This window comes from Mesorhizobium sp. ORM8.1 (assembly GCF_053005525.2).
The window spans coordinates 949,456-1,003,174 of the sequence record NZ_CM132600.1 but is presented as its reverse complement, the minus strand read 5'-3'; the positions used below and the strand labels follow the sequence as shown (position 1 = coordinate 1,003,174).

The window sequence follows — 53,719 nt, the reverse complement described above, 5'->3', positions numbered from 1 at the left end:
AGCACCGAATTGGCGAAGGCGAGCAGGTTCTTGAGCAGGATCGAGCCAAGGATCGCGGCCGCAATCGCGATCAGCCGCTCGCGCTCGCCAAGCCCCGCGCCAACCTTCTGCAACAGGGCCGAGAGGCCCGCCATGCCGGCAGTGTCACCATGCCCCATGATGATGCCGAGCAGCGGGATGATCAGCCCGATGCCGAAACCTTCAAGCGCGGCACTTGCAAGCCCGAGCGCGACGACGATCGGCAGCAGGCCGAACTGCCCTCGGCCGAGCGCATGGCGCAGCATCGATAGCGTCGGGCGCCCGCTCATCGCGCGCTGACCTCCGCCCTGGCGTCGGTGGTCTCCTGGCTCGGCCGCGCCTGCCGCAGCGGCCGTCCGGCGAGCACGAGAGCCATGAATTTCGCCGCGCCTGCGAGGTTCATGGCAACGATCGGCCAGTGCGACAGCCTGAGCTCCTGTTCGAAGCGCGGGCCGCCGGCGAGTTCGCGCATGGCCGCCCGGGCCGCCCAGTAGAAATGGCGCAGCAGCCAGGGCGCGCGGCGCAGATGCTTCAGGCAGAGTGCCCCGTTGCCGAAATGATAGTCGCGATGCAGCCGGTCGATCGCCATGCGGTCGCGCCGGCCGTGATGGTGAAAGATCGTCATGTCGGGCACGTATTCCACCGTCATGCCGGCAAGCATCGCCCGCACCAGATAGTCCGTGTCCTCGGCCGAGCGCAGCGCCCCGCCGGCGCCGAAGCGCTCGTCGAAGGGGCCGATGCGGGCGGCGACATCGCGGTGCATGGTCATGTTGCAGCCTAGCACGAAGCCGCCCGGATGGACGGCCGGCGTCAGCCGCTCGGACTTGTCGCAGCGCTTGATGGTGAAGGGCAGGTCGCGTGCGTCGCCGATCTCGACGCGGCCGCCGCGGATCAGCCATTTGTCGCCGCTCGCATAGTGCCGCTCGAGGTCGACGAGGTAGTTGCGCTCGAGCCTGCAGTCGTCGTCGACGAACACCAGCACCCGCCCGCGCGCTCGCGCCACTCCCGCATTGCGCGCCGCCGCCAGTCCGGGCCGCGGCTCTGAGACTGCGCTCAGCGCGATGTCGGAGGTCGCGGCGATTGCCGAAAGGTGCTTGGCCGTGCCATCGCGCGAGCCATTGTCGACCACCACGAGCTCGGCCGCGAAGGCCGGATGCGCCCGGCAGGCGGCGCGGATCGAATAGATGCAGGCTTCGAGCACCGCGAGGCGGTCGCGTGTGCAGACGATGAAGGAGACCTCCGGCCGCTGGCCGTCGAAACTGCCGATCTCTCCCCCTGAGGAGATGCCTGGCAGGGCAGAGGGTGGTGCCTCGCGCATCACTCTCATGCCGCCCCCATCCGATAAGGCGCGAGCACTGATGCCGCTGGGGCGGATTTGAAGCGGTAGGCGACCCAATCTGCGCGTTTGCCCGCCCACATCGAGGCCTGGCTCAGCCAGGGTGCCCAGGCGCCGGGGCCGAGCGCGTATTTCTCACGGCGTCGTATCGCGTTCCATTTCCCCGTCAGCGTCAGCAATTCATGCGTCAGCGCCGGCCGCTCCTCGTCGTTGACGAGCTGGTAGAGGAAATAGAACAGGTTCAGCGCGCCGGCCTCGAAGCTCGGCCGCATCGTATCGGGCAATGTAGCGATACGCTGCTCCAGAGCGCCGATGAAAGCGGCCGCCCGGCGCACTGTGTCGACGGAGACGCGATCGCCGATCGCGCGCAGGTCCTCGCAGTCCCGCGCCAGCCCCATGCGTTCGAGATTCTCGCCGACAATCTTGAGATGCGTGCGCCGCATCTCCTTGCCGTGCCGGCTGGTCACGCTGCCGGGATGCACGCGGTAGACTAGCAGGTTCTCCGGCATCAGCGCCGCCGGATAGCGCTCGGCGAGCCGCCGGAAGAGGTCGAAATCCTCGGCATGCCGGTAGACGCCGTCGTATTGGAGGTCGGCCTCGTCGATGACCTTGCGGTTATAGACCACCGTCGGGTGCATGAAGATGGTGAAGAATTTCGACAGCACGGGGAGGCCGAGACGGAACACCGGATCGAGCCGGCCCTTGGCGATACGGCCGTGCAGCAGCGTGTCGACGAGCGCGCCGCAGAAGCCGAGCTCCGGCCGCGCGGCAAACAGCGCCGCCTGGCGCGACAGGCGCCAGGGATAGGCCAAGTCGTCGGCATCCATGCGCGCGACGAGCTCGCCCCGCGCGATCGCCAGCCCCTCGTTGAGGCTGGCGACGAGGCCGCGGTTTTCCCGCGAGATGATGGATATGCGGCTGTCGTCCCGGCGGCAGCGTTCGAGGATCTCCAGCGACCTGTCGGTCGATCCGTCGTCGATGGCGATGACCTCGAGCCGGCGGTAGTCCTGCCGCAGTATCGATAGCATCGCGGCGGCCACATAGGGCTCCGCATTGTAGACCGGCAAGAGCACGGAGATGAGGGGCGCGGCGGTCATGGTTGGCTGCGGTCCGTCGGCCGCAGGTCGAGCGCCGGTGCCGCGCCAAACCGGCGGGCCTCGCTCGCGCCGCGCGGGCGCGAGGGCGCGACATAGGGAAAATAGCGCTTGAGACCGTTGAGCGGCTTCTCGAAAAACACCCAGGAGAGCGAGGCGACGACCAGCGTGGCCGTGCCCGCGACGAGGAACCGTGCCGGCCCCTGCTCCGAGACGTTGACCGGGATCCATGACTGCGCCCTGACGGCACAGGCCAGAAGGATCGAATGATAGAGGTAGACGCCGTAGCTGATACGGCCGAGCCCCAGCAGCGGGGGAAGTTCGGCCAGCCTGCCCAGCGTGCCGCCGAGACCATTGGAGAACGCGGCGACGATTGCCAACATCGGCACCAGCGGCAGCACCTGCACCAGTGCCCAGCGCGGCCACTCCCAGGCCGAATTCGCCGGCCCCGGATCGGACCAGACGACGAACAGGAACACCACCGCCAGGGCCGGCCAGCCAAACCGCATCCATTGCGGCGCGTCCACGCCCCTGGCGCGGCGGACGGCAAGCAGGGCGCCGCAGCCAAGCGCATCCATCGAGGCCGGCGGCAGCAGGTCCCGGGCGAGCGCCGGGTTGGCGCTGATCGGCCAGTAGAAGCGGTAGGCGAGCGAGAAGGCGATGACGCCGATGGTGATCGCCTCGATGCGCCGGCGCGGCGCCAGAAGCACGATCAGCGGCCAGGCGAGGTAGAACTGCTCCTCGATGCTGAGGCTCCAGAAATGGCAGAGCAGCCAGGGCGTCCAGTCGTTGTGCAGCGCATACCAGAAATTCGAGAGGTAGAGCGCATGCCAGGCGAACGAGGCCCTGGATTGTTCCGAGGCGAGCCACACGAGTCCCAGCACCGCGAAGTAGGGCGGGAATATCCGGATCATGCGCCTGGCATAGAAAGAGCGCAGCGCCGGCCCGGCCTCGAATTGGGCGGCGTCGCGCGCCTGCAGCAGAAGCCGGGTGATCAGGAAGCCGGAGAGCACGAAGAACAGCCTGACCCCGAGATGGCCGACGAAAGACGAGCCGCCGGGCGCGAAGAAATGCGAGTAGAGCACCAGCGTCACGGCAATGGCCCGCAGTGTGTCCAGCTGGATGTCGCGCGTATTCGCCACCGGCGGCTTCCGCAACGCATTTTCGTGCGGGGCGCTGTCGTTGCGGCTCAGCGGAATGCCCATCGGGGTCGCTATAACGGCATCCTCCACTGCCTATGTCCGGCAAGGTTTCTCGCGGTCCATATTGCAGCGCAACACAAAATGCTTACGGCTTTGAAATAAAGATGTGATGGACAGGATCCAAGGTAATATTTTCTTCACGAAAATATTATTTGAGATGACCAATGGTCCTATATGCGTATAGGCAGTTAGTCTGACGGTTTGAAATGCACCTAACGCAAAAGATGTTGATCGGCCGCGCAAACAACTATGGCGTGAACATTAGAAGTATTGAATAGGCGGCTTTTTGCCCCGTGATTTCTTCGGGTTCTGGCGAAAAGCGCCTTGTATTTCAGTGTCTTGTGCGGTGCAACAAGCCACCGGGAGAGCGATGGGCGCCTTGTCCCACCATCCGCCGGCTCGTGCCACACGACAGCGCGATCGGCAGGCTTTATCTCCCTTGGCCACGCGGGCGAGGGGGGTGGAGAAAAAGTGACGTCGACGCCGATTGCAAAGACGCCGGCCCATGCCGGCACCTTGCCCGTCCTCGGCCTGCTCGGCGCCATCCTGTCGGTGCAGGTCGGCGCCGCCTTCGCCAAGGGGCTGTTCCCGGTGCTGGGTTCGGAAGGCACCACCATGCTCAGGCTCGCCATCGGCGCGCTGATGCTGGCGGTGGCGCTCAGGCCTTGGAACGTGTTGCCGTCGCGCAAAACCCTGCCGTGGCTCGCCGCTACGGCGTCACCGTCTCGGTCATGAACCTTTTGTTCTACGCCGCGCTCGAGCGCATTCCGCTGGGCATCTGCGTGGCGCTCGAATTCACCGGGCCATTGTTCGTCGCAATGCTGGGCTCGCGGCGTCGGCTCGATATCGTCTGGGTGGCGCTCGCCGTCGCCGGCATCGTGCTGCTCTCGCCCTTTGCCGATGTCAGTCTCGGGCTCGATCCGCTCGGCGTATTGCTCGCACTAGCCGCCGGCGCCTGCTGGGGGCTCTACATCATCTTCGCCCAGAAGGCCGGCGCCGAGCTCGGCGCGCGCACATCGGCCTATGGCATGGCGATCGCGGCACTTGTCGCGCTGCCGTTCGGCTTTTCGGCGGCTGCGCCCTATCTGACCGATCCGCACATCATGGCGGGGGCGGTGGTCGTCGGCCTGTTCTCCAGCGCGCTGCCCTTCTGGCTGGAGATGATGGTCCTGGCCAGGATGCCGGCCAAGGTCTACGGCATGATCGTCTGCCTGGAGCCGGCCGGCGGCGCGCTGACCGGCTTCCTGTTCCTGCATGAGAAGCTCAGCCTGCTGCAATGCGCCGGCATCGCCGCGGTCATTGCCGCTGCTTTCGGCGCGGCGGTCACCGCGCGGCGGCCGGCGCCCTTGCCGGCCTGAGACATCCGCAGGAAACGATAGACCAAGGTCCTATTGATGAAACGCAAAGGTCTGATTGGCCATGTTATCGGTCGGGGGCCGCTTTCCGCCGCGCCACGATTTGACCAATGTTATCAATGACGAGCAGGGCTTGGGGGCATGGCTAAAGCTCAGGAGAAATGCATGCGCTTGGGGCGCGGCTGCCGTTTGTGTGCCTTGTGGGCAGCGACGTCGCTGGCGCTTGCCGTTGCGCCTTTGCATGTCTCGCCCGACGGCGTTCAGTTTGCCAAGGCCTATGCCGGCAAGGGCGGCGGTGGCGGCGGCAACGGCGGCGGCGGCAACGGCGGCAACGGCGGGAACGGTAACGGCGGCAACGGCAACGGCGGTAATGGGAACGGCAATAGCGGTGACAGCGGCAACGGCAACGGCAATGCGGGCGGTAACTCAGCTCCGGGCAGCAACCCGGGTGATACCGAGACTCATGTGAACACCACGACCGGCGACACGGTCGCAGTCGGTGCCGGCGCAGTCGAGGTCACGCACCCCAACGGCATGAAAGAGAAGGTCGAGAAGGGACGCTTCAGGATGGAAGACAAGTACGGCCGCACCATCGTCGATCGTAAGGCCACCGCGGCCGACGTCGATCGTTTGAAGAATTTGTGAGGGCGAGGTTTTGTCGGGAGATCAGATCGTAAGGGATTGAAGCGCCGGCGCCGCGAAACAGGTTGCCACCTTTTGCTTCTCCGCCTTTCGTCCTGACCGATCTTTCGAAGAACATCCGCTGTTCACCTACCCCCGTCCTCGTGGCGGGGGTATTTTTTTGGGGAGGGGAGAACTGGAACTAGGGAACTGGGGAACTGAGGAACTGGGGAACTGAGGAACTGAGGAACTGAGGAACTGAGGAACTGAGGAACTGAGGAACTGAGGAACTGAGGAAGCTTCCGAGCCGCTCCTCTTTCACCGTCTCCCCTGTTCTTCAATTCCTCAATTCAGCTCTTCGGTTTTCCGATTCTTCAGTTCCCCAGTTCCCCAGTTCCCCAGTTCTTCTGTTCCCCAATCAGTTCCTCAGCTCCCGCGCAATCAGCGCCGCTTCCGTGCGGTTGCGCACGTTGAGCTTGGCGAGCACGCGGGTCATGTGGTGCTTGACCGTCTTTTCCTGCAGCGACAGGCGAGCGGCGACCTCCTTGTTGCTCAGGCCTTCCGAAACCAGCTTCAGGATGTCGGCCTCGCGTGCGGTGAGCAGGCTGAGCGGGTCGGGTTTGCTGCCGGCGGGCTTCAAGAGGTCCGATAACAGCCGCGCCGACAGGATCGGCGAAACGTAGCTCTGGCCGTCGGCGACATCGCGCAGGATTTCGGCCAGCGCCTTGGAGCCGACGCCTTTCAGCACATAGCCGCGCGCGCCCACTTTCAGCGCTTCCGCGACATCGGCATTGGCTTCCGACACGGTCAGCATCACGACCTTCTGCTGCGGCCGCTCCGCAAGGATTGCACCAAGCGCCTGGAGGCCGCCACCCGGCATGCTGATGTCGAGCAAAAGGATGTCGGGCGCCGCGCGAGCGAGTTGCTCGGCATCGTCGGCATTGGCGCCTTCACCGACAAGCTCGAAACCGCCGATCTCGGCGAGGCTGCGCGTCACACCCTCGCGAAACAGCGGATGGTCGTCGACGATGGCGATGCGGATCGGGGCGTTCATGACTGCTCCTCAACGGACAATTGGATCACCAGCTTGGTTCCTTGCGGGCCGGACAGCGTATCGAACTGCCCGCCGATGCTCTCGATGCGCTCCCGCAGGCCAGCCAGCCCGAGGCCTTCGCTTCGCGCCGGATCGAAGCCCGGGCCGGTGTCCAGCACCTCGACCACGAGCCTGCCTGCCCTCATGGTGGCGCGCACCTGCTGGCCCTGGCCCTTGCCGTGGCGGTAGGCGTTGTTCAGCCCTTCCTGCACAAAGCGGTAGATGCTGATCTTCTCGGAGGTGCCGAGCTCGGGCAGACGTTCGGGCAGCGTCAGCGCCACCTCGGTCTCGGTGCGGCGCTGATGCTCGGCAACCGCCAGCCGCAGGATGTCGGCGATCGCCTGGGTCTCGATCTGCGGCAGCACCAGCCCATTGCAGATGCCGCGTATCTCGCTCATCGCCTCGCCGAGCGTTCTGTGGATGCCGGCGATCTCGGCCTCGCGTGCCTCGCGAGAGGCCTCGACCAGCGCCAGGCTGTCCATCCTGAGCGCCGCCAGCGCCACCAGTTGCGCCGGTCCGTCATGCAGGTCGGCGCCGATGCGCCTCAGATAGCGTTCGTTGATCGCGGTGGCGCGGCGCGAGGCGCGCTGCACGCGCTGGCGCAGCGAGGAATTCTGCGCCAGTGTTGCTTGCAGCTCGGCGACCTTGGCCTCGAGCGCGGCGCGCTGGGTCTGGATTGTGCGGCTGCCGCGAAAGACGATGCCTGAAAGCAGCGCGAGCGCTGTCGCGGTCGCCGCCGCCACCACCAGCCATGTCCCGCGCAGCGTCGTCCTCAGCGTCTCGTGGAAGTCGGTCGCGGCCTCGTAGAATTCCGACACCGCCACCACGTCGCCCGACCACGGCTCGCGCACAGGGTTGTAGATCTCCAGCACCGGAGCCTTCATATCCTCTTCCTCGCCGGCCTGGACGTCGTCCTGGAGATTGTTGTATTCGGCCACGACATTGCCGGCGAAGGCGGCTTTGAGATTGGGATTGATCTTGAACTGCCTGCCGATCTGGCTGGCGTCCTTGGCGTAGAGGACCGTGCCGTCCGGTCGCCACAGTTTGAACGACAGCAGTTTCTCGCCGAGCGCGCCTTGGCCGAGCGTCTCGTCCAGAGCCCGCTTGACCGTGGCGTCGAGCTCGCGGCTCTTGCGCATGTCGGGCAGCAGCGGCGCGATCACGCTGTCGACATAGAGAGCGGTTGTCGCTGCCGCGTTATGCGTCACGCCTTCGCGGATCTGCGCGGTCACCCACAGGCCGACCACCAGCATCACCGCCAGCAGCCCGATGCCGCCGGCAATTAGGAACTGCAGCGCCAGCGACAGCCCACTCCAGATTTCAACCAGACGCTTCAACATCTCCCCGCTTTGCCGATTGGTGAGACTACCGGGCCGGCGACAGTATGGCGACATGGACCTTGGTCCGGCCGTAGGGGAAGGGATAGCTGGTGGAAGGGCTTCCTTGCAAGAACGCTCTCAGGCGTAACCCTTCAGCTCGACCACCTCGACGCCGAGGCGAAAGGCCTGGCCGTCGGCATAGGAGCGCGCATATTGCTCGGCCTCGAATGGGAAGATCAGCGTGGTGCCGTAGGCGGTGACGCGCACCGTCCACTTCTGGCCGCTGACGAGCTCAACACCGTGATGTCTCGCCTTAACCATCTCACCCTCCTCAGTCCGCATGCTCGCAACCTTGGATAACGTCGCGAAAGTCATTTGAGTGCAAATAACCCGACCGAATTGTGTCGGCGCTCCGTCGATTCCGACATTGGGTCGTTCCTGTCCGTGAAATGGTTCACCGAGGGTGGTGCTTTTTTGATGGCCGGCCGGCCGATCGATGCCTAGAGCGATGTGCCGCGTCGCGCTGGCTTGACGGGCATGCGGGGGCGATTGTCCGTCCTCAATCGGCCAGGGCAACGATGGTTGAGCCGCCGCACTCGACCTTGGAACCCCGACGCTTCAAGCGGGTTGAAGTTTCAAACCGCGAAGGAGATCGCCATGATCCGCAAGCTGAAATCAGGCGAATACCGTCTCTATTCCCGCAAGCTCGATCCGAGGACCGGCAAGCGGCGCAACCTCGGCACCTTCAAATCGCGTGAGGCGGCCGAAAAGCACGAGCGCGAAGTGCAGTATTTCAAGCGGCACTAAGGAAGAGTCCGCAACGGTTAGGCTCGGCGACTTCGGCGGAGCCAAGCTCGGCGACTTCGCCGTAGTCTTCCTTCAGTGGTGTCGGCCACCTTGCGGTTTGCGTGGCGTGTTTGGCCTGACATGGCCCGGTACGGCCGGTCCCACGTTCGATCCCTTCATGTCGCGGTCGCAACGCTTCGTCACGATCTCGACCGATTTGGTGTCGACCGTCACCCGTCCCAACACCTGCACGGTTGTGCGTCCAAGATCTTCGTCGACATGGACCACCTCACCTTCGAGCCGCAACTTGTCGCCTGGCTTAGCGTTGGGCTCCATCATGGAATAGCTGTGGATATCACTGGCGAACGACACGATCACGCGGTTCTGCACACGCTCGATCACTGTAGCGATGAGGGCAACCCTGTCACCGATCTCGACGACGGCACCTGTCATGACAAGTTCCTTTCCGCATCAAGCGATAGCCACTGCAGGCAAACACGGTCTGCGGAGAAGGCACCGCTGAAATAAACGCGAAAACAAGCATTTGGTTGCCGTCACGGCTTCACACCAGCTGACGTTCCGCCGGTCTGCTCGGGAAGCACCACTGCCGGCCTCCGCGCTTTCGAAAGCGCCGTCGCAATAGACGTGACAAAAACAGCGCGGAGGCGTATGTTGACATAAAGATGTCTTTATGTGACCCGGGAAAGGTTGTCGCCTCAAGGATAAAAAATGTCGCAGAATTCCGCATCGCTGGACGCCTTGTTTGGCCCTGTCGGGGCAAAGCCCGACGGTTCGGAAGTGCTTGCCGCGCTGACCGTCGCGGCGCGCGAGCGCATCCTGATCCTCGACGGCGCCATGGGCACGCAGATCCAGGGTCTCGGTTTCGACGAGGCGCATTTCCGAGGCGAGGCTTTCGCCGGCTGCGCCTGCCACCAGCAAGGCAACAACGATCTTCTGATCCTGACCCAGTCCGCCGCGATCGAGGATATCCACTATCAATACGCCATCGCCGGCGCCGACATCCTCGAGACCAACACCTTCTCCTCGACCTCCATCGCCCAGGCCGATTACGGCATGGAAGATGCCGTCTATGCGCTGAACCGCGACGGCGCGCGGCTGGTGCGGCGCGCCGCCCTTCGCGCCGAGCGGGAGGATGGCAAGCGCCGTTTCGTCGCCGGCGCGCTGGGGCCGACCAACCGCACCGCCTCGATGTCGCCCGATGTCAACAATCCCGGCTACCGGGCCGTGACCTTTGACGATCTGCGGCTCGCCTATGGCGAGCAGCTGCGCGGCCTGATCGACGGCGGCGCCGACATAATCCTGATCGAGACCATCTTCGACACGCTGAATGCCAAGGCGGCGATCTTCGCAGCAGAAGAGATCTTCATCGAGAAGGGCGTGCGCCTGCCGGTGATGATTTCGGGCACCATCACCGATCTCTCCGGCCGCACGCTGTCGGGCCAGACGCCGACCGCCTTCTGGCATTCGGTGCGCCATGCGAGCCCCTTCACCATCGGCCTCAACTGCGCGCTCGGCGCTAACGCCATGCGCGCGCATCTGGCCGAAATTTCCGGTGTCGCCGACACCTTCACCTGCGCCTATCCGAATGCCGGCCTGCCCAACGAATTCGGCCGCTATGACGAGAGCCCGGAATTCATGGCCGCGCAGATCGAGGATTTCGCGCGCGATGGGTTGGTCAATGTCGTCGGCGGCTGTTGCGGCTCGACGCCCGACCACATCCGGGCGATTGCCGAAGCGGTGAAAAAGTATCCGCCGCGCGCCATTGCCGAGATCGAGCGCAAGATGCGCCTGTCCGGGCTGGAGCCGTTCACGCTGACCGACGAGATCCCTTTCGTCAATGTCGGCGAGCGCACCAACGTCACCGGCTCGGCCAGGTTCCGCAAGCTGATCACGGCGGGCGACTATGTGCCGGCGCTCGACGTGGCGCGCGACCAGGTCGCCAATGGCGCGCAGATCATCGACATCAACATGGACGAAGGCCTGATCGATTCCAAGAAGGCGATGGTCGAGTATCTCAACCTGATCGCCGCCGAGCCGGACATCGCGCGCGTCCCGGTGATGGTCGACAGCTCGAAATGGGAGATCATCGAGGCGGGCCTGAAATGCGTGCAGGGCAAGCCGCTGGTCAATTCCATCTCGATGAAGGAAGGCGAGGAAGCCTTCCTGCATCACGCCAGGCTGGTGCGCGCCTATGGCGCGGCGGTGGTCGTCATGGCCTTCGACGAAGCCGGTCAGGCCGACACCAAGGCGCGCAAGGTCGAGATCTGCACCCGCGCCTACAAGCTCTTGACCGAAGAGGCCGGTTTCCCGCCCGAGGATATCGTCTTCGACCCCAATGTCTTCGCGATCGCCACTGGCATCGAGGAGCATGACAATTACGGCGTCGACTTCATCGAGGCCACTGGCGAGATCACCTCGACACTGCCGCATGTCCATATCTCAGGCGGCGTCTCGAACCTGTCCTTCTCGTTCCGAGGCAACGAACCGGTGCGCGAGGCGATGCACGCCGTGTTCCTCTACCACGCCATCCAGCGCGGCATGGATATGGGTATCGTCAATGCCGGCCAGCTTGCCGTCTACGACATGATCGAGCCGGAGCTGCGCGAGGCCTGCGAGGACGTGGTGCTCAACCGCGTGCCCCGGGATGGCGGCACCGCCACCGAGCGCATGCTGGAGATCGCCGAGCGCTTCAAGAGCACGGCCGGCAAGGAAGGCAGGGAGCGCGACCTCGCCTGGCGCGAGCTGCCGGTCGAGCAGCGGATTTCCCATGCTCTGGTCAACGGCATCACAGAATTCATTGACGCCGACACCGAGGAAGCGCGGCTCGCCGCCGAGCGGCCGTTGCATGTCATTGAAGGCCCGCTGATGGCCGGCATGAATGTCGTCGGCGACCTGTTCGGCGCGGGAAAAATGTTCCTGCCGCAGGTGGTGAAATCGGCGCGGGTGATGAAACAGGCGGTGGCCGGGCTCTTGCCGCACATGGAAGCTGAGAAGCTCGCCAATGCCGCCAATGGCATTGACAATGGCGAGCGCCAGACGGCCGGCAAAATCCTGATGGCGACGGTCAAGGGCGATGTCCACGACATCGGCAAGAACATCGTCGGCGTCGTGCTCGCCTGCAACAATTACGAGATCATCGATCTTGGCGTCATGGTGCCGGCAGCGAAAATCCTGCAGACGGCGCGCGAGCGAAAGGTCGATATCATCGGCCTCTCTGGCCTGATCACCCCGTCACTGGACGAGATGGCGCACATGGCCGCCGAAATGGAGCGCGAAGGTTTTGACATTCCGCTCTTGATCGGCGGCGCGACGACCAGCCGCGTGCATACGGCGGTGAAGATCCACCCGCGCTACCGCAAGGGGCAGACCGTCTATGTCGCCGACGCCAGCCGCGCCGTCGGCGTGGTCTCGGCGCTGCTGTCCAACGACGGCAAGGCCGACTACGTCGACACCGTGCGGGCCGAATACAAGAAGGTCGCCGACGCGCATGCCCGCTCCGAGGCCGATAAGCAGCGGCTGCCGCTGGCCAAAGCGAGGGCCAATGCGCACAAGGTAGACTGGTCGGTATACCAGCCGCCCAAACCGTCTTTCACCGGCGCGAAGGTTTTCGAAGACTGGAACCTGAGCGAGCTTGCGCGCTACATCGACTGGACGCCATTCTTCCAGACCTGGGAGCTGAAGGGCCGTTATCCGAAAATCCTCGAGGACGAGGCGCAGGGACCCGCCGCGCGCCAGCTGTTCGAGGACGCGCAGGCGATGCTGAAGAAGATCATCGCCGAAAAATGGTTCGCGCCGCGCGGCGTTATCGGCTTCTGGCCGGCCAATGCCGTCGGCGACGACATCAGGCTGTTCACCGACGAGGCACGCTCGCATGAGCTCGCGACCTTCTTCACGCTGCGCCAGCAGCTGACCAAGCGCGACGGCAAGGCCAATGTCGCGCTGTCGGATTTCGTCGCGCCGGTGGAGAGCGGCAAGCCCGACTATATCGGCGGCTTCATCGTCACCGCGGGCATCGAGGAGGTGGCGATCGCCGAGCGCTTCGAGCGCGCCAATGACGATTATTCCTCAATCATGGTCAAGGCGCTGGCAGACCGTTTCGCCGAAGCCTTTGCCGAGCGCATGCACGAGAAGGTGCGCACGGAATTCTGGGGCTACGCGGCCGATGAAAACCTGGCGCCGGACGAATTGATCGGCGAACCCTATCGCGGCATCCGCCCGGCGCCTGGCTATCCCGCGCAGCCCGACCATACCGAGAAAGCGACGCTGTTCAGCCTGCTCGACGGCGAGCGCAATGCCGGCGTGAGCCTGACCGAAAGTTATGCGATGTGGCCGGGCTCGTCGGTCTCCGGCATCTATCTGGCACATCCCGAAAGCTATTATTTCGGCGTCGCCAAGGTCGAGCGCGACCAGGTCGAGGACTATGCGCGTCGCAAGGACATGCCCTTGGCCGAGGTCGAGCGCTGGCTCGGACCGATCCTCAACTATGTGCTTGCGAACTACGCCGAGGCGGCGGAGTAGGGAGTAGCTTGTTGTTTCTTGCGCGTTGACGAAGCCACTCGTCGGGACGCACAAGGACTACGACAAGATCGATCCGGAGAAGGTGTAATGGAAAACATTCGACCCATTAAGACCGAAGCCGATTACGATTGGGCGGTTGCCGAAATCACCAAATATTTTGAGAACGAGCCCGAGGTGGGTTCTGCCGACGGTGACCGCTTCGACGTCCTTGCAACGCTGATCGAGGCCTATGAGGACAAGCACTATCCAATCGAGGCGCCGGATCCTGTCGAAGCTATTCGCTCGCACATGGAATTGTTCAACCTTCCGCGCAAAGCCCTGGCCGATGTAATCGGGTCATCGCCTCGCGCGACCGAGGTGTTGAGCCGGAAGCGCCCTCACCATGGACATGGTCTTCAAGCTCAACAAGGAATGGCACATCCCAGCCGAGGTTCTTGTGCGGCCTTACCACCTTGCAAAAGACACGGAACGCAAGCGCGTCTGATGAAGCGACAGGCATGCGCCGATCGCCGGTAACCCGCGGCATCGGACGCTTCGAGGCGTTACTGCATCGCAGCCGGGTTCATCCACAGAAACTCCCACACGTTGCCGTCCGGATCCTCGATGTGGCGGTTGAACATGAAGCCGAGGTCCTGTGCCGGGTTGGGATCGGCGCGGCCGCCTGCCGTCACACCCTTGTCGATGACGGCATTGACTTCGTCCTTGCTGTCGACGGTGAGTGCGATCAACATCTGGCTGTCGCGCCTGGCGTCCCCGATCGGGCGGGCTGTGAATTGGCTGTAATGCTGGTGGGTCAGCAGCATAACCCCGATCGCGTCGGAGAACATGATCGAGCTGGCCTGGTCGTTGGAGAATTGCGGGTTCAACGTGCCGCCGATCGCGAGATAGAACTTGGTGGCCGCCTGCAGATCGCGCACCGGCAGATTGAGAAAGACCATCTTGGACATTGGTTTGAGCCTTGCTTCGTTGACGGGTACTAGTCAGTCTAGTACTGTAGCGATGGCTATCACGAGAGAACGGTACCGTCTAGTACTGATCGAGGGGCGCTATGGAGAATAATGGTGAAACCAGGTCGGCCCGCAAGGACCGTGAGATCATCGAGGCGGCTACCGCTGCTTTCATCGCCAAGGGCTATGACGGAACCAGCATGGAGGAAATCGCCACCAAGGCGGGGGCCTCCAAGCAGACCGTCTACAAGCATTTCACGGACAAGGAGACGCTTTTCACCGAAGTCGTCGAGGCAACCGCGAGCCAGACCAACGACATTGTCGAATCCGTCACGATGCTGCTGTCCGAGGCGAAATTCATGGAGGGCGGCCTGCAGCAGCTTGCCCGGCGCATGATAACGACACTGTTGGACGACGAGCTTTTGAAGCTGCGGCGTCTGATTATCGCCAACGCGGATCGCATGCCGCAGCTTGGCCGCAGCTGGTACGAAAAAGGGTTTGAACGCATGCTTGCCTCGGTGGCGTCATGCTTTCAAAAGCTCACCAGTCGCGGCCTGTTGCAGACCAGCGATCCCCGTCTGGCGGCCAGTCACCTCTTCGGAATGCTGCTTTGGATCCCCATGAACGAAGCCATGTTCACCGGACGCAACCCGCGTTCGAAGGCCGATCTCGAGCGGCACGCCGATGCCTCGGTCGAAGCGTTCCTTGCCGCCTATGGCGTGCGGTCGAAATAGGAACGCGCGCCTTGCACCTGCGCTGACATATGTCCGTCCGCGCAGGGCGCTGAGTTCCACTGTCTGTTCGCTGCGAGGTGGCTCGGGCGCTGAGAATCGGATCGCTTGACTCTATCCTCCTGGGGAGGATACTTCGCGGCATGTCCGAAGGTATCCACACATCTCACCCCGCCATCGTAAGGCGACTGAAACGCGCGCAAGGCCACCTCGCTTCTGTCATTGCCATGTTCGAAGCGGAGCGCCCTTGCGTCGACCTCGCACAGCAACTGTTCGCGGTTGAAAGTGCCATCAGCAGTGCGAAGCGCGAACTGATCCACGACCATATCGAGCACTGTCTGTCAGACAGCGCTGAATCAAACGGCGGTTCTCTGGCGGAACTCAAGCAGTTGGCGAAATACCTTTGAACAGCTTGGGCGCACGTGTCCTAGACTGGTTTGGGCTCGCATCAAGCGATCATGCCGCGCACGGTCATCACGGTCACGGCACAGGGCCGCATGGTCACACCCACGGCGTCATCGATGCGACCATCGCCACGACGGACCGCGGCATCTGGGCCATCAAATGGTCGTTCGTTATCTTGGCGATCACCGCGGCGTTGCAGGTTGTCGTGGTGGTGCTGTCCGGCAGCGTGGCCCTGCTGGCCGACACGATACACAACATCGGCGACGCAACGACCGCCATTCCACTGTGGATCGCGTTCATGCTGGCGCGCCGCAAGCCGTCGCGCGCTTTTACTTATGGTCTGGGCCGTGTCGAGGATCTGGCGGGCATCACTATCGTCCTGATCATTTTGTTCAGCGCTGTCGTCGCTGGCTATCAGGCCATCGACCGTCTGATAAATCCCCAGTCGGTTACCCATCTGGGTTGGTTGACCGCGGCTGGCATCGTCGGATTTCTCGGTAATGAAGCGGTTGCCGTCTTCCGCATCCGGGTTGGTCGGGAGATCAACAGCGCGGCGCTTGTCGCGGACGGCTACCACGCTCGCACCGACGGTCTCACCAGCCTTGCCGTTGTCATCGGTGCGCTCGGCGTTTGGCTTGGCTTTCCCTTGGCCGACCCGATCATTGGCCTGCTCATCACCATTGCGATCCTCGGCATCGTTTGGCAGTCGGCACGTTCGGTGCTGACCCGCATGCTCGATGGCGTCGAGCCCGGGGTCATGAACGAAATTCGGCATGCCGCCGAGCATGTGCCGGGCGTGAGTGTTGTCAAGGCTCAGGCTCGTTGGATCGGCCATCGGCTTCACGCAGACATCGCCATTGCGGTCGATGAATCCTTGCCGGTTTCCGAGGCCAGGAAGATCACTAGTGCCTTGGAAGATGAGCTGTTCGAGCACATGCCGGCCCTTGCCGCTGCCAACATTCGGTTGGCCACCGCAAATGAAGAGCACGACCATCCGCACCCTCATGGGCATGATCACGGGGAACACCACGACCACCACCATTGAGGGTCTCCCAACTGCTCGCGTCGGCTGGTCTCCACTGATCCTCCAAACGCTTGTCGAATTTGAGCGCACCGTGTGCTCGTCCGCGTAGCTATCTGGCAATCGCATCGGCTGTCTTGGTGAATTTTACCACTCGGCTGGCACACACAGCGGATTGACAAAGACCCTTGTTGAAGACAAGCATCTCGGCAGGGGTTCATCCGCGACGACCCCGTGAGGCGTCAGCCCAATGTTCGCGTCCAAGCTCACTCTTTCATGAGGTGGACGCCATGCCGTCAACAATCACAGTTGCCCAGCTTTCCCGTCTCGTAGGCTTGCCCAATGCGCCGACGCTGATTGATGTTCGGATTCCGGACGATTACCAGCAAGACACGCGTTTGCTGCCGGCCTCGTGCCGGCGTGATTTCAAGACAGTTTCCGACTGGGCCGGGGAGTTCGCCGGCCAGCAGGTCGTCGTGATCTGCCAGAAAGGTCAAAAACTCTCGCAGGGCGTCGCCGCTTGGATGCGGCACGAGGGCATCGCCGCCGAATCCCTGGAAGGCGGTTTTGAAGCCTGGCGCGATGCTAACGCGCTGCTGATCAAAACCGAAACCATGCCGATCGGCGACGACAAGGGCCGCACCGTGTGGGTGACGCGGGCGCGGCCGAAGGTCGACCGGATCGCTTGCCCGTGGCTCATCCGGCGGTTCGTCGACCCGCACGCCGTGTTCCTGTTTGTCGAGGCGGCCGAGGTGCCGGCCGTCGCGGATCGCTTCAAGGCGACGCCGTTCGACATCGACGGCGTGTTCTGGAGCCACCGGGGAGGGCGCTGCACCTTCGATACGATGATTGAGGAGTTCGGACTTCTATCCGAAGCGCTCGACCGCCTTGCCGTGATTGTCCGGGCGGCCGACACGGCAAGCCTCGACCTGGTGCCGCAGGCGGCCGGATTCCTGGCGGCATCGCTGGGCCTCTCGCGCATGTACCGCGACGACCTCAAGCAGCTCGACGCCGGCATGCTGCTCTACGATGCGTTTTTCCGCTGGTGCCGCGACGCGGTCGAAGAAACGCATAACTGGCCGGCCGGCGGCAAGCCGTCATGAGCGCCATCCCCGCACCGGCCATCGCGGCCGACACGACGATCGCTCCCCCGCCACCACCGACATTCAAGGAGGCGGCGCGGCTCTGGGCCAAAATCGGTCTGCTGAGCTTTGGCGGACCGGCCGGACAAATCGCGCTCATGCACAAGGAACTGGTCGAGGAGCGGCGCTGGATCGGCGAGCAGCGATTCCTGCATGCCCTCAACTATTGCATGCTGCTGCCCGGTCCCGAAGCGCAGCAACTCGCCATCTACATCGGCTGGCTGCTCCACAAGACCGCCGGCGGCCTCGTCGCCGGCGTTCTGTTCGTCGTGCCTGGCGCGATCGTCATGCTGATACTCAGCACCTTCTATGCACTTTACGGCGGCGTTCCGGCGGTGGAGGCGCTGTTTTTCGGCGTCAAGGCCGCGGTGCTTGCAATCGTGGTCGAGGCGGTGATCCGCATCGGCCGGCGGGCTCTCAAAAATCAGGCGATGGTGGCGATCGCCGCCATCGCTTTCCTGGCCATCTACGTTCTCAACGTGCCGTTTCCCCTGATTGTGCTCGTCGCCGGCATTGCGGGCTGGGTGGGCAACCGCGTGGCGCCGGCGCTGTTTTCCGGCGCCGGTCACCGCAAGGGCAGCGCTGCCGATTTCAAAGGCACGGTCGACCTGATGTTCGAGCGTGGCGAGCTGGCCCATACAAGACCGAAAAAATGGCACGCGCCGCGCACGATCGCTCTGTGGCTGCCGATCTGGCTCGGCCCGGTGCTGCTGATAGGGCTGGCTACAGGCTCGACGAGTGTCTGGACGCATATCGGCGGCTTTTTCAGTCTGATGGCGGTCGTCACCTTTGGCGGCGCCTATGCCGTTCTCGCCTATGTCGCGCAAGCGGCTGTGCAATCTTTCGCCTGGCTGGCTCCCGGCGAGATGGTCGATGGGCTCGGCCTCGCCGAAACCACGCCGGGACCATTGATCCTGGTGCTGCAATTCGTCGGCTTCATCGCCGCCTTTCGCGCACATGGCGTGCTTGATCCGCTGCTGGCCGGCACACTGGGCGCCCTGCTGACCCTATGGGTGACGTTCACGCCGTGCTTTTTCTGGATATTCCTCGGTGCCCCCTACATCGAAGCCCTGCGTGGGAACAAGGCTCTGTCGGCCGCCCTCACGGCCATCACGGCGGCGGTCGTCGGCGTTGTGCTGAATCTGGCACTATGGTTTGCGCTCCACGTGATCTTTCATGAGGTGCGCAACATCGGTTGGGGAATGAACGTACCGGTATTGTCCTCGCTCGACTGGCGGGCCGCACTATTGTCCGCAGCCGCAATGATCGCCGTTTTCAGATTGAAAATCGGCATGTTGCCGACCTTGGCCGGGTCGGCGCTGGCCGGATTGGTGCTCATGGCTATCCACGCATAGGTCGGGAAACGCCCCGAGCCTCCAATATCGGCATTGGCGCTGGTGGCTCGGCTGTTGTCCACGGCGATGATAAATCCTAAGCCGCCGCCAGCGCTACCGCATCGGCGCCTGCCGGAAAGCGCAGCGTGCCGGTGGTGTCGTTGACGGCGTGCCACACGCCTTCGGCGACGTCGATTTCCCTGGTGGTCAGCTGCACAGCCATGGCCGGCTTGTCGAGGTCGCCGAAGATCGACTTGGCGAAATCGGCATAGGCCTGCGGGATCAGGTCCTGGACGCGGACTTCGGTGTTTTGCGAGAACCTCGTCGTCGGGCCGTAGCCAGGCTCGACCAGTTTGGCGCGCACGCCAAAGGGAGCGAGTTCCAGCGCCAGCGAGCCGGTAAAACCTTCGATCGCCTGCTTGCTCGCGGTGTAGGGCGCCGCCAGCGGGAAGGGCGCGAAGGTGGCGCTCGACGTCACGTTGACGATGACGCCGGAGCGGCGCTCGCGCATCTGCGGGATCACAGCTTGGCACATCGCCATGACGCCAAACGTGTTGGTCTCGAAGACCTTGCGGATATGTGCCATCAACGTCGCCTCGAAGGCGCCGGCGATACCGACGCCGGCATTGTTGACCAGCGCGTCGATCGGCCCAGCGGCCGCGATTGCCGCCGCAATGCTGTTCTCGTCGGTCACGTCGAGCGGCAGGATGCGCAGCGACGATGAGCGCGGCAGGATGTCTTCGCGCGGCGTGCGCATGGTGGCGATGACATTCCAGCCCTTGGCGAGGAAATGGCGGGCGGTCTCCAGGCCATAGCCCGAGGAGGCGCCTGTGATCAGGATGGTTTGCATGGGATGGTTTCCTTGTTGTTCGGTGGTTTATCGCACCAAGGTACGCTCAGGAGGCAGGACTATCTATAATTGACAGTCCATATTTTGTTTTCGAAAGTCCTGAAATGGTTGACCCTCTGTCAGAAGTCATTGGCTTGCTGAGGCCCCGCGCGGTTTTCACCAAGGGCATCAGCGGCGCGGGACGCTGGGGCGTGCGCTATGCCGATTTCGGCCATCCGAGCTTTGCCATCGTCGTCGAGGGAGCCTGCCGCCTTGCGATGGACGGGCAACCGCCCTTGACGCTGGAAGCCGGAGATTTCGTCCTGCTGCCGACCACGCCGGGCTTCACCATGACGGGCTTCGAACCTGTCGTCCCGACCTTCGTCGACTCCGACCTTGCCGCGACGACCGAGGGCGAGGTGCGGCACGGTCGGCAGGACGGCCCGCCCGATTTGCGCATGCTGGGCGGCTATTTCCTCTTCGACAGCGAGGATGCCGGCCTGCTGGTCTCGCTGCTGCCTGGACAGATCCATGTCCGTGGCGTCGAGCGGCTGTCGGTGCTGGTCAGGCTTTTGATCGAGGAAGCGGCCGGACGGCATTCGGGGCGCGATCTGGTGCTGACCCGACTGATCGAGATCCTGCTGGTCGAATCGCTGCGCCAGACGCAGACGCCGGACGCGCCCACCGGCCTGCTGCGCGGCCTCGGCGACGTACGGCTAGCGGAGGCGATCCGCCAGATGCATGCCGATCCGGCGCGGCCCTGGACGATCGTCGAACTGGCGAAGGAGGCGGCACTATCCCGCTCCGCCTTCTTCGACCGTTTCCTGCGCAGCGTCGGCATGCCGCCGATGGAGTATCTCTTGGCCTGGCGCATGGCGCTGGCCAAGGACATGCTGCGCCGCCAGAAGGCCGACATCGCCGAAGTCGCCGAGCGTGTCGGCTATGGCTCGGCCAGCACCTTCAGCACCGCTTTCAGCCGCCATGTCGGCCAGCCGCCCGGGCGCTATGCCAGGGCGGCGCATTAGAGGCCTGCTACTTACTGTACCGGGATATGGGCCATGATGAATCGCAAGGCGTCATCATAGCTGGCGAAGTCGTCAACATTGGCGGCGAGCGGCTTGTGTTGGCCACTCACGGCCCAGACCTGCTTGTCGCCGGTCGATTTGAGGAGGTAGAAAAACGCGGGACATTCATTGTCGACGAAGACGAAGTACAGGTCTTCGTCCCGAAACATCTTCTTCACGGTTATCATGGATTGCGCGCGGCAACAGCGCCATGCCTTGTTTGAACCAATGCTGCTTAGCCAAACCGCCGCCGCGAGTCGAGTGGTCGCAATCTTATCTCAAGCTGATCAGCGCCGTGCCGACGATTGCCAGAAGCGCGCCGGCCCAGGCGGCGTTCGTCGGCCTTTGCCCGCTGCGCAGCCACACCAGCGGCAGGATGATGATCGGCGTCACCGAGGACAGCGTCGAGATGATGCCGACATTGCCGGCGAAACGATCAATCTCTGGCAGGCGCTGGGCGTTCTCCTGGTGCTTTGCGGCATCGTGCTTGCCATCGGCATGCCCAGGGGGGGAACGCGGCCCTTGAGCTCGCTGAGGAACATGGAGCTCAGCGCGCTGCAGCAGGCGGCGGTGACGGTGAGGGCTTCGGGGAGGAGCATGTTGGCCGTTGCGAATCCGGAGGCCGGGCGATTTCCCGATCCTTACGCCAGCCGGTGGCAGTCCGCTAGGCAGCGCATGGGCTGGCACGGATCGTCGCTGGGCCGATTGTCGTCCTTGCGCTTTGCCAGCGTCGCTTTCGTGTGGACGCCTGCCGTGGGCGGATGGTTAGATCGCGGCGTTCAAGGTGCCCTTCGGTCTGAGTCGGTCTGAGGGATAATTGGGAAGCCGGTGAGATTCCGGCGCTGCCCCCGCAACGGTAGCGAAGCTTGCGTTCCGACGAAAAGCCACTGGTGACAAGCCTGGAAGGTGTCGGAACAGGTCCCGCAAGGGACAGCTTCGAAGCCCGGAAACCAGCCTCGAACATCGTTGAACTCGACTGATCGCGGTGGGCGGTCAAGAGGCAGATACGGATCGGCCTTAGCGCCGCCCGTGACTTTCCTCCATCACCACTAGGTTCAGTCCTTGCAAAGAAGGACGAACATGGATTCGCACAGCAAAATACCCGGGCTTGCGCCGGGCAGGCCGGAACGTCCTCGCAGGATGCGCCGGGCCAACGCGACGACGATGCGCGCCGTCTCGCCGCTGCCGCCGCCGGAAGAAGTCTTCGCCGACTGGCTGCTGTCGGTGCCGCATGACGCCGATCTGGAAGCGGCGGCGCTGAAGAAGATCGCGCTGATCGACCACTGCGGCTCTCTGCATCCCGACCTGCAGCGGCTGCGCACCTTGCTGGCCGCCGTCGCTGGCACTAGCGCCTGGCCAATGCGCGTCCGCAAGCTCTGAAATTCCCGACGCGGTGGCGCCGTTGATGGGCCGCTTCGCCGATTATGATGGCGGCGTCACCTCCATCCGATGGAGCACAAGAGCTGCGTTACATCGGCTGGTATCTGGACGAGATCAGCCGGCCCTGAGCAGGCGGGCTGTCGCTAGATTGGGCGTGTGCGCGAGAAGGGCGAACCGAAGATCGACCACCCGGCGGCGATGAGCGCTGCGACCACGGCGACGAGCGCCGCAAGGCTCGGCATGTGGAAGACCATGTCGCGCCAGCGCGGCTCGACCACCCCGCCGGTGCTGAAGCTTTCGCCGCTGAACTGGCACAGGATCCAGGAGGCGCCGCCGCGCACCATGTCGGCGTCGATGTCGGAAATCAGCGCCTTGGCGTCGTGCGCGGCGGCGGGCATCGTCGCCATGTAGGTGAGCAACGCCTTGGCGGTGGCGAGATAGGCGTGGCTGCACTCGTTGAACGGGCTTTGCTCGTCGGCAAGGCTGCCCGGCATCAGGCCCCACAGGCAATAGGTGAATTGCAAATTGCCGTGATTGTAGAGCCGCCGGAAGGTCGGGTCGGTCACGGTCTGGCGCTGGGCAAGCGCGAGGATATCGCTGCGATAACGCGCGATCACGGCCATCTGGCCATGGGTCAGGCTGGGGATCTGGATGCCGGGAGGAGGGGGTGCCGAGGAGCCGCTATGGGCTTGCGCTGGCGCGATGGCCAGAGGGCCGGACACGATCGTCAAAAACAAAACGGCCGCCAGGGCGCGAAACCATGGCGGCCGATACATTGCGATATCAGGCGTAGCGGCGGGCGGCGCCGCTTCGCTTGCCGGCCGAGCTGACGCTCGGCAACCGCCCCGAAGGCTAGTCCGACCACGGCCCACAGAATGAGCTGGATGCCGAGCGAAGCGACGCGGAACTGCCACAGCACGACCGCCGAGAAGTTCTCCGGCACTTCGTTGATGTCGGGAAGGGCTGCCTTGACCAGTGCGAAGACGACGAGGAAGGCGAGCGCCGCGACGATCGAGGCGTTCCAGCCGCCGAGCCTGCTCCACAGCCGCTGCGCCAGGCCGACCGCCGCCACCATGGCCGCGATCGAAATGACGATCATGATGAAGAACAACTCGGTTCTATAGCCGATGGTTTCGGGATTGCCGACCGCGGGCGGGTTGGCCGGATATTTCAACTGAGGCACCACGATCACGGCGAGGAAGCCGAGCACGGCGAGCAACGCCGAGGTGCCGCGCGGACCGAGCGAGCCCAGCCGTCCATTGGCGTAGGCGAAGACCAGCGAGAACAGCCCGCCAAGTGCTGCGCCATAGATCAGCACGCCGGCGGCAAGGCCGATGCCTGCCTGCGTCGGCCGGCTGACGATTTCTTCTTCGGGGGCTTCGCCGGCGGCCTTGGCCTGCGATTCTTCAAAGGCGATAGCCTTGTCGACTTGCGGCTCGCCATAGACGCGCGCGAAGGCAAACGCGATCAGCCCCGCGACAAGCCCGACGAGCATGCCGCGCAGCAAAAGTTTTCCAACCATGTCAAATCCCCTGAGAGCAATTCCAGGAAAAGTGCGTAGCGGTTTTCCGTCCGGAATGCGTTAAATCAAAAGATCGGTGCGGTTCAGCGATGCTGAACCGTATCAGTGGCAGGGGAAGCCGAGCAGGTGACGGCCGTCATGCACGAATTCGTGCACATAGGTGCCGCGGATCAGCGACGTCGCGCCTTCCTCGGCGCCGACGAAATAGATCGCCAGCATCAAGAGCAGCCCGCCGAAGATGGCCCAAGGCAGAAGCTCCCGGACCGGAATCGGCGTTGCGCCGTAACCGGGTGCGAAAGTGGTGTTGGACATATTGACCTCCCCTGGGATCCTGCGTCCCGTTGATCGACAAATGGCTACGAGACAAGGCCTGACTTTCGGCTCTCGCCGATCACAGTGGCGCGACCGTGCCGGATTCGCACCGGCTTCCAATCTCGTATCGCACTAAAACACTTGTCAGCACTTCGTTCGCCTGTCAACGACATGTGCTGTCGGCACGGCTTCGTGAGCCCGAATTTCACTGGTCCACGCCTATCCACAGAGGCTTTTTCGCATGCTCGCACGCCTGACGATGATCGCAAGCGGCGCCACGCCCGGCATGCGCAAGGGCCGTTTCCCGAACGACGAGGCGCTGGAACTGCAGGCTGTGGAGCGCGCCCGGGCGACGGCCGCTTCGCCGCGCCGCGCCGACCGCGTCTGGACGAGCCCCGCGCCTGCCGCCCGGCAGACGGCCGAGGCACTCGGCCTTGAGGCGAGTGTCGAGCCGCTGCTTGCCGAGCAGGATTTCGCCCGCTGGGCCGGCCGGAGCTTCGAGGAAGTCCAGGCCGAGGATCCTGAGGGCATGGCGGCCTGGTTCGCCGACCCGGACGCCGCACCCCATGGCGGCGAAACGCTCAGTGCCGTGGCGCAACGTGGCGCGGCGCTGCTGGACCGTCTGGCCGGCGCGGGCGGCCACACCATCGCCGTCACGCATCCCATGCTCATCCGCGCCGCCGTCGTCCATGTCCTGGGCGCGCCGCTGTCGTCAGTGTGGAAGATCGACATCGAACCGCTGACGCTCACCGATTTGCGCAATGATGGCCGCCGTTGGGTGTTGCGCGCGAGCGGGATTGTCGCCGGCTGACCTTAAACCAGGCCGAAACAATTGCGGCGAAGTGTGAAATACTTCTCAGTTCGCAATTCAATCATGCCTGTAGGTTCCCTAGGTTAGGTTATCCTTATTGAGAGAGTAAAAATATAATAATTGCCGGGGGGCTGATCTGTGAAGCGATTCCTTTGGATTCGTTCGCTTTTCGTTATTTTCATGGCCGCGCTTCAGGGCTGCATGGCGGATCCGACAAAGCACTATGTCGGCGTTCCCCCGGTCATCGATGCGACAAGCGTCGAGCAATCAAGCGGCCGTATCAGCCGGATCATGAATGCCTTGTCGCGCGATACTGGCGGAGGCACCTATTATGACCTGACCGAAGCCGGCTTCAACTATGTCGACGACCGCTGCATGGAGTATTTCAGCGAGCTCTACTATCTGGACCGGCGCCGCGAAGCCACGAAGGCCGGCCTTGGCGCCTTCAGCCAGACCACCAACGCCATTCTCGCGGCAACGGGTGCCTCGAGCCTTTCGATGGTGGCCGTGACGCAGGCCTTCGGCCTTGCCTCCAACCTCACCGACATCGCCGCCGGCACCTATCTTTACCAGCTGCCGCCCGCCACGACGCTGACCTTCGTACGCAAGCTGCAGGGCGCCTATCGCGACGCGGTGGCCGCCAAGGCCAGCCAGATCAACACGCCGACCGCTTCCTATCATCTGATCCAGGACTATCTCTCTTTGTGCCTGCCGCCGGTGATCGAGGCGAAGCTCGTCGAGCATGTCGCGGACGCGGCGGCGACCCCGGTCAAGGGCGGCTCGATTTCGAACATCGAGATCGACGTCAGGACCAACTCGCCGCTGCCGCGCAAGCCGGAAATCATCCAGGAAGTGCGCCAGCCCGCCAAGCCGGTCACGCCGCCTGTAAAGGTTCAGCCTTTCGCCCAGGGAAATTACGAACCGCGACTGAGCCGTGACCGCGTCGCCCGCATCCAGCGCACCCTTTGCGTCGCGCGGGTCGACGGCATCATCAGCGGCGATACCCGCTCGGCGATCGATGATTTCTTCCGCGGCGTTCAGCAGGGTGCCGGCGGCCGCAAATATCCCAGTGTGAGCCTGGGAGGGCTTCAGGCCGAGCATGAAGACAAGCTGCTCCAAGCGGAGGAGCTGGTGGGCAGTGCCTGCACCCACAGGAGTGCATTTGAAATCGGCAGGCTGGTCATGTGACCGGTTCCGCGCAGATCGCCTGAAATTTGGACACGACACGCATTCCACGGGGGGAACACGCATGGCTGTCATGAAAGAGACCCGCACGCTGGCTGGCAAACCGGTAGACGGTAACGCGGGCCCTTCATTGGGCATATCGGCAATCAAGGGGGCGAAAATAGAAGTTCTCAGCGAACTGCCTCCCTTCTTTGTCGAAATCAAAGTGCTGGATCTGCCAGGGCAACCGGTCGGCTGGGTAACCGCGACAGCCGTCGACAAGAATGCCGGTGAGCTGCCGCCGGTCGACGGCGCCACGCTGGCCGGCGTCGCCGTCACGCACGCCGATGCCTTCGGCGTCAACGGCCACTTCCTTGTCGCCTATGCGCATATGCGCAGCGGCTTCATGCAAAGCACTTCCCCCGGCGGCGAGCAGGGGCCATTCGGCCTCAGCGCCGTGGAATGGGCCTATTATGGCGCGCGCGACGATCTCGGTATTGAGCTTCCCGCCGAAGCGCTGACCGAATGGCGCTCGCAGAGCCTGGTGTCCGCCGCGCGCCTGATGCTTGTGCAGAACCAGCTGACCGACGCCGCCGGCCGTGCGCCGAACTGGGCGGAGGTCGCGCTGGCGCTGATGTGCGGACCGGATGCAGTCGCTGCCGCCATCAAGGCGCCGGCAAGCCAGGTGACCGATATCGTTGCCGCTGACGCCGCCGGTGTCGACGTCGCCAACATCGCGGCGCGGTTTTCCGAATTCGTCGATGGCCAGACAGCGGCCGGCGCGGCCGAGAAGATCGCCGTCAAGCTGCAGGCTTCGGCCGATGCGACGCGCGCCCTGGTCCAGGCGCTGGTGCCCGACGATGGCTCCGGATCCTCGACGGTGAACAACAGCGGCGATCCGGCCAACGCCGGCGCTGTTACCGGCACCGGCAAGCTGATGGACATCTCCGACACCGATCTCGACGCGCTGGCGCGTGTCGCCCAGAGCGAGGTGGGCCACTTCGGCAAGTATGGCCAGGACCAGTTGCAGGGCGGGCTCTCGGCCGTCGTCGACACCATTTTCAACCGTGTCGCCCATGCCTCGTTTCCGGGCAGCATCCAGCAGGTGATCGATCAGCCGGGCCAGTTTTCGGCGATCAACAAGCTCGGCACATGGATGAAGCTCGTGGCGGCGTCGTCGGCCAACTTCGATATAGTGCGCCAGCATGTGGAGGCGCGCGCCGGCGGCCAGGCCAGCATCATCAAGGGCGCGGTCAATTTCCTCAACCCGTTCTTTTCCAGCACCAAATCGATGAAGCAATGGGGGCAGTTCGTCGTCGATCACGCCGTGGCGAAATTCGGCAATGAGGCAGCGAAGGACGTCCATTTCCACGGCACCGCGCCTGGTTACGGCCAGCCGCGCGAATACGTGCTAAAGCGGGGCGGACAATCGTCCCAGTTCACGCCTGACGGACAGCTGGTGGCCCCGGCAGCCGCCGCGGCGTCGTCGACTGTCTTTGCGGCCGTTGGCGCGTTTGCCGCCACCGGCACCTCGCAGGCGGCGACCATCCAGGCGCGCTTGATCGAGAACGCCATCGCGGAGTGGAATTTCTTCGAGCAAGGCAAGCGCGTGGAGACCGATGATCCACAATTCCGCCGCATCGGCACCTATTGGCAGGCTGTCGGGGAGAATTTTGATGGCAGGTCGCTGATCCCCGGCAGCAAGCCGGGCGAACTGATCAACCCCGCCTGGTCGGCGGCCTTCATTTCCTACATCGTCAAAATATCGGGCGGCGGCGACCGCTTCCTCTACGCGCAGGCGCATTCGATCTATGTCCAGGATTTCGTCGCCGGACATCCCGGCGGGCTCTATGAGGCGATGCGCCCCGAGCATTACGCGCCTCAGCCAGGCGATCTCGTTCATGCCGGGCGCGAGGGCGCCAAGCGCTTCGACTTCGACGCCGCCCGGGCTGCCTTCAAGGCCGACAAGCGCTATGCCTCGCATTCCGACCTGGTCGTGGGGGTGGACCTCGCCAAGGGCGTGGCGATAACCCTGGGCGGCAATGTCAGCCAATCGGTGTCGCAGAAGCGGCTGAAGCTCAATGGCGACGGCACGCTGCAGACGCGAAAGGACAGCGTCGGCATCCTGCCCTGGATCGCGGTGCTGCGCTGCCTGGGTTGACGGCTTCGACAAGACAAGCCATTTGCTTGCAATCCGATGCGCGTGGAACGCAACCGCGGCGTGTGCGTTGAATTGATGCCGATCAACAAGACACCGGGTTTAGCGCATGAGCAGGACTGCCGTTTGGGTGGCGATTGTCGCCATCATTCTCGTGGCTCTTTACCTGTTGCAGGCAAACGGCATGATCCGGTTCTAGGGTAATTCCAGGAAAGTGCGCAGCGGCTTTCCGCCCGTCAAGGCCGACGTCATCGCCGACAAGGAGCGGCATTTCCACCGCGGCAATGTCTGCAGCGTCATCCGGTCATCGCACTGGCACGGGTGAGGGGATGTCTCAACAAGGGCGGTTGGCGCCGCAACAGGCCGCGCTCGCCGCTTTCTGATCCTCCAGCCAGCGGTCGCGCGGCTTGCAGCTTGCTGGGCGTGGCGACAGCTCGACCTCGATGGCATCGCCGACAAGGGTCGGCTGAGCCGCGCGGTGCAGTTCCATGGGCCCTACGCCGTCGCTGACTTCGAAGGTCAGTTTGGCTGACTGGTCGAGCGCCAGGTGGTCGGCGACCTTGCGGACGATTGCCGCGAATTTGCCGGCCGGCATATGGACGGGTCCACCGTCGGTCACGTCCCACAGCTGGACGAAGATTTCAGTCCAGGATTCAGGATTGGCGCCGCAATCCAGGGCCGAGAAATGTCCGGCCTTGACCTCGGTGACGTGGTAGCCCGGCTTCACCGGGCGGTCATCGTAGCGGAACACGAGCGGCTTCTCCTTGTGGCCGGCCAAAGCCCCAAGCAGCTCGCCGATTGTCAGGTCGGAGGGGTCCATCGGCAGGACAGGCGTGATTTCCTGGTTGTCAGCGGAGAGCATGTCGGTTATTCCTTATTTCAACATTTAAAGGATTATTGAAACGTGGACGAACGTCAAGCCCTCATCGCCTTTGGCGCGCTGTCGCAAGAGACCCGGCTGCGGTTGCTGAGATTTCTGGTCATTGCCGGACCGGACGGCATCGCCGCTGGAATTCTGGCCGAGAAAGTCGAGGTCTCGCCGTCCAATGTGAGCTTCCACCTCAAAGAGCTGGAGCGCGCCGGCCTCGTGACGACCAGGCGGGACGCGCGCTCGATCGTCTACAGCGCCGAATATGAAGCGCTGTCCGGCCTCATCCGCTTCCTGATGGAGGATTGCTGTTCCGGCCTTCCGGAGATTTGCGCGCCGGCGCTGGCAGTGTCTTGCTGCCTGCCTGGCGATGGCGGTCGCCAGTGACCGCCTACACGCTTTCGCGGCGCCTCGTTGCCGAGGCCCTGGGAACCGGCCTGCTGGTCGCAACGGTGGTCGGCTCGGGCATCATGGCTGAGACGCTCACGCACGACACCGCGCTGGCGCTGCTCGCGAACAGTCTGGCGACCGGCGCCATGCTGGTGGTTCTGATCACCATCCTGGGGCCGATCTCCGGCGCGCATTTCAATCCGGCCGTGTCGCTCGTCTCCTGCCTCAATAGGACGCTTGCCGCCGGCGATCTTGCGCCCTACCTGGCCGCGCAATTTGCCGGCGGGATTGCCGGCACGATTGCCGCCCATCTGATGTTTTCACTGCCGGTCCTCGACATGGCCATGAAAGTCCGCGCCGGGTCCGCGCAGTGGTTTTCCGAAGCGGTCGCGACGTTTGGCCTTGTCGCTGTCATTCTTGCCGGCGTCCGGTTCGAGCGAAAGGCCGTGCCCTGGCTGGTCGGCCTCTACATCAGCGCCGCCTATTGGTTCACGGCCTCCACCTCATTCGCCAACCCGGCCGTAGCGGTCGCCCGCGCATTCACCAACACCTTCTCCGGCATACGGCCGGTCGACCTTCCGGGTTTCATCGGCGCGGAGTTGGCGGGCGCGCTGATCGCCATGATGCTCATCGGTTGGCTGCTGCGGCCGCAACCTCTTCACCAGCCTCAGTCAGCGAAGGCGCAGCCATGACGATCACCATCTATCACAACCCGGCCTGCGGCACGTCCCGCAACACGCTGGCGATGATCCGCGCCAGCGGCGAGGAGCCTGTCGTGATCGAATATTTGCAGACGCCGCCAAGCCGCGATCGCCTGAAACAATTGATCGCCGCGATGGCAATCCCGGTGCGCGACCTGCTGCGCGAGAAGGGGACGCCCTATGCCGAACTCGATCTCGGCAATGCCAAATGGTCGGATGAGGAGCTCTTGGATTTCATGTTGGCCCACCCGATCCTGATTAACCGTCCGATTGTCGAGACACCCAAGGGAACGCGGCTTTGCCGTCCCTCGGAAGCGGTGCTGCCTTTGCTCGACAATCCCGTGCGTGAATTCATCAAGGAGGACGGTGAGCGAGTGGCTTACGGATCCGGGCAGGCCTGAGTGGAGGCGCCCGCGCCGGCCGCTCGAAGTCGCCGCGTTCTCGTCTCGGCTCTCGGCATAACCCAAATCCTTACCTGGGGTTCATCCTTCTATCTGCCCGCCGTGCTCGCCGCGCCGATCGCGGCGCAGACGGGGTGGTCGCTGGCCTCGGTCGTCGCCGGGCTCTCCTGCGGGCTTCTGTTGGCCGGGCTGGTATCGCCGGTCACCGGACGGCTGATCCAGCGCCATGGCGGCCGGCCCGTTCTTGCCGCAAGCTCGCTGCTGCTGGCGTCCGCGCATGGTCTGATGGCAACGGCCACGGCGTACCCGATCTATCTGCTGGCCTGGCTGCTGATGGGGCTTGGAATGTCGAGCGGCCTCTACGATGCCGGCTTCGCAACGCTCGGCCGGCTCTACGGGCGGGACGCGCGCGGCGCGATCACCAGCCTGACATTGTTCGGCGGTTTTGCCAGCACCGTTTGCTGGCCGCTCAGCGCCTTTCTCGTCGAGCACGAGGGATGGCGCTTTGCATGTCTCACCTATGCGGCGATCCATCTCCTGGTCTGCCTGCCGCTCCACCTTTGGGCCATACCGTCGCCGCCGGCCTCAGCACCACGGCCGCCGACAGGCGTGCAGAAACAGGGACCCGCCGCGGGCCGAACGCGAAAGCGCTTCACCCTGCTTGCGTCCATCCAGACGGTGGCCGCGCTGATCTCGTCGATGCTGTCGGTGCATCTGCTCACCTTGCTGCAATTGCGCGGGGTGGGCTTGACGGTCGCGGTGGCGCTCGGAGCTTTGATCGGCCCGTCACAGGTGGGGGCGCGGGTTGCCGAGATGCTGATCGGGCGCAACCGGCATCATCCGATCTGGACAATGCTGACCTCCGTTTCGCTGCTTGCGGCCGGAGTAGGGTTCCTGCTCGCAAGCCAGACTTTCATCGCTATCGGGCTGATCCTCTACGGTGCTGGCAACGGCATTTATACGATCGCGCGCGGCGCGCTGCCGCTTGTGCTGTTCGACCCGCAACAATACGCGGCGCTGATGGGCAAGCTCGCCACGCCAAGCCTGATCGTCCAGGCGGCGGCGCCGTCGATTGAGCGCTGCTATTGCACGCGGGCGGCGGCAATCTCCTGCTGGAAGTGCTGGCGATAGCGGCGATAGGCAACGTAGCGCTCTGCGCATGCCTGGTTTCGATTTTGCGCCGATGACAAGGCCTATTTGTCCACCGTCAGCGTCTCGTTGAGCATCGCGGCCAGATGCAAGTACAATGGAAGCGTGTGACGCGAACATGAAGAAGCTCATGTTTTGCGTCGCGCAAAAAACACCGGCCCGGCAATTGCCGGGCCGGGATCTGTGGATCTTTCGATCGTGACGTTCAGTCGCGATGCTCCGGCATCGCCTTGCAGGGACAAACCGCTGGTAGGGTCGAGGGTTCCGCCGACAGGGTGAAAAGCAGTCGCTGCTCAATGCAACGCCGCCCATCCGGTCACGAGGATAAGGATTGTCGTGACCAGCGCGCCTGAGACATACAGGATCGTCCTGACGCTGCCGCCCTTGGCGGCAGCGCCGCCGCGAAGATAGACGGCCAGGTGGACGAGCCGGATCGCCAGGTGGACCCAGACCAGCACGGCGAGCGTGACCGGCCCAACGCCGACCATCATGGCCAGCACCGCCGGCACGGCAAAGGGGGCAAGCGCCTCGACCGAATTCATGTGGACGCGGTCGATCCGGTAGAGCCGGTTGTTGTCGTCGGCCGGAATGACCGGGCCCGATAGCGCGCCGGCAAATCCCTTGGACGACCCCGAGAGGATTGCCAGCGCCACCGACAGGAAACAAAGCGCAAGTATGCCTAGAATGCTCAGCCAATAGGCGTCCATGGTCTCCACTCCTTGTCGCCGTCAGGCCGCGCGGAAAAGATCGCGGAACCGCCGCAAATAGAGCGGCCAGCCCTGGTCGCTGTCCACCGCTCCGCGCATGCCTTCCCAGCCTTCGCCGTGCCGTTCGAGGTTGCGGTGCTCGATCTCGACCCGCGTTCGGTCTTTCGTCTCGGCGGTGAAGCGGACTTCCCATTCGCTGGTCTTGGCCGGGTCGGTTTCGATCTGCCAGCGCGGGCCGATATCCCAGCTCACAAGCAGCCGGTTCGGCGGCTCATAGGCGAGCACGCGGGCCCAGTGGCACTCGCTGCCGTCGACGCCGCGATCGTAGACATGACCGCCGACCCGCGGTTCGAAGATCGTCTCCGCGATCGGGGCGGCAAGCAGATTGTGCTCGCGCGGCTTGAAGCTGTCGAAATCCTCGGTGAACACCCTGAAGGCGCGTGCGATCGGCGCTTCGACAACGACGGAATGCTTTACGGGCGCGGGTCCTGGCTGCTTCATCATGCCTCGTCCTTCGTCGGTTGCTCGACGGCCAGCTTGTAGGCTGCGAGCGTCTTTATCCAGAACTGGTCGATCTCGGCCCGAAACTCTGCGAGCCCATCCGGATCGATGCGGTAGATGCGCTCCTTGCCCGACGGCGTATCGGCCACCAATCCGGCCTGCTTGAGGACCTTCAGGTGCTGCGACACGGCCGGCCGGGTCACGGGCAGCACATTGGCCAGCCCGCTGACCGAACTGGGACGGTCGACCAGCAGTTCGAAGATCGCGCGCCGTGTCGGATCGCCGAGCGCCGTCCAGTATTTCGCGTTAGTGGCCACTAACGCGAAGTTAGAACGAGGTGCTTGTCCTGTCAACCTGGGGAATGCATGCCGGCGCGCTGGAAACGTTCGGCGGCGCCGAAGAGGCGCCAATTCGCCTTGCCGCCTGGCCAGATCAAATCCGGTTTTTCGCCTTCAAGCTCCGGGCCGCGGCCTCAACCGCCGCGCGGTCGTCGCCCAGCCGGTCGAGCAACTCCTGCGCCTCATCGCTCGAAATGCCGGTGCGCACCGCCAAAGCCTCGACCGTCAATACGTCCGGGCTGCCGACCTGGCGAGTCTCGGGCAGTGCGTCATCCGCCGTCAGCGGCAGCGCCGCCTCGCGGTCGATTTCCATTTCCGCCTGATGCCAATGCCGTTCATGGTCGCCTTCCAGGCCGCCCTCGCGCTGCCAGATTTCGTATGCCCGCTGCTGGATTTTCTGGTGCCGTTCTTCACTCATCGCCATTGCTCCGTGGGTTTCGAAATCAACGCGGAGCAGGGCGGAACGATCCACGGTATCGACGAAGTTGATCGGCGCGTGGGCGCAGTCGGTCGAGACGCCCAGCGGGGTGGTAATCGCATAGGTGGTTCCCCCACTCCGTCTCGGCTTCGCCGAGCCACCTCTCCCCTCCGGAGGGAGAGGAAATGCTGCCGTCGAAGGTGCGCGAAATTTTGATCATTGAGAGCGTTAGAATTGAGAGCGTTAGAAAGGCTAACCGCTGAGGCGCGACTTGGGCGATTGGCGTTTCCTCTCCCTCCGGAGGGGAGAGGCGGCTCGGCGAAGCCGAGACGGAGTGGGGGACGGCGCTGATGATTATCGCCTACGCCATTCCGATCCGAACCGTGAGCTTGGCTGCGCCGCTTCCGTTCAGCGTCCGTATGTCGCCACCGCTTCGCCGAACATGCCGGGCTCCGGCTTCACACCCAGCCCCGGTCCCTTCGGCACGGCGATGTGGCCGTTTTCAATGACGACCGGGTTCGCGGCATCAAAATGCCCGTCGATGTATTCCTGCGCGATCCAGGCGCCTTCCATGCGGCGCGGCTCGACGGTGGCGGCGAGATGCACGCAGGCCGCGGCGATGATGTCGCCGCCCCAGGCGTCGTCGCAGCTGTGCGGCAGCGAGCGGATGGCGCAAAGGTCGCGCACGGTGGTCATCCTAGTCAGCCCGCCGAGGCGGGTGACCTTGAAGCCAAAACCGTCGGCGATGCCGAGCGAGATGGCCCGCAGCACCGCGTTCTGGTCCTCGGTGCTTTCGTCGAGATAGACCGGATGCGTCACGCGGCCCTTCAGCGTCGCGATCTCGTCCATCGTGTTGCAGGGTTGCTCGAAGACGAAGGGCATCGCCTGGCAGAGCCGGTCGAGTTGGATCGCGGCCGACACCGTCAGGCCTCGATTGCCGTCGACCGCTAGCCGTGCCTTGTAGCCGACCGCTTCCCAGACCTTGTGAACCACGGCCACGTCTTCTTCGAGACTGCGCCCGCCGATCTTGACCTGCAGGCGCGGATAGCCGTCCCGGACCTTGTCGACGGCGATCCTGGCCGTCTCGTCCGGCGACCCGACGATCAGCGAATAATAGCTCGGCACGCGATCCGTCAGCGCGCCGCCGAGCAGCGTCGAGACAGGAACGTCGAGCTTTTGGCCAAGCAGGTCGAGGAAGGCCATATCGAAGCCGGCCTTGGCGTAGCCATGGCCGTTCAGCCGCTCGTCCATGCGCTTAGCCAAGAGCCGGATCGAGGCGATCTCCGCGCCGATCAGTCCCGGCGCGATTTCGGCGATTGCCGCGCGGGCGCCGAGCGCGTGATGCGGCTGGTAGACCGGGCCGATCGGGCAGGTTTCGCCCCAGCCGGTCAGCCCGTCATCGGTCACGATCTCGACGAGCGTCGAGTCCAGCGCCGTCACGTCGTCGCTCGCCATCCGGTAGGCGCCGCCTTTGACGGGCAGTTGCGCCGAATAGACGTTGATCTGCTGGATGCGCATCGCTCAGCGTCGCGCCCTGGCGGACGTCGGATCATAAGGCGAATCCGCGATGACTTTCGCGATCTTCCATTCGCCGAGGATGGCGACGTCGAGCTTGGTGCCGGGCTTGCTCAGACGCTCCGGCAGCAGCGCCAGCGCCACGTCGTGACCGAGCGAATAGCCATAGCCGCCCGACGTGATACGGCCGACAAGCGCGCCGTCGCTATAGAGTCCTTCATTGGCAAGCGTGCTGGCGCCGTCGGTGTCGATCCTGAGCGTCACCGAGCGGCGCTGGTCGTTGCGCGCCTTGTATTTCAGGACCGCGTCACGGCCGACAAAATCGCCCTTGTCGAGACGGATGAAGCGCTCCAGCCCGCTCTCCAGCGCGTTGAGTTCCGGGTTCATGTCGCGATACATGGCGCGATAGGATTTTTCGAGCCGCAGCGACTCCAGCGCGTGCAGTCCGACCAGCCGCAGGCCGTGCTTCTCGCCCTGCTCAAGAATCGCGTCCAGCAATTGCCGCTGGTAGGCGAGGGGATGGTAGAGCTCCCAGCCGAGCTCGCCTTCATAGTTGACGCGCAGCAGCCGCACGTCGCTTGCGAGAGCCACGCTCCCGGTCTTCACGCCGAACCATGGGAAGGCCTCGCTGGAGAGATCGATCTCGGTAAGGGGTTGCAATACGTCTCGCGCGTTCGGCCCGACGACCGTGAAGCAGCCGCGGTCGTTGGTGACGTTTTTCAGGGTTACACTTCCATCGGCGGGAAGCAGTCTTGAAAGGTCGTCGAAATTCCAGCGTTCCGCACGCGGCGTCGAAATCAGGTAGAAATTGTCCTCACCTAGCCGCGCCACCATGTACTCGGCCTGCACTCCGCCGGCGGCCGTCAGGTGATGCGCCAGAACCGCCTTGCCGATCGCAGGCAAGCGGTTGGCAAGGATGCCATCGAGCCACGCGGCAGCGCCTCGTCCCGACACTTCGAACTTGGTCATCGGCGTCATCTCGACCAGGCCGACGGCGTTGCGCACCGCCTGCACCTCCTCGCCGACGAAGTTCCCCTTCGGCGTCCAGCGCCAGCTGTACTGGTCCTTGGCCTCGACGCCCTTCGGCGCGAACCAGTTTGGCATCTCCCAGCCATTGAGCACGCCCCAGACCGCGCCAAGCTTGGTCAGCCGGTCATAGGACGGCGCGGTCTTTTGCGGTCGACCGGCCGGCATGTCCTGCCCCGGATATTTCTGCTCGGCATGCGTGCCCCAGGCTTCGCGGACTTTCGCGCGCGTCCAGGTCTTGTTGGCGTAGTCGCCGAAGCGGCGCGGATCGAGATCGGAGACGTCAAGGCTGTTGCCGCCTTCGACGATCCGCTCCGACAGATAATAGCCTATCGTGCCGCCCCACAGGATGCCGCCCGGCACGCCTTCGGCCAACCAGACATTGGGCAGCCCCCAGGCCGGTCCCATCAAGGGCAGCTCATCCGCCGTCATCTGGAAAGGCCCGCGCACATTGGCCTTGATGCCGACGCGCCCTAAGGCCGGCACCAGCCGCAAGGCCTGCTCCCAGTTCCACGCCACGGCGTCGAAATCCTCTTCGAGCAGATCGGCGCCGAACCATGCCGGCACGCCGTCCTCGGCGAACAGCTTCAGGTGCTCGGTGCGCTCGTAAGGCCCGAACATCAGTCCGTCGCCTTCCTCGCGCAGATAACCCTCGAAACCCTCGTCGCGCAGGATCGGCATTTCGGGCCGTCCCGCACGCTTGCGCTCGATCACCTCCGGCACCGCCTCGGTGATCCAGTACTGGTGCAGGATGGGGATCGCCGGGATGTCGAGGCCGAGCAGCGCGCCGGTCTGGCGTGCATAATTGCCTGTGGCTGAGACCACGTGCTCGCAGGTGATGTCGCCCTGGTTCGTCTGCACCAGCCACTCGCCGCTTGGCGTGCGCTTGAAACCGGTGACCTCGGTGTTGAGATAGATCTTGGCGCCCAAATCCCGCGCGCCCTTGGCCATGGCATGCGTCACGTCGGCCGGCGCGATATGGCCATCGTCGGGATGGTAGAGCGCGCCTAACATCTCTTTGTTGTCGAGCAGCGGCCACAGTTTGCGCGCCTCATCCGGCGTCAGCAGCTGCGCCCGCATGCCTTGCACCTCGGCGACGCTCATATAGCTCTTATATTCGTCGAGCCGGTCGCGGCTGTTGGCGATGCGCAACTGGCCGCATTTGTGCCAGCCGACCGGCTGCCCGGTCTCTGCCTCCAGCCCTTCATAGATCTCGATCGTCTTGTTGATCATCCGCCCGACATTGATGTTGCGGGCATAGGACGGAATCAGCCCCGCCGCGTGCCAGGTCGAGCCTGCCGTCAGCTGGGTGCGTTCGAGCAGCGCCACATCGGTCCAGCCGCGCTTGGCCAGGCCATACAGAATGCCTGCGCCGACGCACCCGCCACCAACGATCACCACCCGCGCATGTGCCTGCATCGAACCCTCAAATCAGACTATTTCAGAGACAGCGCCGCCGAAGCTACAAGCCGGGAAAGGCCGTGTAACGTCTCCAAAAACTGGGGATGGTGATAAATTGGGCTTATGCAGCGATCTTGCGTGGCAGGCACACGACCTGCCGGCATTCACTGGGCTTGCCCGTTCTGCGCCGTCTCGTCTTTGAAGTCGACTTTCGTGCCCGGCTTGACCATGGCGGCAAGGTCTTCGGCGTCCCAGTTGGTCAGCCGGATACAGCCATGCGAGAAGGTCGTTCCGATTTTGCCGGGGTCGGGCGTGCCGTGGATGCCGTAGCTCTCGATGGAGAGGTCGATCCACACCGACCCGACAGGATTGTTCGGCCCGGCGGCGATGGTGAAGGGCCGCTTGGCCCTGACGCCTTTGAAGGCGAATTTCGGATTGTAGTGATAGGTCGGGTTGCGCACCACGCGCTTGACCTCCGCCGCGCCGCTCGGCGCCGGCTTTTCCTCGCTGCCGATCGAGGCCGGATAGACCGCAAGCGGCTTGCCGGACCGATCGAGCACGCGCACCAGCCGGGCGCTCTTGTCGACCTCGATACTGGCGACGGCCATTGGAGGATCGCCGCGGCCGACATCGGGCACCACCAGACTCGTATCGGCCTTCCCGAACCCGGTTCGAGGATTGAGCATCCGCAGCAATCGTTCGCTGACATGGAAACGCTCCGCCAGCTTCTCCTGCGCGTTGTGGTATCCAAGTCGCTTAAGATGGGCCATCCTCTCCATGCGGCTGGGGATCCGCCGCGTGAACGGGCCGCGCACATCTTTCGCCGTGACCTCATAGGTGGTCAGCACCGGGCCGGCGAAGGTCGCCGCGAGCTTGTCCCAGGTTTCGCGCGTCAGCTTGCCGTCCGACGGCAGTCCGTTCGCCGCCTGGAACGCCGCGACGGCCTTGCCGAAATTGTCGGAAAGGCGGCCATCGATCAGGCCGGGGGAGAAGCGGGCGCGATCGAGAAGAATCTGCGCCTTGAGCAGCATCGGATCGACACCTTTCGGAGTCCCCTCGCTGAACCCGGCCTTGTTGATCGCGTCGGGATCCAGCCTGGCGGCCTGGCTCCCGGTGCATGCAAGTCCGATCGCAACCGCAACTCCGAGAAGGAACCTGATCATCCTGTCGCTCCGGGGCTGAGACGAGAGCCTGCCTCTATGACGCGGCAGGGTCGATCTGGTTCCTGTCGCGCAGCGCGACGGAAAGGAGCGATGTGGCCGAAGAACAGGTTTTCAATAAGGGGCTATGAGGCGTCTAAAAGACCGCGACGCGCTTCAGGCCGCCAGCGGCGGCTCTCACCCGCTGGAACTAAGCTTCTGGATGCGTCCCTTATCCAAACGGAACACCCCGTCAGTTCCGCCTTGCATCTCGAAATCAGTCTGAAGCTCATCCCATGTGCCGAGATATTTGCCGCACTCGGCGCAGTGGATCGCCGTTGTGGGTTGAGCATCGGCCGGAATCTGCAAACGGATAGTGCCGCAAAACGGGCACTCAATTTGTGATCCAGATACTCGCCGGCCATGATTGGGCAGCATCGCGCAATCGGTACGGCTTCGCAAGTCGGGATCTCGACAAGCGCTCGCTTCAGCCCGGCTCCATCTCCGCGAACAGCCAGTCGCGGAACGCCTTGACCTTGCGCTGGCGGATCGCCTCGGGCGGGTAGACGAGATAGAAGCTGGAGACGGCTTTCAGCGCATGGTCGAAGGGCCGCACCAGCCGGCCGGTGGCAAGGTCGGCCGAGACCAGCATGGTGCGGCCGAGCACCACGCCTTCGCCTTGCACGGCCGACTCGACCGCGAAGGTGGCGGAATCGAAGGTCAGCCCGCTGTTCGGATCGATGCCTTCGACGCCGGCGCTCGCCAGCCATGCCGCCCAGTCGATGCGATAGCCATCGCGGATCAGCGTGTGGTGTTTGAGGTCCTGCGGCGTCTTGAGCGGATGCGGCCCTTCGAGCAGGCGCGGGCTGCAGACCGGAAACACCTCCTCGCCGGTGAGGAATTCAGATGTCAGCCCGGAATAATGCCCGCCGCCATAGCGGATCGCGACATCGATGCCGTCGCCGAGGAAATTGGTCAGCCTGCCGGTGGTCGAGACGCGCACGTCGATGTCGCCATGGGAGCGATGAAAACGGTAGAGCCTCGGCACCAGCCATTTGCCGGCAAAGCCGTCCGAGGTGCTGACATTCAAGGTCGCGTTGGAATGCCGGGCGGTCGCCGACTGTGTGGCAATCGCCAGCTGGTCGAGCACCTCGCGTACCGCCAGCGCGTAAGGCTCGCCGACAGGCGTCAGCCGCACAGAGCGCGTGGCGCGCTCGAAGAGCTGCACGCCAAGCTGCTCCTCCAGGTGCTTCACCGCCCGGCTGATGGCGCCATGCGTGAGGTTGAGCTCATCCGCGGCCCTGGAAAAATTCAGGTGGCGAGCGGCGGCCTCGAAGGCCGGCAAGGCGTTGAGCGGCGGCAGTCTGTGGACCATGGCCAGATCGATTTGTGAGCGTTAGTAACAAATACTTGCCAAATTTTGGTTTGTCTGTCGAGCCTTTACCGGCCAAAAATCCTCACAGCATTTGTGATCAAAGCTCACTTGAAACCTGCGAGGACAACATGGCCACCGTTCATCCCTTCCTCTGGTTCAACCTCGATGCCGAAGCCGCCCGCGACTTCTATCTGTCGGTTTTCAAGAACGGCCGAGCGCTGGAGACGATCGAGTTCACCGACCATGTCGGCGGCACCGGAACACCGCATGCGGTCTTCGACTTCGAGCTCGAAGGCCAGCGCTTTACCGCTTTGAACGCCGGCCGGATGCCGGCCTTCAACGAGCGGATCTCTCTACATCGAGACCAGGGACCAGGCCGAAACCGACTATTACTGGAACGCGTTGACCGCCGATGGCGGCTCGGAACAGCCCTGTGGCTGGCTGAAGGACAAGTTCGGCGTCTTCTGGCAGGTCATTCCCACGCAGGCCTTGCTGCTGATGAACGACCCGGACCGCGTCAAGGCCGGCCGGGCGCGCCAGGCGATCTATTCGATGAAGAAGATCGTCCTTGCCGATATCGAAGCGGCTTGCGCCGGCCGCTCGTAACGCAATCCGTATCCCGAACACAGGAGGATCCCATGACCAAGCTCGGCGGTAAAAAGATCATCGTCGTCGGCGGCAGCTCCGGCATCGGTTTCGGTGTCGCGGCCGCCGCGCTCGAAAACGGTGCCGAATTGGTGATTGCCGGCCGCTCGGCCGACAAGCTTAAGGCGGCTGAACAGCGGCTTGACGGGGCAGGACGCGTAAGAAGCATCGCCGCCGACATGGCCAATGAGACCGACGTCGCGCGCCTGTTCGACAAAGCCGGCGCCTTCCATCATCTGGTCGCGACGGCCGGCACGCCGCCGCCCAATTATCCGATCGGCGAGGCCGACATGGATGTCGTGCGCGGCTTCCTCGATAGCAAGTTCATCGGCGCGGTGATGCTGGCCAAGCATGCGGTGCGCACATTGAACAAGGGCGGCTCGATGATCTTCACCTCCGGCATCAACAAGGACCGTCCGCCGGTGCCGGGCGGTTCGGTGGTCGCGGCGGTCGCCGGCTCGTTCACCTATTTCGCCCGCGCGCTGGCGCTGGAACTCGCGCCGACGCGCGTCAACATCGTCTCGCCCGGCTGGGTCGACACCGAGATGTGGGATGAGATCGTCGGCGAAGCCAAGTCAGGCTATTTCGATCAGATGGCCGCCCGCCTGCCGGCCGGCAAGGTCGCCAAGCCTGCCGATATCGCGCCGGCCTATCTCTATCTGATGCAGAACGAGTTCATGACTGGCGAGACGGTCCATATCGATGGCGGGCAGAGGCTGGTGTGAGGGGGCGAAGATGCCAATCGGGATCAGAATCCGCGCAAAACCGTTGGACAGCTATTGAACTTACAAGGAGCGCAACGGTGAAAACACGCGCAAGACAGATCGAGCCGCTCGCCTTCCGTTTCGCCGATGACGGCTTCGTGCCCAACCACCCGCGCTGGCCGATGCTGATCTATCCCGGCGCGGTGCTGTTGCCGGACAATGTCGATCCGGCCGCCGTGTTCGAGGACATCTTCGGCGCCAATGGCTGGGGCGACGGCTGGCGCAACGGCATCTTCGACCACGTCCACTACCATTCGAGCATTCACGAAGTGCTGGGCATCGCGCGCGGCACGGCAGAGGTGCGCTTCGGCGGCGACAAGGGCAAGGTGCTCGAGGTCAAGGCCGGCGACGTCGCGGTGCTGCCAGCCGGCACCGGCCACCAACGACTGTCCGCTTCGGCCGACCTTCTGGTCGTCGGCGCCTATGCGCCCTTCGGAACCTATGACCTGTGCCGAAGCGCTGCCGACCACGCCGGCGCGCTGCGAACCATTCCGAAAGTCGGCCGACCCGACACGGACCCGGTCTATGGCGGCGACGGCCCGCTGCTCGAGGCGTGGAAGGAAGACTGAATGGGCGGGATCGTTGCTGTCGAGCATCTGACGCTGGACGGTGTGTTCCAGGCGCCGGCGCGCCGATGAGGACACGCGAAATGATTTTTGGCATGGCGGTTGGGGCAATGCCGGCAACGACCCGAAGATGCAGGAGACTATCGGCAGCGCCATGGCCGGCGGCTGGTCGCTGCTCGCCGGCCGCACGACTTATGAAGACCTTTACGAAGGCTGGGTCGTACGCCAGCCCGCCAGCCCGATGACGAAGGCATTGACCGGCGCGCGCAAGTTCATTGTTTCGCGCGATGCGAGCTATCCGCTTCGGTGGGAAAACGCGACGCTGCTTGCCGGCGAGGCAGCGCAGACAGTGCGCGAGCTCAAGCAAGGCCATGACAAGGCGCTCATCATGTTCGGCAGCGGCGCCTTGCTGCGCACGCTGATGCGGCATGGGCTCGTCGACGAGCTGGTGTTGATGATCCACCCGCTGGTGCTGGGCGACGGCGCGCGCCTTTTCGAGGCGGGGCAGGGGCTCTCAAAGTTGAAACTGGCGAGCCAGGTCGTGACCGCGACCGGCGTCGCCATCCTCACCTACGGCTTCGACATTCAGGTGGCAGAGGCTTGAAACCGTAATCAGATGCGACTTACGGATACTGCGTCTTCTTCGGCGAGTAGGTTGCCGGGTCGAAGTCCAAATCCTTGGGCAGCGGCTGGCTCGAGCATTGCAGATGCACCTGGCGGGCGAGCAGCCGTCGCTGGTCCTGCTCATGCTGCTTGATGGCCGCCACCATGCCCATGCTGTAGGGGCCAAGCAGCACGCCCATCCCCCAGCCGGGATGGTCTTTCTCGCGTTTGGCGTAGTCCGCGGCCGCCGTGCGGGCCTGCTGACATTCCGGCGACGCCCATTTCGGGTCCTGCTGCGAGAGCGATCCGGCATAGTCGGCCGGAGACGCAACGCATCCCGCCACCACGGCGCCGAGCGCGACGACCATTGCGATTGCATCTTTCAAGTCCCCGCTAAATTAGGCCGCACACTACACAGAATGCGCCATCCCGCAACCGCGACGGGTGGTCGTCAGGCGGCGCTTCGACAACGGCTTGCCCGCGCTCGACAGCACCGCCGAGCCTTGCCAAGGTGTCTTTATGGCGACTCTCGAGATCACCGAACTGCGGCTGATGCAGGGCCTGGCGCAGCAGGTGACAGGCTTGCGGCCGGAGCTGCTCAACGGCGACGCCGCCGTCGGCGAGCTGGCCTGGGTGTGGGCCAAGGATTACGACGCGCTCGGTGGCTTCTGGCGCCACCGGCTGTGGTTCGTCGACGGTGCGCTTGCCGGCTGGGGCTGGGCGTGCCTGCCATATCGTGTGCCGCGCGGCGATGGCACGTTTCGCGAAAGCGATCGCGCCAATCTGACCTGGCAGGCGCATCCGGAACGGCCGGAGCTGCTCCACGACATCCTCGACTGGTACGACGAAGCGGCGGATGGCATCGACCGCCTGCTGACCGTGCAGTCCGCTGACACGGCGGCGCAAGCAATCGTCGCCGCGCATGGCTATGCCTTCGACGCGCAAGCCGGCGCCGACGACGGATCCTGGGTGCAGTTCAACGCGCGCGCGCTGACCGACGTGCCCGACCCGGTGCTGCCCGAGGGCTTCCGCTTCCGCACGGCGGCCGATGTCTCGGCGGCGCAAGCGGTGCGGGCGCATCGCGATGCCTGGCATCGCTCCGCCTTCAACGAGACAGCCTTCGAGCGGGTGCGGCAGACCTGGCCCTACCGGGCCGACCTGCATGTGCTGGTCGAAGCGGCGGACGACACGCTGGCCGCGAGCGCGATCATCTGGCTGGACGAGGCGACCCGCACCGCCGAGTTTGAGCCGGTCGGCACGCATCGCGACTTCCGCCGGCGGGGTCTGGGCAAAGCCTTGCTACTGCACGGCATGCAACGGGCCAAGGCTGCCGGCGCCACAAGCATGCTGGTCGCCTGCCTCGGCGCGCCGGCACACCCCGCGGCGCGCAACCTCTATCTCGGCGTCGGGTTTCGCCGGATCAGCCTCGACCTGCCGCGGATCAAGGTTGGGCGCGGTTCACTTTTGCCGTGAAACTAGCGCGATGGCGAAACCATCCGCCCCGTCTGGGCCGGGGTTTTAATTTGACCCGGTCGGGGTCCCTGCGAAAAGGCAGAGCAATCGCATAGGGCGTTCCCCACTCCGTCTCGGCTTCGCCGAGCCAGAGGTGGCTCGGCGAAGCCGAGACGGGGACTGGCGCTGCCCCATGCGATCGTCTTGCAGACGAAGCACACTGCCGGCGTCCCGCTGGGCCGCGATCAGCCCAAGCTCACGCCGACTTTTCGCGCTTGCCGCGCTTTTTCGACACCGTGTCGTCCGCCGCCGGCCCTTCAGGCCGATTGCTTGTCGCCTTGCGCGCCAGCGCCTCGGCGGCGAGCGGGTCCGGCCGGCCGGCCGGGATTATCACCGCGCCGGGCATCGCGGCGCCCGGCTGTTCGCCGAGCCCGTCATCCTCGCGCTCGATTTCTTCGCGAGCCAGCTGCCAGTGTTCCTCATGCTGGCCGTGCGCTCCGCCGCTGCGTTGCCAGATCTCATAGGCGCGGCGCTTGATGCGGTCGTATTTGTCGTTCGCCATTGTCTGCTCCTCCGTCATCTGCTTCCAACGCGCGCCAGACGCGAACGATCCATGACGCGGTCGATCCATGACGGCGAGCGGGAGCGGGGATTGGGTTCCGGATCAAAACCGCCGGCTGAGATAGCGCGAGCCGGCAAGCCCGAACCGCCATTCCAGCTCCACCGCCTTGGTCAGCCCGATGCGCCGCCCGCTGACCACCGCCGCCGGATCGATCCGCGAGCGGGCGAAGGCGAAGGGCGCAGCACCGAGCGACAGGCGGTTGTGCGAGCCGTCTATGCCAAGCGCCTGGCAGAGTTTTCCGGGGCCGGAGCAGTAGAGCCGCTCGTCCCCGGTGCCGCGCCGCTCCCGCATCTGCGCGATGCCGGAGAGCGGTTGCAGCGCGCGGACCAGCACCGCGCTGCCCGGCAGGCACACCGCGTTCAGGCACCAGTGCAGGCCGTAGCTGCGGTAGACATAGGCGCTGCCTGGCTGGCCATACATCGGCGCGTTGCGCGGCGTTAAGCCCCGAAAGGCATGCGATGCCGGATCGTCCGGTCGATAGGCCTCGGTCTCGACGATGATGCCGCCGGCGCCGGAGAGCGTCAGCGTCGCGCCGATCAGCGCGCGTGCCACCACCAGCGCGTCGCGCGCGAAGAAGTCGTGCAGGGAGTCGGGGCTAGCGCTCATCGCTTCCTCATGCAGCATAATCGTATAGGGTGTTCCCTCACTCCGTCTCGGCTTCGCCGGGCCACCTCTCCCCCTCCGGAGGGAGAGGAAACGCTAATCGCCAAGGCCGTTACGTCAACAATTGGCATTTCCTCATCCCCCACTTTGTGGGGGAGGTGGCTCGGCGAAGCCGAGACGGAGTGGGGGCTGGCGCTGCCTATGCGATTGCCCGAGCTCATAGACTGCGGCGCATCGAAACGATGGATGCCTCTGCGAGCTGATGCAAGTGACCGGCGTCCCCGTTGGGGTAAGTGGGTGGGTTGAGGGCTGCTGCCCGGCGAAGCAAGCCTCCCCGCATATTCAAAATAGCTAATAAATCAAAATACGATATGGCGTCTTCGCGGACCTTTGCAGATCCATGGGCCGGCGGCCGTAACGCAATGCCCGCCTCGAGCGCCGGCAGATAAGCTCAAGCAGCAGGGCAATCGCCTACGGCGGCGCCAGCCCCGGTCCGGCCGCCGCGGCCATCTCTTTCCTGCGTCCATGAGGGAGAGGAAACGCCAAGCTTTTCAAAGCCGCGACCGCTTGACAGCGATCAATGATATAAGGCATCCCTAAATTAGTGAGGGTCATCAAAAAGGGGTGCGTTATGAAAAAGAAATACGAGAGGCCGGTTTTTCATCGCAAGGGCAAGTTGTCGGCCGTTGTCGCCACGGGTTCCGCACCGCCGGTGGTAAAGGGCTAAACCTGATCGAATGCTGACTGAAGATGCCCGCCGCTCGGCGGGCTTTTCTTTTTCGCGAGCTCGGGTCGCTATTTTTGCCGTCCGAAAGCCAGTCGGTCGCGGCATCTATGCAACGGCGCCGCCGCGCGCGAATATCGCTGAGCCCATCGAAGGGGATCATGGATATGAACAAAGCCAATCCGTCCAGGCCGAGGCCGCTTGCCGAGATCGCCAGCTATCACGCCCATATCTACTATGGCGACGAGACTGAGCGGCGCCACGCCGAATGGCTGCGCCTGCGCATCGGCGAGCGTTTCCGCGTGCGCCTGGGCAATTGGCGCGACGAGCCGGTCGGCCCGCATGCCAAGGCGATGTACCAGGTCTCCTTCGCCACCGAAATTTTCGCCACGCTGGTGCCCTGGCTGATGCTGAACCACGGTGGCCTGAGCATCCTCATCCACCCCAACACCACCAACCCCAAGCGCGACCACCTGATCGACCCGATCTGGATAGGGCGGGCGCTGGCGGTGCATGGCGAGGTGCTAGGTGAGGAGGACGAGGCGGAAGAAGCGCTGGAGGTGAATACAGAGCCGACGCTGGCGGTGTGAGGCAGAGCAATCACCTATGGCGGCGCCCACTCCGTCCGCTGCGCGGAAAGGCTAACCCGTTCAGGCCGCAATCTCAACGATTGGCATTTCCTCTCCCTCCGGAGGGGAGAGGTGGCTCGGGCGAAGCCCGAGACGGAGTGGGGGAACCACCTATGCGATTGCCCTGCGGTGTGAAGGAGCGGCAGCCTGGATGAATAGGAGCGAAGGAGCATCTTATGTTGGATCACTGGAATGACTTTTTTGTCATGGTGGGCGGCGGCTCGGCAGCGCTTGCAGGGTTGATTTTCGTCGCGATCTCGATCAATCCCGAACGCATTGTCCGAAACACGACACATAAGAACCGGGCAATCAATATGCTGTCAGGCTTCAGCGCAATTTTCATGGCCTGTAGCCTTGCGCTTTTGGGAGATCAATATCTTCCGGCACTTGGCCTTGAATGGCTTTTCCTCTGGCTTATAGCAACATTCATATTCATCAGAGGTTATGTTGTAGCTATCTTATCGGGGATGAGTTCTATCGGGTTGACCCTGCCGCGGCTTGCGGGCGGCACAATGTGTTATCTTGCTGAAGTTATTGGCGCGCTTTTCCTTATTCTCGGACGCAGCGCAGGACTTTACATCGCGGCCATTGCAACCATTGTCTTGTTCGCCTTCCTCATCTCGGGGGCATGGCTCCTTGTCACCGGCATCTACGAAGACCCAACCGAGGGATGAGTTCCGCCCCGGCTCTTCTGTCCGTCGACACACATAGGCGGCTTCCTCAATGAACACGCGACCCGCCAGCGTCAGATCTTGCGGAGCGCGTCGGCAGGCAGAAGGCGCGTGGCGCGCCAGGCTGGGTAGAGCGCGCCGAGGGGCCCGGCGATGAAGACGAAGATCAGCGCCTGCGCGATCGACCAGCCTGACAAATAAGGCACGATCAGGCCCGCCGCGAACTTTGTCTTCGCCGCCATTTCCATGGCAAGGGCGCCGAGAATGATCCCGATGACCCCGCCGGCTGCGCTCATGATCACGCCTTCGATGAGAATGAGCCGGAGAATCCGCCGCGGAGACCAGCCAAGCGCCGCGAGAACGCCAATCTCGAACGTTCGTTCGTTCACGGCCATCAGAAGCGTGTTGGCAACGGCGACAGAGGCCATCGCCATGACAACCAATGAAATTGTCCGGGCAATCGCCTGAAGCAGATCGAAGATGCGGATGCTGCTGGCGAACTGCTCGGTGTCGCCGACCTCGAACCCCGGTGCGGCTGCGATCAGCCGGGTTCGCGCAACAGCGATGTCGTTCTTGTCGAGCGGCCGCTTCAGCCTCACCTCGTACAAAGTAAACACGTCTTGGCGCGACAGGAGTTGCTGCAGCCCTTCGAGCGGAACGATCGCGCTGTTCTGGTTCAGCACGGACGAGAACGATGCGATGCCGACTATCTGGTAGGGCTGGAACTGGAGCTCGACCGTGTCGCCGACCCGCTTGTCCAATGCGGCAGCCATCGACTCGCCAAGGATTACGGGCCACTGGTCCCCCGGTGCGGGGGGCCGTCCCGCCACGAGGCGCAAGTCGTTCCACAGGAAGCTGCCGCTTGGCCAGCCGGCCATGACAATATTCGCGGCGTCGTCGGCGGTGGTGATGTTGAGGAGAACGCCCGACACGGCCTCGACATTTGGCACCGCGGCAAGCCCGGAGCCCAGCGACCTGGGCACGGTGCTGCTCACCAGGTTGAACGCGCCGCGCTGGCTCACCACCAGGTCCGCGCCGTTCTCGTCGATTCCCGATGCGAATGAGTGCTGGACGCCGGCGGTCAGGCCGGTAAGCGCCACAAACCCCGCGACCGCCAGGGCGATGCCGAGAACCGTAAGCAGCGTGCGAAGCGGCCGCGCAATGAGACCGCGCAAGGGAAGGGTCAGCTCTGTCATGGGTTGGCGTATCGGGGCGCAGGCGTCGGCGCCGTCCGGCTGTCCGACCGGATGCGGCCGTCGGTGATCTCGACGCGCCGCCCGCACAATGCGGCCACGTCCTCGTCATGCGTCACCACGATCACCGCGGTACCGAACTCGCGATGCAAATTGCCGATGATGCTCATCACCAATTGGCTCGTCTGCACGTCGAGGCTTCCTGTCGGCTCGTCCGCAACGAGAAGCTTCGGACGGTTGGCGAGCGCGCGGGCAATTGCAAGCCGCTGGCGTTCGCCGCCCGAAAGCTCGGCCGGCCGCAGCGTGGCGCGCTCGGCAAGGCCGAAATGGGCCAGAAGCTCGAGCGCGCGGACGCGACGCTGCCTTGCTCCGCCGAGGTTTCCCAACAACGCCACCTCGATGTTCTCGCGCGCCGACAAGGACTGGAGCAGGAAGAAGTTCTGGAAGACGATGCCGATCCTGCTGGCCCGGACAGTCGCCCACGCAGCCCTGCTGTTGACGGCCCGTCCTTCGAACCGAACTTCGCCGCGTGTCGGCCGGTCGAGCCCACAGATAAGGTTTAGGATCGTGGACTTGCCGCTCCCGCTGCGCCCGACAATGGCGACGGTCTCGTCATCCTCAATTGCAAGCGACACGCCGTCAACGGCGACAATGCGGCCGCCGTCAAAGTCGCGGCCGACATTGCTCAATTCGACGAGGAGGACATGAGCACGAGCGAGGAGTCATACCCGGCCTTTCCTGAGATCGGCGACAAGTGCCGGGATCGAGCCGCCATTGCCGGCGAGCAGCTGGGCAACGCGGTCCCGCTGCTGCACGGTCACGGAGCCGCCGTCGACAAAGACATCGCCGATGCACAATTGTCCGCGGCAGTGGCGGACACGCCAGTCCACGGATGTCGGGCCGTGCAGCGGCCGGCGGAATTCGCTGCGCACCAGGATGTCGCCGTTGGCCAGGGCCTTTGTCTCGAGCACGGTAAAAGTCTTGTCCTGGGTCCGCTCCAGCCTGTCGGCCAGCCTGTGCGCAATGGCATAAAGCAGCGCATCGACCACCGAGGCGCGGTCGTCCGCGCTGGCGCGGCGCCAATACGTCCCGAGCACGGCTTGGGCGATCCCCCTGCCATCGAAGGCCGCGGAGATCGAGCGCAGCTGTCCCTCGGCGGATCCACCGTGGCCAAGCGCAATCGCCGCCTGGCGCACAGTCTCAACCAGCTTGACCGCATCACTCTGCTCATCGGCGGCTGCCGAAAGCGATGGGGCGCAGATCGCGAGTAGCACGGAGACGAGCAGCAGCCGGGCCAACGCTGCCCAGCTTGCGTGCGACCTTAGGGCTGCTGTCATGATCCTATGTCATCCAATGCGCTGTTGGCTGTCAACGTCGAGCCTCTCGGAAGCCTGTGCCGGCGCATGCCCAAAAGCGGCGGCCAGCGGGTCGAGGCGCGCTACCCGCGCTTTCTGCCTTTCCGTCAGGCCGGGATGGCGGCTGCGCACCTGTTTGACGAACGTCGCGGCGACCCGCTGCATTCCCTCCTCGCCGCCGGGGGGAAACGGCAGGCCGAGTTCACGGTAGATCCGCTTCATCTCGCCCACGGGGTCGGCGGTGAGATCCTGCAGCCGCACTTCCGCGAGGTCGGCAGCTGGAATGCGGGCTCTATCCGCCAGATAGTGCATCTCGGTCGCGAGATATTCGCGGGTGATGATCTCCTCCTGCTCGTCCTCGGGCAGGGGCGGCTGCAGCGCGAATGCACGCTGCAATTCGCGCGCCAGAAGGAGGTTGGACCGGAACACGGTTTCCGGCGAACGCGAGATGTGGACAAACTTGGCGCCCGGAAACAGGTCCAGCAGGTAGCGGACGCGCGCCGTATGGCTCGGCGACTTGAGCAGAAGCCGCCGCCCGCCCGCAACCAGCGTAAGCTTCTGGACGAAAGCCAACTGATGTGAGCGCCAGCGGCTGAACTCGTCCGCCGAAAGCGCGTCGAGATCGTGATATCGATTGAAGAAGGCCTGCCGGCGGGGAAGCATGGCGCGTCCAGCGAGGACGGACATCCCACCCATATTGTTCAACGCGAAATCGTCCTCTGCCGGCAGCCTGGCGCCCACCGGCACCACGGCGTCGAGGCGCGTCAACGGCAGCAAGGGCACGAAAAGGTAGCGCAGGACAACCCAGCCGAGGGCGAAACTCTGCGGCGCCAGGACCTGCGGCCAGCTCGGCGATCTCAGGCCGGGATCGGCTGCCAGCAGGTTCTGCAGGAACGTCGTCCCGGATCGGAAGTAGCCGAGAACGAACACAGGCGCGTTATCCCGCTCGATCCGGGAGGGCGCAGCCGCAGCCATGCCCCAACAAATAAGCGCTCCGGCAGGGAGGCGACCGTGCTGATCCCCGAAAGCACGAGCAGGAGAACCAGGCGCGGCCAATAAGCGGGAGGGATCTGGCCTTGCGCGCGCCACAGGATCCTCAGCACGGCGTCAAGAGGCGCCACGCACATGAAGTGCGGATACGGCAAATAGGGCGCCAGCCAACGGGCTGAGAAAGCTTGGATGCGGTGCCGGACAGTGTTCGATGGCATCAGGCAGTCCGGAACATCATGGTCTCGGTGGTCAATCCTGGCCCGAACGCCATGCCGCAGCCGAGCAGGCCCGACGGCTCCTTAAGCATTTCGGCCATCACGAACATCACGGTTGCCGACGACATGTTGCCGTATCGCCGCAGCACTTCGCGCGATGGGGCGAGCGCGGTCGGCTCCAGTTTGAGTGCCCGCTCGACCGCGTCGAGCACGGAGCGGCCGCCGGGATGCACCGCCCACAAATCGATCTCCCTGGCCGGCCTGCCGCCGAGGATGGCCGGATGGTCGTTGCGCAGCGTCTCGCGCACCGCGCCGGGAACCTGGCCGGACAGCACCATGTCGAAGCCGTCGTCGCGGATGTGCCAGCTCATCAGCTCCTTGCGCTCCACCGCCACGATGGCGTGGAAGCTTTCGAGCAGGATGCCGTGCGGCTCGGCGGTGACAAGTGCTGCCGCGCAACCGTCGCCCCACAGGCAGAACGAGATCAGCTTCTCAAGCTCGGTGGCTTCCCTGAAATGCAGCGTGCACAATTCGATGTTGACGATCAGCACGCGGGCTTTCGGGTCGGAGCGCACGATATGGCGTGACAGCTTCAAGGCGTTGATTGCGGCATAGCATCCCATGAAGCCGACGATGGTGCGCTCGACCGACGTCGGCAGGCCGCATCGCTGCACCAGTTCGAGGTCGATGCCGGGCGCCGAAAAGCCGGTGCAGCTCGTCACGATCAAATGCGTGATCAGCGAGCGGTCGTCGTCGGCCAAAAGCTTGTCGACGGCCTTTTGCGCCAGCTCGGGTGCCGCGGCCTCGTACATCTCCATGCGGATTGCGGTGCTGGCGAACGAGCCCCTGACCGAGGTGCCGTCGCGGTCGATTGCCCCGCCACGCGGATCGTCGGCGGGCGCAAAGCAGGAATAGCGATGTTCGATCCCGGCGAGGGCGACCATTCGTTCGAAGAGCGTAAGGCGCTGGGCATCGTCTTCGAGCAGCGAAGCTCCATAGCGAAGGTAGAACTGATGCACGTCGTGTTCCGGTACTGACGTGGCAACGCGGTTCAGATAGGCGTTAGGGGACAAAATTTCTCCGACAATGAGCCCAGTCGGGTCTCACAAGAGGTCTACGAATTGGGGAAGCGTTTCCTATGGCAAACGTCGGCATAGGGTATTTTATTGCGCGCCGCCGATATTTCTCATTAGGAAACCGTGATATCAGCCTTCGGTATTGTACGAAAGAGACCAAGCCACGTCATTCGATTCATCTGCCCTTCGTCCGGAACCACGATGCCGTGCGATAGAATTGACCCCGGCGCACGTTCGCGTGATATCAGCTCTCTTTTGGCATAAGGGTGTCCGATCCATCGCATGACCGACATAAACGTCCGGCATCTGGAGCCAGAGCTCCTCGACGGCCTCCCGGCCGATGATCCTCGCGCGATCGCATCGCGCCGTGATCTCGTTTGGATCAATGCATTGATGTTCCAGGCGAGGTTCATGGCATTGCTGATGCGGGCCAACGTGCAAACGCCGCCGCTGCGCATCCTTGAAATAGGTTCCGGTGACGGAAAGTTCATGCTGACGGTGGCGCGGCTGATGGCGCGGCGCTGGCCCAATGTCGAGATCCTCATGGTCGACAGGATCGGGCTGATCGGAGAGGATGTGTGCATCGCTTTCGCCGAATTCGGTTGGCGGGCGCAACCCGTAACCGCCGATCTATTCGAGTGGACACCGGACAGGCCCTTCGATCTTGTCTGCGCCAACCTTATCCTCCATCACTTCGACGACGCGCGCCTCCAGGAGCTGTTTTCCCGGATCTTGACGATGGCCCCGGTGCTCGTTGCGACGGAGCCGCTGAGGGGCAGGCTGCCGCTTGCCGCGACACGATTGCTGCCATTGATCGGCGCCTGCGCGGTGACACTGAACGACGCGGCGCAAAGTGTCCGCGCCGGTTTCCGCGGCACGGAACTTTCGCAATTGTGGCAAGCGTCGGGGGGAACGCCTGTGATCGAGGCTCGCCGCGGCCTGTTCACCCAGGCTTTTGTCGGCGCCAGCGTGCCCGGCGCCAGATGATGCACGACGCAATCGTCATCGGTGCCGGCCCGGCCGGCAGCTCTACCGCCATTGCGCTGGCCCAAAACGGCTGGTCGGTGGCAATGGTGGAGAAGGCGGTGTTCCCGCGCCGAAAGGTCTGCGGCGAATTCATGTCGGGGACCAGCCTTGCCTTGCTTGACCGGTTGGGCGTCGGCGAGATCTGGCGCGCGGAAGCCGGCCCGGAAATACGTCGCGTCGGCTTCTTTTCGGGCGATGTCTGCGCGCAGGCGCCAATGCCGATCGCGAGCACCGGTCTCGGCCGCGCGCTCGGCCGCGATCGTTTGGATACCATCCTGTTGCAGGCCGCCGAGCGTGCGGGTGTCGAAATTTTCCAGCCTTGCAAGGCCGTCGCCATTGAGCGGCGCGACGATTTGCAATGTGTGACCGTTGAGGTGGGCCAGCAACAAAAGGTCTTGAGCGCGCCTGTCATCATTGCCGCGCACGGATCGTGGGAGGCAGGCAAACTCCCAAGCCAGCTTGAAAGAACAAGC

The 53,719-nt window shown here is 64.0% G+C and carries 60 protein-coding genes, 3 pseudogenes and 2 riboswitches (2 of these 65 running past the window's edge); of the genes and pseudogenes, 30 read left to right on the top strand and 33 right to left on the bottom strand.

What is annotated here, in order from left to right; genetic code table 11:
* The 4 genes in view from ACVDG8_RS05200 to ACVDG8_RS05185 are tightly spaced (at most 5 nt apart) and all read right to left on the bottom strand, a layout consistent with a single transcriptional unit that may run on beyond the window.
* Positions 1-308, bottom strand: the beginning of a protein-coding gene (locus tag ACVDG8_RS05200; RefSeq protein ID WP_455707577.1) for an ABC transporter ATP-binding protein. It extends 1,465 nt beyond the left edge of the window; only the first 308 of its 1,773 coding nucleotides appear in the window; it begins with the start codon at positions 306-308; the stop codon falls past the left edge of the window.
* Positions 305-1,336, bottom strand: a complete 1,032-nt coding sequence (locus ACVDG8_RS05195) for a glycosyltransferase family 2 protein (protein WP_447257236.1) — start codon at positions 1,334-1,336, stop codon at positions 305-307. Before ACVDG8_RS05195 ends, ACVDG8_RS05200 begins: the two co-directional genes overlap by 4 nt.
* A 5-nt stretch (positions 1,337-1,341) precedes the next feature.
* Positions 1,342-2,451 (bottom strand): glycosyltransferase family 2 protein, encoded by a 1,110-nt coding sequence (locus ACVDG8_RS05190; RefSeq protein ID WP_447253744.1) that lies wholly within the window; start codon positions 2,449-2,451, stop codon positions 1,342-1,344.
* Positions 2,448-3,590, bottom strand: coding sequence for an acyltransferase family protein (locus ACVDG8_RS05185; RefSeq protein WP_447257235.1), 1,143 nt, complete (start codon positions 3,588-3,590; stop codon positions 2,448-2,450). The genes ACVDG8_RS05190 and ACVDG8_RS05185 overlap by 4 nt, the downstream gene beginning before the upstream one ends.
* Positions 3,591-4,121: 531 nt before the next feature.
* On the opposite strand from ACVDG8_RS05185, the gene ACVDG8_RS05180 reads away from it, so the two are divergent.
* From ACVDG8_RS05180 to ACVDG8_RS05170, 3 genes are all read left to right on the top strand, one after another.
* Positions 4,122-4,385 (top strand): hypothetical protein, encoded by a 264-nt coding sequence (locus ACVDG8_RS05180; protein WP_447253743.1) that lies wholly within the window; start codon positions 4,122-4,124, stop codon positions 4,383-4,385.
* Positions 4,349-5,008: an EamA family transporter gene (locus tag ACVDG8_RS05175; protein WP_447253742.1), complete on the top strand. Its 660-nt coding sequence runs from the start codon at positions 4,349-4,351 to the stop codon at positions 5,006-5,008. The genes ACVDG8_RS05180 and ACVDG8_RS05175 overlap by 37 nt, the downstream gene beginning before the upstream one ends.
* 162 nt (positions 5,009-5,170) lie before the next feature.
* The gene (locus ACVDG8_RS05170; protein WP_447253741.1) at positions 5,171-5,650 is read left to right on the top strand and encodes a hypothetical protein; all 480 of its coding nucleotides are present in this window, start codon (positions 5,171-5,173) and stop codon (positions 5,648-5,650) included.
* A 394-nt stretch (positions 5,651-6,044) separates the two neighbouring features.
* Here ACVDG8_RS05170 and ACVDG8_RS05165 read toward each other — a convergent pair whose 3' ends face one another.
* From ACVDG8_RS05165 to ACVDG8_RS05155, 3 genes are all read right to left on the bottom strand, one after another.
* Entirely contained in the window at positions 6,045-6,680 is a 636-nt protein-coding gene (locus ACVDG8_RS05165; protein WP_447253740.1) for a response regulator, read from the bottom strand.
* A complete protein-coding gene (locus ACVDG8_RS05160) occupies positions 6,677-8,059 on the bottom strand; it encodes a sensor histidine kinase (RefSeq protein WP_447253739.1) in 1,383 nt (460 codons plus the stop codon). The genes ACVDG8_RS05165 and ACVDG8_RS05160 overlap by 4 nt, the downstream gene beginning before the upstream one ends.
* 117 nt (positions 8,060-8,176) lie before the next feature.
* Positions 8,177-8,359 carry a hypothetical protein gene (locus ACVDG8_RS05155; protein WP_447253738.1) on the bottom strand — a complete coding sequence of 61 codons (183 nt, stop codon included), beginning with the start codon at positions 8,357-8,359 and terminating at the stop codon, positions 8,177-8,179.
* Between the two features lie 336 nt (positions 8,360-8,695).
* On the opposite strand from ACVDG8_RS05155, the gene ACVDG8_RS05150 reads away from it, so the two are divergent.
* Positions 8,696-8,845 (top strand): hypothetical protein, encoded by a 150-nt coding sequence (locus tag ACVDG8_RS05150; RefSeq protein ID WP_447253737.1) that lies wholly within the window; start codon positions 8,696-8,698, stop codon positions 8,843-8,845.
* Positions 8,846-8,917: 72 nt separating this feature from the next.
* On the opposite strand, the gene ACVDG8_RS05145 is transcribed toward ACVDG8_RS05150, so the two are convergent.
* Positions 8,918-9,277 carry a hypothetical protein gene (locus ACVDG8_RS05145; RefSeq protein ID WP_447253736.1) on the bottom strand — a complete coding sequence of 120 codons (360 nt, stop codon included), beginning with the start codon at positions 9,275-9,277 and terminating at the stop codon, positions 8,918-8,920.
* Between the two features lie 276 nt (positions 9,278-9,553).
* Between ACVDG8_RS05145 and metH the strand changes: the two genes are divergently transcribed.
* Together metH and ACVDG8_RS05135 are read left to right on the top strand one after the other, a co-directional pair.
* Positions 9,554-13,363: a methionine synthase gene (gene metH, locus ACVDG8_RS05140; protein WP_455707576.1), complete on the top strand. Its 3,810-nt coding sequence runs from the start codon at positions 9,554-9,556 to the stop codon at positions 13,361-13,363.
* An 87-nt stretch (positions 13,364-13,450) separates the two neighbouring features.
* Positions 13,451-13,847, top strand: a pseudogene (locus ACVDG8_RS05135) (helix-turn-helix domain-containing protein).
* A gap of 58 nt (positions 13,848-13,905) precedes the next feature.
* Here ACVDG8_RS05135 and ACVDG8_RS05130 read toward each other — a convergent pair.
* The gene (locus tag ACVDG8_RS05130; RefSeq protein WP_447253735.1) at positions 13,906-14,310 is read right to left on the bottom strand and encodes a VOC family protein; all 405 of its coding nucleotides are present in this window, start codon (positions 14,308-14,310) and stop codon (positions 13,906-13,908) included.
* Between the two features lie 101 nt (positions 14,311-14,411).
* Between ACVDG8_RS05130 and ACVDG8_RS05125 the strand changes: the two genes are divergently transcribed.
* The 5 genes from ACVDG8_RS05125 (at position 14,412) to chrA (ending at position 18,964) form a co-directional block, all read left to right on the top strand.
* Positions 14,412-15,044, top strand: coding sequence for a TetR/AcrR family transcriptional regulator (locus tag ACVDG8_RS05125; RefSeq protein ID WP_447253734.1), 633 nt, complete (start codon positions 14,412-14,414; stop codon positions 15,042-15,044).
* 140 nt (positions 15,045-15,184) lie between these two features.
* Entirely contained in the window at positions 15,185-15,448 is a 264-nt protein-coding gene (locus tag ACVDG8_RS05120; protein WP_447253733.1) for a metal-sensing transcriptional repressor, read from the top strand.
* Positions 15,445-16,491 (top strand): cation diffusion facilitator family transporter, encoded by a 1,047-nt coding sequence (locus ACVDG8_RS05115; protein ID WP_447253732.1) that lies wholly within the window; start codon positions 15,445-15,447, stop codon positions 16,489-16,491. The genes ACVDG8_RS05120 and ACVDG8_RS05115 overlap by 4 nt, the downstream gene beginning before the upstream one ends.
* A 266-nt stretch (positions 16,492-16,757) precedes the next feature.
* A complete protein-coding gene (locus ACVDG8_RS05110; RefSeq protein WP_447257234.1) occupies positions 16,758-17,570 on the top strand; it encodes a chromate resistance protein ChrB domain-containing protein in 813 nt (270 codons plus the stop codon).
* Positions 17,567-18,964, top strand: a complete 1,398-nt coding sequence (gene chrA, locus ACVDG8_RS05105; RefSeq protein ID WP_447253731.1) for a chromate efflux transporter — start codon at positions 17,567-17,569, stop codon at positions 18,962-18,964. Before ACVDG8_RS05110 ends, chrA begins: the two co-directional genes overlap by 4 nt.
* Positions 18,965-19,040: 76 nt before the next feature.
* Here chrA and ACVDG8_RS05100 read toward each other — a convergent pair whose 3' ends face one another.
* Positions 19,041-19,793: an SDR family oxidoreductase gene (locus tag ACVDG8_RS05100; protein WP_447253730.1), complete on the bottom strand. Its 753-nt coding sequence runs from the start codon at positions 19,791-19,793 to the stop codon at positions 19,041-19,043.
* Positions 19,794-19,897: 104 nt separating this feature from the next.
* On the opposite strand from ACVDG8_RS05100, the gene ACVDG8_RS05095 reads away from it, so the two are divergent.
* On the top strand, positions 19,898-20,797 hold the full coding sequence (locus ACVDG8_RS05095) for a cupin domain-containing protein (protein WP_447253729.1): 900 nt from the start codon (positions 19,898-19,900) through the stop codon (positions 20,795-20,797).
* An 11-nt stretch (positions 20,798-20,808) separates the two neighbouring features.
* Here ACVDG8_RS05095 and ACVDG8_RS05090 read toward each other — a convergent pair whose 3' ends face one another.
* Positions 20,809-21,015, bottom strand: a complete 207-nt coding sequence (locus tag ACVDG8_RS05090; protein ID WP_447253728.1) for a hypothetical protein — start codon at positions 21,013-21,015, stop codon at positions 20,809-20,811.
* Positions 21,016-21,601: 586 nt separating this feature from the next.
* Positions 21,602-21,809: riboswitch (cobalamin riboswitch) on the top strand.
* A 107-nt stretch (positions 21,810-21,916) separates the two neighbouring features.
* Here ACVDG8_RS05090 and ACVDG8_RS05085 point away from each other — a divergent pair.
* A complete protein-coding gene (locus ACVDG8_RS05085) occupies positions 21,917-22,216 on the top strand; it encodes a hypothetical protein (protein WP_447253727.1) in 300 nt (99 codons plus the stop codon).
* 143 nt (positions 22,217-22,359) lie between these two features.
* Here ACVDG8_RS05085 and ACVDG8_RS05080 read toward each other — a convergent pair whose 3' ends face one another.
* From ACVDG8_RS05080 to ACVDG8_RS05070, 3 genes are all read right to left on the bottom strand, one after another.
* Positions 22,360-22,953 carry a hypothetical protein gene (locus ACVDG8_RS05080; RefSeq protein WP_447253726.1) on the bottom strand — a complete coding sequence of 198 codons (594 nt, stop codon included), beginning with the start codon at positions 22,951-22,953 and terminating at the stop codon, positions 22,360-22,362.
* The gene (locus ACVDG8_RS05075; protein ID WP_455707575.1) at positions 22,944-23,738 is read right to left on the bottom strand and encodes a CbtA family protein; all 795 of its coding nucleotides are present in this window, start codon (positions 23,736-23,738) and stop codon (positions 22,944-22,946) included. The genes ACVDG8_RS05080 and ACVDG8_RS05075 overlap by 10 nt, the downstream gene beginning before the upstream one ends.
* A gap of 102 nt (positions 23,739-23,840) precedes the next feature.
* Positions 23,841-24,050 carry a CbtB domain-containing protein gene (locus ACVDG8_RS05070; protein WP_447253724.1) on the bottom strand — a complete coding sequence of 70 codons (210 nt, stop codon included), beginning with the start codon at positions 24,048-24,050 and terminating at the stop codon, positions 23,841-23,843.
* Positions 24,051-24,195: riboswitch (adenosylcobalamin (AdoCbl) riboswitch) on the bottom strand. It abuts the gene before it with no gap.
* Positions 24,196-24,291: 96 nt separating this feature from the next.
* On the opposite strand from ACVDG8_RS05070, the gene ACVDG8_RS05065 reads away from it, so the two are divergent.
* The 4 genes and pseudogenes from ACVDG8_RS05065 to ACVDG8_RS05050 form a co-directional block, all read left to right on the top strand.
* Positions 24,292-24,861: a histidine phosphatase family protein gene (locus ACVDG8_RS05065; RefSeq protein ID WP_447253723.1), complete on the top strand. Its 570-nt coding sequence runs from the start codon at positions 24,292-24,294 to the stop codon at positions 24,859-24,861.
* A 180-nt stretch (positions 24,862-25,041) separates the two neighbouring features.
* Positions 25,042-26,049 (top strand): hypothetical protein, encoded by a 1,008-nt coding sequence (locus ACVDG8_RS05060; RefSeq protein ID WP_447253722.1) that lies wholly within the window; start codon positions 25,042-25,044, stop codon positions 26,047-26,049.
* Positions 26,050-26,110: 61 nt separating this feature from the next.
* The gene (locus tag ACVDG8_RS05055) at positions 26,111-28,186 is read left to right on the top strand and encodes a DUF2272 domain-containing protein (protein ID WP_447253721.1); all 2,076 of its coding nucleotides are present in this window, start codon (positions 26,111-26,113) and stop codon (positions 28,184-28,186) included.
* Positions 28,187-28,409: 223 nt separating this feature from the next.
* Positions 28,410-28,508: pseudogene (locus ACVDG8_RS05050) on the top strand (phosphohydrolase); the annotation flags it as partial.
* 9 nt (positions 28,509-28,517) lie between these two features.
* Here ACVDG8_RS05050 and ACVDG8_RS05045 read toward each other — a convergent pair.
* Positions 28,518-29,045, bottom strand: coding sequence for a DUF6428 family protein (locus ACVDG8_RS05045; protein WP_447253720.1), 528 nt, complete (start codon positions 29,043-29,045; stop codon positions 28,518-28,520).
* A gap of 42 nt (positions 29,046-29,087) precedes the next feature.
* Between ACVDG8_RS05045 and ACVDG8_RS05040 the strand changes: the two genes are divergently transcribed.
* Genes ACVDG8_RS05040 through ACVDG8_RS05025 form a run of 4 tightly spaced genes read left to right on the top strand, consistent with a single transcriptional unit; the run spans position 29,088 to position 31,674 of the window.
* Entirely contained in the window at positions 29,088-29,438 is a 351-nt protein-coding gene (locus ACVDG8_RS05040) for an ArsR/SmtB family transcription factor (protein WP_447253719.1), read from the top strand.
* The gene (locus tag ACVDG8_RS05035) at positions 29,435-30,133 is read left to right on the top strand and encodes an aquaporin (RefSeq protein ID WP_447253718.1); all 699 of its coding nucleotides are present in this window, start codon (positions 29,435-29,437) and stop codon (positions 30,131-30,133) included. The genes ACVDG8_RS05040 and ACVDG8_RS05035 overlap by 4 nt, the downstream gene beginning before the upstream one ends.
* The gene (gene arsC, locus ACVDG8_RS05030) at positions 30,130-30,543 is read left to right on the top strand and encodes an arsenate reductase (glutaredoxin) (RefSeq protein ID WP_447257233.1); all 414 of its coding nucleotides are present in this window, start codon (positions 30,130-30,132) and stop codon (positions 30,541-30,543) included. The genes ACVDG8_RS05035 and arsC overlap by 4 nt, the downstream gene beginning before the upstream one ends.
* A complete protein-coding gene (locus tag ACVDG8_RS05025) occupies positions 30,544-31,674 on the top strand; it encodes an MFS transporter (RefSeq protein WP_455707574.1) in 1,131 nt (376 codons plus the stop codon).
* Positions 31,675-31,985: 311 nt separating this feature from the next.
* Here ACVDG8_RS05025 and ACVDG8_RS05020 read toward each other — a convergent pair whose 3' ends face one another.
* From ACVDG8_RS05020 to ACVDG8_RS04975, 10 genes are all read right to left on the bottom strand, one after another.
* Entirely contained in the window at positions 31,986-32,399 is a 414-nt protein-coding gene (locus ACVDG8_RS05020) for an MAPEG family protein (RefSeq protein WP_447253716.1), read from the bottom strand.
* A gap of 21 nt (positions 32,400-32,420) precedes the next feature.
* The gene (locus tag ACVDG8_RS05015) at positions 32,421-32,903 is read right to left on the bottom strand and encodes an SRPBCC family protein (protein ID WP_447253715.1); all 483 of its coding nucleotides are present in this window, start codon (positions 32,901-32,903) and stop codon (positions 32,421-32,423) included.
* Positions 32,900-33,217 carry an ArsR/SmtB family transcription factor gene (locus tag ACVDG8_RS05010; RefSeq protein WP_447257232.1) on the bottom strand — a complete coding sequence of 106 codons (318 nt, stop codon included), beginning with the start codon at positions 33,215-33,217 and terminating at the stop codon, positions 32,900-32,902. The genes ACVDG8_RS05015 and ACVDG8_RS05010 overlap by 4 nt, the downstream gene beginning before the upstream one ends.
* 115 nt (positions 33,218-33,332) lie before the next feature.
* Positions 33,333-33,656: a DUF2934 domain-containing protein gene (locus ACVDG8_RS05005; RefSeq protein ID WP_447257231.1), complete on the bottom strand. Its 324-nt coding sequence runs from the start codon at positions 33,654-33,656 to the stop codon at positions 33,333-33,335.
* A gap of 408 nt (positions 33,657-34,064) precedes the next feature.
* Positions 34,065-35,174, bottom strand: a complete 1,110-nt coding sequence (locus ACVDG8_RS05000) for a mandelate racemase/muconate lactonizing enzyme family protein (protein WP_447253714.1) — start codon at positions 35,172-35,174, stop codon at positions 34,065-34,067.
* A 3-nt stretch (positions 35,175-35,177) separates the two neighbouring features.
* On the bottom strand, positions 35,178-37,616 hold the full coding sequence (locus ACVDG8_RS04995; protein ID WP_447253713.1) for a GcvT family protein: 2,439 nt from the start codon (positions 37,614-37,616) through the stop codon (positions 35,178-35,180).
* Positions 37,617-37,762: 146 nt separating this feature from the next.
* On the bottom strand, positions 37,763-38,761 hold the full coding sequence (locus ACVDG8_RS04990; protein WP_447253712.1) for a L,D-transpeptidase family protein: 999 nt from the start codon (positions 38,759-38,761) through the stop codon (positions 37,763-37,765).
* Between the two features lie 174 nt (positions 38,762-38,935).
* On the bottom strand, positions 38,936-39,175 hold the full coding sequence (locus ACVDG8_RS04985; protein ID WP_455707573.1) for a hypothetical protein: 240 nt from the start codon (positions 39,173-39,175) through the stop codon (positions 38,936-38,938).
* Positions 39,176-39,224: 49 nt separating this feature from the next.
* Positions 39,225-40,112, bottom strand: a complete 888-nt coding sequence (locus ACVDG8_RS04980) for a transcriptional regulator GcvA (RefSeq protein WP_447253710.1) — start codon at positions 40,110-40,112, stop codon at positions 39,225-39,227.
* Between the two features lie 104 nt (positions 40,113-40,216).
* A complete protein-coding gene (locus tag ACVDG8_RS04975) occupies positions 40,217-40,357 on the bottom strand; it encodes a hypothetical protein (RefSeq protein ID WP_455707893.1) in 141 nt (46 codons plus the stop codon).
* On the opposite strand from ACVDG8_RS04975, the pseudogene ACVDG8_RS04970 reads away from it, so the two are divergent.
* From ACVDG8_RS04970 to ACVDG8_RS04955, 4 genes and pseudogenes are all read left to right on the top strand, one after another.
* Positions 40,304-40,718: pseudogene (locus tag ACVDG8_RS04970) on the top strand (VOC family protein). The gene ACVDG8_RS04975 and the pseudogene ACVDG8_RS04970 sit on opposite strands and share 54 nt — an antisense overlap.
* Before the next feature lie 32 nt (positions 40,719-40,750).
* Positions 40,751-41,482: an SDR family oxidoreductase gene (locus ACVDG8_RS04965; protein WP_447253708.1), complete on the top strand. Its 732-nt coding sequence runs from the start codon at positions 40,751-40,753 to the stop codon at positions 41,480-41,482.
* Between the two features lie 77 nt (positions 41,483-41,559).
* Positions 41,560-42,090 carry a cupin gene (locus ACVDG8_RS04960; protein WP_447253707.1) on the top strand — a complete coding sequence of 177 codons (531 nt, stop codon included), beginning with the start codon at positions 41,560-41,562 and terminating at the stop codon, positions 42,088-42,090.
* Between the two features lie 127 nt (positions 42,091-42,217).
* Positions 42,218-42,691 (top strand): dihydrofolate reductase family protein, encoded by a 474-nt coding sequence (locus ACVDG8_RS04955; RefSeq protein ID WP_455707572.1) that lies wholly within the window; start codon positions 42,218-42,220, stop codon positions 42,689-42,691.
* Between the two features lie 19 nt (positions 42,692-42,710).
* Here the strand turns inward: ACVDG8_RS04955 and ACVDG8_RS04950 are convergent, their stop codons facing one another.
* Positions 42,711-43,076 carry a hypothetical protein gene (locus ACVDG8_RS04950; RefSeq protein WP_455707571.1) on the bottom strand — a complete coding sequence of 122 codons (366 nt, stop codon included), beginning with the start codon at positions 43,074-43,076 and terminating at the stop codon, positions 42,711-42,713.
* A gap of 133 nt (positions 43,077-43,209) precedes the next feature.
* Between ACVDG8_RS04950 and ACVDG8_RS04945 the strand changes: the two genes are divergently transcribed.
* The gene (locus ACVDG8_RS04945) at positions 43,210-44,163 is read left to right on the top strand and encodes a GNAT family N-acetyltransferase (RefSeq protein ID WP_455707570.1); all 954 of its coding nucleotides are present in this window, start codon (positions 43,210-43,212) and stop codon (positions 44,161-44,163) included.
* 235 nt (positions 44,164-44,398) lie between these two features.
* Here ACVDG8_RS04945 and ACVDG8_RS04940 read toward each other — a convergent pair whose 3' ends face one another.
* Together ACVDG8_RS04940 and ACVDG8_RS04935 are read right to left on the bottom strand one after the other, a co-directional pair.
* Positions 44,399-44,704 carry a DUF2934 domain-containing protein gene (locus ACVDG8_RS04940; protein ID WP_447253702.1) on the bottom strand — a complete coding sequence of 102 codons (306 nt, stop codon included), beginning with the start codon at positions 44,702-44,704 and terminating at the stop codon, positions 44,399-44,401.
* A gap of 102 nt (positions 44,705-44,806) precedes the next feature.
* Entirely contained in the window at positions 44,807-45,370 is a 564-nt protein-coding gene (locus ACVDG8_RS04935; RefSeq protein ID WP_447253701.1) for a DNA-3-methyladenine glycosylase, read from the bottom strand.
* 882 nt (positions 45,371-46,252) lie between these two features.
* On the opposite strand from ACVDG8_RS04935, the gene ACVDG8_RS04930 reads away from it, so the two are divergent.
* Both ACVDG8_RS04930 and ACVDG8_RS04925 read left to right on the top strand, forming a co-directional pair.
* Complete coding sequence (locus ACVDG8_RS04930; protein WP_447253700.1) at positions 46,253-46,681, top strand: DOPA 4,5-dioxygenase family protein; 429 nt, start codon at positions 46,253-46,255, stop codon at positions 46,679-46,681.
* Between the two features lie 215 nt (positions 46,682-46,896).
* Positions 46,897-47,394 (top strand): hypothetical protein, encoded by a 498-nt coding sequence (locus ACVDG8_RS04925; protein ID WP_447253699.1) that lies wholly within the window; start codon positions 46,897-46,899, stop codon positions 47,392-47,394.
* 71 nt (positions 47,395-47,465) lie between these two features.
* Here the strand turns inward: ACVDG8_RS04925 and ACVDG8_RS04920 are convergent, their stop codons facing one another.
* The 5 genes from ACVDG8_RS04920 to ACVDG8_RS04900 form a co-directional block, all read right to left on the bottom strand.
* Positions 47,466-48,587, bottom strand: coding sequence for an ABC transporter permease (locus tag ACVDG8_RS04920; RefSeq protein WP_447253698.1), 1,122 nt, complete (start codon positions 48,585-48,587; stop codon positions 47,466-47,468).
* Positions 48,584-49,273, bottom strand: coding sequence for an ABC transporter ATP-binding protein (locus tag ACVDG8_RS04915; RefSeq protein ID WP_455707569.1), 690 nt, complete (start codon positions 49,271-49,273; stop codon positions 48,584-48,586). Before ACVDG8_RS04915 ends, ACVDG8_RS04920 begins: the two co-directional genes overlap by 4 nt.
* Before the next feature lie 33 nt (positions 49,274-49,306).
* On the bottom strand, positions 49,307-49,921 hold the full coding sequence (locus ACVDG8_RS04910) for a Tgt2/MlaC family protein (RefSeq protein WP_447253696.1): 615 nt from the start codon (positions 49,919-49,921) through the stop codon (positions 49,307-49,309).
* A 9-nt stretch (positions 49,922-49,930) separates the two neighbouring features.
* Positions 49,931-50,869 carry a sulfotransferase family protein gene (locus tag ACVDG8_RS04905; RefSeq protein WP_455707568.1) on the bottom strand — a complete coding sequence of 313 codons (939 nt, stop codon included), beginning with the start codon at positions 50,867-50,869 and terminating at the stop codon, positions 49,931-49,933.
* A gap of 277 nt (positions 50,870-51,146) precedes the next feature.
* Positions 51,147-52,163: a type III polyketide synthase gene (locus tag ACVDG8_RS04900; RefSeq protein ID WP_455707567.1), complete on the bottom strand. Its 1,017-nt coding sequence runs from the start codon at positions 52,161-52,163 to the stop codon at positions 51,147-51,149.
* A 339-nt stretch (positions 52,164-52,502) separates the two neighbouring features.
* Between ACVDG8_RS04900 and ACVDG8_RS04895 the strand changes: the two genes are divergently transcribed.
* A complete protein-coding gene (locus ACVDG8_RS04895; protein ID WP_447253693.1) occupies positions 52,503-53,207 on the top strand; it encodes a class I SAM-dependent methyltransferase in 705 nt (234 codons plus the stop codon).
* Positions 53,204-53,719, top strand: partial view of an NAD(P)/FAD-dependent oxidoreductase gene (locus ACVDG8_RS04890; RefSeq protein ID WP_447253692.1) — the start only. 657 nt of this gene lie beyond the right edge of the window; 516 of the gene's 1,173 nt are visible here — the first part of the coding sequence; the start codon lies at positions 53,204-53,206; its stop codon lies beyond the right edge, outside the window. The genes ACVDG8_RS04895 and ACVDG8_RS04890 overlap by 4 nt, the downstream gene beginning before the upstream one ends.

What these genes read in the sequence shown, in the direction of transcription:
- ACVDG8_RS05195 (WP_447257236.1), bottom strand. Translation starts at nt 1,336, where the DNA reads ATGCGCGAGGCACCACCCTCTGCCCTGCCAGGCATCTCCTCAGGGGGA.
- ACVDG8_RS05190 (WP_447253744.1), bottom strand. Translation starts at nt 2,451, where the DNA reads ATGACCGCCGCGCCCCTCATCTCCGTGCTCTTGCCGGTCTACAATGCG.
- ACVDG8_RS05170 (WP_447253741.1), top strand. Translation starts at nt 5,171, where the DNA reads ATGCGCTTGGGGCGCGGCTGCCGTTTGTGTGCCTTGTGGGCAGCGACG.
- ACVDG8_RS05165 (WP_447253740.1), bottom strand. Translation starts at nt 6,680, where the DNA reads ATGAACGCCCCGATCCGCATCGCCATCGTCGACGACCATCCGCTGTTT.
- ACVDG8_RS05160 (WP_447253739.1), bottom strand. Translation starts at nt 8,059, where the DNA reads ATGTTGAAGCGTCTGGTTGAAATCTGGAGTGGGCTGTCGCTGGCGCTG.
- ACVDG8_RS05155 (WP_447253738.1), bottom strand. Translation starts at nt 8,359, where the DNA reads ATGGTTAAGGCGAGACATCACGGTGTTGAGCTCGTCAGCGGCCAGAAG.
- ACVDG8_RS05150 (WP_447253737.1), top strand. Translation starts at nt 8,696, where the DNA reads ATGATCCGCAAGCTGAAATCAGGCGAATACCGTCTCTATTCCCGCAAG.
- ACVDG8_RS05145 (WP_447253736.1), bottom strand. Translation starts at nt 9,277, where the DNA reads ATGACAGGTGCCGTCGTCGAGATCGGTGACAGGGTTGCCCTCATCGCT.
- metH (WP_455707576.1), top strand. Translation starts at nt 9,554, where the DNA reads ATGTCGCAGAATTCCGCATCGCTGGACGCCTTGTTTGGCCCTGTCGGG.
- ACVDG8_RS05130 (WP_447253735.1), bottom strand. Translation starts at nt 14,310, where the DNA reads ATGTCCAAGATGGTCTTTCTCAATCTGCCGGTGCGCGATCTGCAGGCG.
- ACVDG8_RS05125 (WP_447253734.1), top strand. Translation starts at nt 14,412, where the DNA reads ATGGAGAATAATGGTGAAACCAGGTCGGCCCGCAAGGACCGTGAGATC.
- ACVDG8_RS05120 (WP_447253733.1), top strand. Translation starts at nt 15,185, where the DNA reads ATGTCCGAAGGTATCCACACATCTCACCCCGCCATCGTAAGGCGACTG.
- ACVDG8_RS05110 (WP_447257234.1), top strand. Translation starts at nt 16,758, where the DNA reads ATGCCGTCAACAATCACAGTTGCCCAGCTTTCCCGTCTCGTAGGCTTG.
- chrA (WP_447253731.1), top strand. Translation starts at nt 17,567, where the DNA reads ATGAGCGCCATCCCCGCACCGGCCATCGCGGCCGACACGACGATCGCT.
- ACVDG8_RS05100 (WP_447253730.1), bottom strand. Translation starts at nt 19,793, where the DNA reads ATGCAAACCATCCTGATCACAGGCGCCTCCTCGGGCTATGGCCTGGAG.
- ACVDG8_RS05095 (WP_447253729.1), top strand. Translation starts at nt 19,898, where the DNA reads ATGGTTGACCCTCTGTCAGAAGTCATTGGCTTGCTGAGGCCCCGCGCG.
- ACVDG8_RS05085 (WP_447253727.1), top strand. Translation starts at nt 21,917, where the DNA reads ATGGATTCGCACAGCAAAATACCCGGGCTTGCGCCGGGCAGGCCGGAA.
- ACVDG8_RS05075 (WP_455707575.1), bottom strand. Translation starts at nt 23,738, where the DNA reads ATGGTTGGAAAACTTTTGCTGCGCGGCATGCTCGTCGGGCTTGTCGCG.
- ACVDG8_RS05070 (WP_447253724.1), bottom strand. Translation starts at nt 24,050, where the DNA reads ATGTCCAACACCACTTTCGCACCCGGTTACGGCGCAACGCCGATTCCG.
- ACVDG8_RS05065 (WP_447253723.1), top strand. Translation starts at nt 24,292, where the DNA reads ATGCTCGCACGCCTGACGATGATCGCAAGCGGCGCCACGCCCGGCATG.
- ACVDG8_RS05060 (WP_447253722.1), top strand. Translation starts at nt 25,042, where the DNA reads ATGGCCGCGCTTCAGGGCTGCATGGCGGATCCGACAAAGCACTATGTC.
- ACVDG8_RS05055 (WP_447253721.1), top strand. Translation starts at nt 26,111, where the DNA reads ATGGCTGTCATGAAAGAGACCCGCACGCTGGCTGGCAAACCGGTAGAC.
- ACVDG8_RS05045 (WP_447253720.1), bottom strand. Translation starts at nt 29,045, where the DNA reads ATGCTCTCCGCTGACAACCAGGAAATCACGCCTGTCCTGCCGATGGAC.
- arsC (WP_447257233.1), top strand. Translation starts at nt 30,130, where the DNA reads ATGACGATCACCATCTATCACAACCCGGCCTGCGGCACGTCCCGCAAC.
- ACVDG8_RS05020 (WP_447253716.1), bottom strand. Translation starts at nt 32,399, where the DNA reads ATGGACGCCTATTGGCTGAGCATTCTAGGCATACTTGCGCTTTGTTTC.
- ACVDG8_RS05015 (WP_447253715.1), bottom strand. Translation starts at nt 32,903, where the DNA reads ATGATGAAGCAGCCAGGACCCGCGCCCGTAAAGCATTCCGTCGTTGTC.
- ACVDG8_RS05005 (WP_447257231.1), bottom strand. Translation starts at nt 33,656, where the DNA reads ATGAGTGAAGAACGGCACCAGAAAATCCAGCAGCGGGCATACGAAATC.
- ACVDG8_RS05000 (WP_447253714.1), bottom strand. Translation starts at nt 35,174, where the DNA reads ATGCGCATCCAGCAGATCAACGTCTATTCGGCGCAACTGCCCGTCAAA.
- ACVDG8_RS04995 (WP_447253713.1), bottom strand. Translation starts at nt 37,616, where the DNA reads ATGCAGGCACATGCGCGGGTGGTGATCGTTGGTGGCGGGTGCGTCGGC.
- ACVDG8_RS04990 (WP_447253712.1), bottom strand. Translation starts at nt 38,761, where the DNA reads ATGATCAGGTTCCTTCTCGGAGTTGCGGTTGCGATCGGACTTGCATGC.
- ACVDG8_RS04985 (WP_455707573.1), bottom strand. Translation starts at nt 39,175, where the DNA reads ATGCTGCCCAATCATGGCCGGCGAGTATCTGGATCACAAATTGAGTGC.
- ACVDG8_RS04980 (WP_447253710.1), bottom strand. Translation starts at nt 40,112, where the DNA reads ATGGTCCACAGACTGCCGCCGCTCAACGCCTTGCCGGCCTTCGAGGCC.
- ACVDG8_RS04975 (WP_455707893.1), bottom strand. Translation starts at nt 40,357, where the DNA reads ATGGTCGGTGAACTCGATCGTCTCCAGCGCTCGGCCGTTCTTGAAAAC.
- ACVDG8_RS04965 (WP_447253708.1), top strand. Translation starts at nt 40,751, where the DNA reads ATGACCAAGCTCGGCGGTAAAAAGATCATCGTCGTCGGCGGCAGCTCC.
- ACVDG8_RS04955 (WP_455707572.1), top strand. Translation starts at nt 42,218, where the DNA reads ATGCAGGAGACTATCGGCAGCGCCATGGCCGGCGGCTGGTCGCTGCTC.
- ACVDG8_RS04945 (WP_455707570.1), top strand. Translation starts at nt 43,210, where the DNA reads ATGGCGACTCTCGAGATCACCGAACTGCGGCTGATGCAGGGCCTGGCG.
- ACVDG8_RS04940 (WP_447253702.1), bottom strand. Translation starts at nt 44,704, where the DNA reads ATGGCGAACGACAAATACGACCGCATCAAGCGCCGCGCCTATGAGATC.
- ACVDG8_RS04935 (WP_447253701.1), bottom strand. Translation starts at nt 45,370, where the DNA reads ATGAGCGCTAGCCCCGACTCCCTGCACGACTTCTTCGCGCGCGACGCG.
- ACVDG8_RS04930 (WP_447253700.1), top strand. Translation starts at nt 46,253, where the DNA reads ATGGATATGAACAAAGCCAATCCGTCCAGGCCGAGGCCGCTTGCCGAG.
- ACVDG8_RS04925 (WP_447253699.1), top strand. Translation starts at nt 46,897, where the DNA reads ATGTTGGATCACTGGAATGACTTTTTTGTCATGGTGGGCGGCGGCTCG.
- ACVDG8_RS04920 (WP_447253698.1), bottom strand. Translation starts at nt 48,587, where the DNA reads ATGACAGAGCTGACCCTTCCCTTGCGCGGTCTCATTGCGCGGCCGCTT.
- ACVDG8_RS04910 (WP_447253696.1), bottom strand. Translation starts at nt 49,921, where the DNA reads ATGACAGCAGCCCTAAGGTCGCACGCAAGCTGGGCAGCGTTGGCCCGG.
- ACVDG8_RS04895 (WP_447253693.1), top strand. Translation starts at nt 52,503, where the DNA reads ATGACCGACATAAACGTCCGGCATCTGGAGCCAGAGCTCCTCGACGGC.